The 56795-nt window shown below is 67.7% G+C and carries 50 protein-coding genes (1 of these 50 only partly in view); 19 read left to right on the plus strand and 31 right to left on the minus strand.

The window, feature by feature from the left end; genetic code table 11:
* Positions 1-28: 28 nt before the first annotated feature.
* A complete protein-coding gene (locus tag AC3RCC_RS22615) occupies positions 29-637 on the minus strand; it encodes a hypothetical protein (protein ID WP_492256652.1) in 609 nt (202 codons plus the stop codon).
* Between the two features lie 107 nt (positions 638-744).
* A complete protein-coding gene (locus tag AC3RCC_RS22620; protein ID WP_291637302.1) occupies positions 745-1140 on the minus strand; it encodes a (R)-mandelonitrile lyase in 396 nt (131 codons plus the stop codon).
* A gap of 223 nt (positions 1141-1363) precedes the next feature.
* Here AC3RCC_RS22620 and AC3RCC_RS22625 point away from each other — a divergent pair, with 223 nt between their 5' ends.
* A complete protein-coding gene (locus tag AC3RCC_RS22625; protein ID WP_291637304.1) occupies positions 1364-2539 on the plus strand; it encodes a M20 aminoacylase family protein in 1176 nt (391 codons plus the stop codon).
* A gap of 11 nt (positions 2540-2550) precedes the next feature.
* On the plus strand, positions 2551-3657 hold the full coding sequence (locus AC3RCC_RS22630) for an NAD(P)/FAD-dependent oxidoreductase (RefSeq protein ID WP_492256653.1): 1107 nt from the start codon (positions 2551-2553) through the stop codon (positions 3655-3657).
* A gap of 183 nt (positions 3658-3840) precedes the next feature.
* On the opposite strand, the gene AC3RCC_RS22635 is transcribed toward AC3RCC_RS22630, so the two are convergent.
* Complete coding sequence (locus AC3RCC_RS22635) at positions 3841-4176, minus strand: GIY-YIG nuclease family protein (protein ID WP_291641142.1); 336 nt, start codon at positions 4174-4176, stop codon at positions 3841-3843.
* A gap of 99 nt (positions 4177-4275) precedes the next feature.
* Here AC3RCC_RS22635 and AC3RCC_RS22640 point away from each other — a divergent pair, with 99 nt between their 5' ends.
* Positions 4276-4845, plus strand: coding sequence for a DUF2239 family protein (locus tag AC3RCC_RS22640; protein ID WP_492256654.1), 570 nt, complete (start codon positions 4276-4278; stop codon positions 4843-4845).
* Here AC3RCC_RS22640 and eda read toward each other — a convergent pair.
* The 8 genes from eda to AC3RCC_RS22680 form a co-directional block, all read right to left on the minus strand.
* Positions 4842-5492 carry a bifunctional 4-hydroxy-2-oxoglutarate aldolase/2-dehydro-3-deoxy-phosphogluconate aldolase gene (eda, locus tag AC3RCC_RS22645; protein WP_492256655.1) on the minus strand — a complete coding sequence of 217 codons (651 nt, stop codon included), beginning with the start codon at positions 5490-5492 and terminating at the stop codon, positions 4842-4844. The two genes, AC3RCC_RS22640 and eda, sit on opposite strands and share 4 nt — an antisense overlap.
* 100 nt (positions 5493-5592) lie before the next feature.
* Positions 5593-6282, minus strand: coding sequence for a 6-phosphogluconolactonase (pgl, locus tag AC3RCC_RS22650; protein ID WP_492256656.1), 690 nt, complete (start codon positions 6280-6282; stop codon positions 5593-5595).
* On the minus strand, positions 6279-7787 hold the full coding sequence (gene zwf / locus AC3RCC_RS22655; RefSeq protein WP_291644754.1) for a glucose-6-phosphate dehydrogenase: 1509 nt from the start codon (positions 7785-7787) through the stop codon (positions 6279-6281). Before zwf ends, pgl begins: the two co-directional genes overlap by 4 nt.
* Before the next feature lie 325 nt (positions 7788-8112).
* On the minus strand, positions 8113-8868 hold the full coding sequence (locus tag AC3RCC_RS22660) for an ABC transporter ATP-binding protein (RefSeq protein ID WP_291644752.1): 756 nt from the start codon (positions 8866-8868) through the stop codon (positions 8113-8115).
* Positions 8865-9713, minus strand: coding sequence for an ABC transporter ATP-binding protein (locus AC3RCC_RS22665; protein WP_492256657.1), 849 nt, complete (start codon positions 9711-9713; stop codon positions 8865-8867). Before AC3RCC_RS22665 ends, AC3RCC_RS22660 begins: the two co-directional genes overlap by 4 nt.
* Before the next feature lie 8 nt (positions 9714-9721).
* Positions 9722-10633 carry a nickel transporter permease gene (gene nikC / locus AC3RCC_RS22670; RefSeq protein WP_492256658.1) on the minus strand — a complete coding sequence of 304 codons (912 nt, stop codon included), beginning with the start codon at positions 10631-10633 and terminating at the stop codon, positions 9722-9724.
* An 11-nt stretch (positions 10634-10644) separates the two neighbouring features.
* On the minus strand, positions 10645-11712 hold the full coding sequence (locus AC3RCC_RS22675; protein ID WP_492256659.1) for an ABC transporter permease: 1068 nt from the start codon (positions 11710-11712) through the stop codon (positions 10645-10647).
* A 118-nt stretch (positions 11713-11830) separates the two neighbouring features.
* Positions 11831-13420, minus strand: a complete 1590-nt coding sequence (locus tag AC3RCC_RS22680; RefSeq protein WP_492256660.1) for an ABC transporter substrate-binding protein — start codon at positions 13418-13420, stop codon at positions 11831-11833.
* 251 nt (positions 13421-13671) lie between these two features.
* Between AC3RCC_RS22680 and AC3RCC_RS22685 the strand changes: the two genes are divergently transcribed.
* The 4 genes from AC3RCC_RS22685 to AC3RCC_RS22700 are packed head-to-tail and all read left to right on the plus strand — an operon-like array spanning position 13672 to position 21183.
* On the plus strand, positions 13672-17058 hold the full coding sequence (locus AC3RCC_RS22685; protein ID WP_492256661.1) for a transglutaminase family protein: 3387 nt from the start codon (positions 13672-13674) through the stop codon (positions 17056-17058).
* 9 nt (positions 17059-17067) lie between these two features.
* Positions 17068-19587, plus strand: coding sequence for a circularly permuted type 2 ATP-grasp protein (locus AC3RCC_RS22690; RefSeq protein WP_492256662.1), 2520 nt, complete (start codon positions 17068-17070; stop codon positions 19585-19587).
* Positions 19588-19597: 10 nt separating this feature from the next.
* Positions 19598-20476 (plus strand): transglutaminase family protein, encoded by an 879-nt coding sequence (locus AC3RCC_RS22695; protein WP_291641116.1) that lies wholly within the window; start codon positions 19598-19600, stop codon positions 20474-20476.
* Positions 20473-21183, plus strand: coding sequence for an HAD family hydrolase (locus tag AC3RCC_RS22700; protein WP_492256663.1), 711 nt, complete (start codon positions 20473-20475; stop codon positions 21181-21183). Before AC3RCC_RS22695 ends, AC3RCC_RS22700 begins: the two co-directional genes overlap by 4 nt.
* 224 nt (positions 21184-21407) lie before the next feature.
* Here the strand turns inward: AC3RCC_RS22700 and AC3RCC_RS22705 are convergent, their stop codons facing one another.
* Positions 21408-22853 carry an aldehyde dehydrogenase family protein gene (locus AC3RCC_RS22705; RefSeq protein WP_492256664.1) on the minus strand — a complete coding sequence of 482 codons (1446 nt, stop codon included), beginning with the start codon at positions 22851-22853 and terminating at the stop codon, positions 21408-21410.
* Between the two features lie 189 nt (positions 22854-23042).
* Here AC3RCC_RS22705 and AC3RCC_RS22710 point away from each other — a divergent pair, with 189 nt between their 5' ends.
* Positions 23043-24497: a GGDEF domain-containing protein gene (locus AC3RCC_RS22710; protein ID WP_492256665.1), complete on the plus strand. Its 1455-nt coding sequence runs from the start codon at positions 23043-23045 to the stop codon at positions 24495-24497.
* A 38-nt stretch (positions 24498-24535) separates the two neighbouring features.
* On the opposite strand, the gene AC3RCC_RS22715 is transcribed toward AC3RCC_RS22710, so the two are convergent.
* The 5 genes from AC3RCC_RS22715 to AC3RCC_RS22735 all read right to left on the minus strand — a co-directional run bounded on the left by AC3RCC_RS22715 (position 24536) and on the right by AC3RCC_RS22735 (position 27954).
* Positions 24536-24688, minus strand: a complete 153-nt coding sequence (locus AC3RCC_RS22715) for a hypothetical protein (RefSeq protein ID WP_291641109.1) — start codon at positions 24686-24688, stop codon at positions 24536-24538.
* A gap of 61 nt (positions 24689-24749) precedes the next feature.
* Entirely contained in the window at positions 24750-25460 is a 711-nt protein-coding gene (locus AC3RCC_RS22720) for a phosphatase PAP2 family protein (protein ID WP_492256666.1), read from the minus strand.
* Positions 25461-25508: 48 nt separating this feature from the next.
* A complete protein-coding gene (locus AC3RCC_RS22725) occupies positions 25509-26459 on the minus strand; it encodes a diacylglycerol/lipid kinase family protein (protein WP_492256667.1) in 951 nt (316 codons plus the stop codon).
* Between the two features lie 2 nt (positions 26460-26461).
* Positions 26462-27364, minus strand: coding sequence for a transglutaminase-like domain-containing protein (locus AC3RCC_RS22730; protein WP_492256668.1), 903 nt, complete (start codon positions 27362-27364; stop codon positions 26462-26464).
* Positions 27365-27573: 209 nt separating this feature from the next.
* A complete protein-coding gene (locus AC3RCC_RS22735) occupies positions 27574-27954 on the minus strand; it encodes a PRC-barrel domain-containing protein (protein WP_291641101.1) in 381 nt (126 codons plus the stop codon).
* Between the two features lie 335 nt (positions 27955-28289).
* Here AC3RCC_RS22735 and AC3RCC_RS22740 point away from each other — a divergent pair, with 335 nt between their 5' ends.
* Positions 28290-28553: a YMGG-like glycine zipper-containing protein gene (locus AC3RCC_RS22740; protein WP_291641099.1), complete on the plus strand. Its 264-nt coding sequence runs from the start codon at positions 28290-28292 to the stop codon at positions 28551-28553.
* A gap of 135 nt (positions 28554-28688) precedes the next feature.
* Here AC3RCC_RS22740 and hutC read toward each other — a convergent pair whose 3' ends face one another.
* Together hutC and AC3RCC_RS22750 are read right to left on the minus strand one after the other, a co-directional pair.
* Positions 28689-29438, minus strand: a complete 750-nt coding sequence (hutC, locus tag AC3RCC_RS22745) for a histidine utilization transcriptional repressor HutC (RefSeq protein ID WP_492256669.1) — start codon at positions 29436-29438, stop codon at positions 28689-28691.
* A gap of 15 nt (positions 29439-29453) precedes the next feature.
* Positions 29454-30821 carry a formimidoylglutamate deiminase gene (locus tag AC3RCC_RS22750; RefSeq protein ID WP_492256670.1) on the minus strand — a complete coding sequence of 456 codons (1368 nt, stop codon included), beginning with the start codon at positions 30819-30821 and terminating at the stop codon, positions 29454-29456.
* A gap of 124 nt (positions 30822-30945) precedes the next feature.
* On the opposite strand from AC3RCC_RS22750, the gene hutI reads away from it, so the two are divergent.
* The 5 genes from hutI to AC3RCC_RS22775 all read left to right on the plus strand — a co-directional run bounded on the left by hutI (position 30946) and on the right by AC3RCC_RS22775 (position 37011).
* A complete protein-coding gene (hutI, locus tag AC3RCC_RS22755) occupies positions 30946-32154 on the plus strand; it encodes an imidazolonepropionase (protein ID WP_492256671.1) in 1209 nt (402 codons plus the stop codon).
* The gene (hutH, locus tag AC3RCC_RS22760) at positions 32151-33677 is read left to right on the plus strand and encodes a histidine ammonia-lyase (RefSeq protein ID WP_492256672.1); all 1527 of its coding nucleotides are present in this window, start codon (positions 32151-32153) and stop codon (positions 33675-33677) included. The genes hutI and hutH overlap by 4 nt, the downstream gene beginning before the upstream one ends.
* A gap of 121 nt (positions 33678-33798) precedes the next feature.
* The gene (gene hutG / locus AC3RCC_RS22765) at positions 33799-34605 is read left to right on the plus strand and encodes an N-formylglutamate deformylase (RefSeq protein WP_492256673.1); all 807 of its coding nucleotides are present in this window, start codon (positions 33799-33801) and stop codon (positions 34603-34605) included.
* A complete protein-coding gene (gene hutU / locus AC3RCC_RS22770) occupies positions 34602-36269 on the plus strand; it encodes a urocanate hydratase (protein ID WP_492256674.1) in 1668 nt (555 codons plus the stop codon). Before hutG ends, hutU begins: the two co-directional genes overlap by 4 nt.
* 163 nt (positions 36270-36432) lie before the next feature.
* Positions 36433-37011 carry a HutD/Ves family protein gene (locus AC3RCC_RS22775; protein WP_492256675.1) on the plus strand — a complete coding sequence of 193 codons (579 nt, stop codon included), beginning with the start codon at positions 36433-36435 and terminating at the stop codon, positions 37009-37011.
* A 142-nt stretch (positions 37012-37153) separates the two neighbouring features.
* Here the strand turns inward: AC3RCC_RS22775 and AC3RCC_RS22780 are convergent, their stop codons facing one another.
* A complete protein-coding gene (locus AC3RCC_RS22780) occupies positions 37154-38230 on the minus strand; it encodes a citrate synthase/methylcitrate synthase (protein ID WP_492256676.1) in 1077 nt (358 codons plus the stop codon).
* Positions 38231-38327: 97 nt separating this feature from the next.
* Between AC3RCC_RS22780 and AC3RCC_RS22785 the strand changes: the two genes are divergently transcribed.
* Positions 38328-39485, plus strand: a complete 1158-nt coding sequence (locus tag AC3RCC_RS22785) for a citrate synthase family protein (protein WP_492256677.1) — start codon at positions 38328-38330, stop codon at positions 39483-39485.
* Here the strand turns inward: AC3RCC_RS22785 and AC3RCC_RS22790 are convergent.
* The 5 genes from AC3RCC_RS22790 to AC3RCC_RS22810 form a co-directional block, all read right to left on the minus strand.
* Positions 39443-40546 carry a class I SAM-dependent methyltransferase gene (locus AC3RCC_RS22790; RefSeq protein ID WP_492256678.1) on the minus strand — a complete coding sequence of 368 codons (1104 nt, stop codon included), beginning with the start codon at positions 40544-40546 and terminating at the stop codon, positions 39443-39445. The genes AC3RCC_RS22785 and AC3RCC_RS22790 overlap by 43 nt on opposite strands.
* A 325-nt stretch (positions 40547-40871) precedes the next feature.
* Complete coding sequence (locus AC3RCC_RS22795) at positions 40872-41657, minus strand: ABC transporter ATP-binding protein (protein ID WP_492256679.1); 786 nt, start codon at positions 41655-41657, stop codon at positions 40872-40874.
* Positions 41654-42427 carry an ABC transporter permease gene (locus AC3RCC_RS22800; protein WP_291635352.1) on the minus strand — a complete coding sequence of 258 codons (774 nt, stop codon included), beginning with the start codon at positions 42425-42427 and terminating at the stop codon, positions 41654-41656. The genes AC3RCC_RS22795 and AC3RCC_RS22800 overlap by 4 nt, the downstream gene beginning before the upstream one ends.
* Positions 42428-42429: 2 nt before the next feature.
* Entirely contained in the window at positions 42430-42945 is a 516-nt protein-coding gene (locus AC3RCC_RS22805; RefSeq protein ID WP_492256680.1) for a mismatch-specific DNA-glycosylase, read from the minus strand.
* On the minus strand, positions 42942-43904 hold the full coding sequence (locus AC3RCC_RS22810) for an ABC transporter substrate-binding protein (RefSeq protein ID WP_291635348.1): 963 nt from the start codon (positions 43902-43904) through the stop codon (positions 42942-42944). The genes AC3RCC_RS22805 and AC3RCC_RS22810 overlap by 4 nt, the downstream gene beginning before the upstream one ends.
* A gap of 234 nt (positions 43905-44138) precedes the next feature.
* Between AC3RCC_RS22810 and AC3RCC_RS22815 the strand changes: the two genes are divergently transcribed.
* Both AC3RCC_RS22815 and msrA read left to right on the plus strand, forming a co-directional pair.
* On the plus strand, positions 44139-45695 hold the full coding sequence (locus AC3RCC_RS22815) for an acetolactate synthase large subunit (RefSeq protein ID WP_492256681.1): 1557 nt from the start codon (positions 44139-44141) through the stop codon (positions 45693-45695).
* Positions 45696-45872: 177 nt separating this feature from the next.
* Complete coding sequence (gene msrA, locus AC3RCC_RS22820; protein ID WP_492256682.1) at positions 45873-46379, plus strand: peptide-methionine (S)-S-oxide reductase MsrA; 507 nt, start codon at positions 45873-45875, stop codon at positions 46377-46379.
* A 214-nt stretch (positions 46380-46593) separates the two neighbouring features.
* Here msrA and AC3RCC_RS22825 read toward each other — a convergent pair whose 3' ends face one another.
* The 6 genes from AC3RCC_RS22825 to AC3RCC_RS22850 all read right to left on the minus strand — a co-directional run bounded on the left by AC3RCC_RS22825 (position 46594) and on the right by AC3RCC_RS22850 (position 55241).
* On the minus strand, positions 46594-47637 hold the full coding sequence (locus AC3RCC_RS22825; protein ID WP_291635342.1) for a histone deacetylase family protein: 1044 nt from the start codon (positions 47635-47637) through the stop codon (positions 46594-46596).
* 75 nt (positions 47638-47712) lie between these two features.
* Entirely contained in the window at positions 47713-50034 is a 2322-nt protein-coding gene (locus AC3RCC_RS22830) for a putative bifunctional diguanylate cyclase/phosphodiesterase (RefSeq protein WP_492256683.1), read from the minus strand.
* A gap of 100 nt (positions 50035-50134) precedes the next feature.
* Positions 50135-50674, minus strand: coding sequence for a TetR/AcrR family transcriptional regulator (locus AC3RCC_RS22835; RefSeq protein ID WP_492256684.1), 540 nt, complete (start codon positions 50672-50674; stop codon positions 50135-50137).
* Between the two features lie 65 nt (positions 50675-50739).
* Positions 50740-51924, minus strand: a complete 1185-nt coding sequence (locus AC3RCC_RS22840; protein ID WP_291635336.1) for an acyl-CoA dehydrogenase family protein — start codon at positions 51922-51924, stop codon at positions 50740-50742.
* 268 nt (positions 51925-52192) lie between these two features.
* Positions 52193-53206 (minus strand): TRAP transporter substrate-binding protein, encoded by a 1014-nt coding sequence (locus AC3RCC_RS22845; RefSeq protein WP_492256685.1) that lies wholly within the window; start codon positions 53204-53206, stop codon positions 52193-52195.
* Positions 53207-53366: 160 nt separating this feature from the next.
* Positions 53367-55241, minus strand: a complete 1875-nt coding sequence (locus AC3RCC_RS22850; protein ID WP_492256686.1) for a TRAP transporter large permease — start codon at positions 55239-55241, stop codon at positions 53367-53369.
* A gap of 207 nt (positions 55242-55448) precedes the next feature.
* Here AC3RCC_RS22850 and AC3RCC_RS22855 point away from each other — a divergent pair, with 207 nt between their 5' ends.
* Positions 55449-56300, plus strand: a complete 852-nt coding sequence (locus AC3RCC_RS22855; RefSeq protein ID WP_492256687.1) for an IclR family transcriptional regulator — start codon at positions 55449-55451, stop codon at positions 56298-56300.
* Positions 56300-56795: the start of an acyl-CoA synthetase gene (locus tag AC3RCC_RS22860; RefSeq protein WP_492256688.1), read on the plus strand. It continues 1148 nt past the right edge of the window; only the first 496 of its 1644 coding nucleotides appear in the window; the start codon lies at positions 56300-56302; its stop codon lies off the right edge, out of view. Before AC3RCC_RS22855 ends, AC3RCC_RS22860 begins: the two co-directional genes overlap by 1 nt.

Raw genomic sequence — 56795 nt, forward strand, 5'->3', positions numbered from 1 at the left:
GGCGCTCGTCGTGCTCCCTGCACGATCGTCAGGGAACGACGACGCCGCGGGCCCGCCCGCCAGCGACACGGCAGGAGCACCCGCCGCCGAGTTCGGCTGGATTGATCAGCTGGCAGGTCCGGACCGGCGTGCGGCAATAGCCGCCGATTCCTGACGAGATCGGCGCCGCATAGACCGGTGCAGCGTAATAGGGCCGCGCATAATAGGGCCCGCCGTAATAGTCGCCGCCATAGTAGCCGGGCGTGTCGTAGTAGTAGGACGAGCCATAATAGGGATAGGTCGCGGCGGCCCCGATGAGCGCCCCGGCAGCCAGCGCCCCGGCGCCCCAGCCCCAGTAATTGTTGTAGTAACCGCGGCGCCAATAGGCGGGCCGGCCATAATAGCCGCCGCCATACCCGCGGGCCGGCCGATAGCCCCAGCCGACCCCACCCCGATAGAAGCCGCTACCGCGATAGACAGAGCCCCGATAGCCTCCGAAACCCGCTCCGGCGAAGCCGCGGCCACCATAGCCGAAACCGCCGCCTCGCACGCCGCCGCCATGGACCGCCCTGTCGCTCAGGGCCTGTGCCGGCGCGTCATCGACCATGAAGCTCGAAAAGAACACTAAAGAAGCGGCGAGAACGATCAGGCGGCGCATGGCGGCCTCCCATTCAAAGCGATGGCTATTCAGCCGGAACGCACGAAGACGACGCGCGTTCCATCCTCTCGAAAGCGCTGCCGAAAGCTCGGAAGCAACCCCCGAACTCAGCGACGATACTGCTCTTCCGTAACGTGATCCAGCCATTTGACGGTCTCGCCGTCGAGGCGCTCCTGCAGGGCGATATGGCTCATCGCGGTCGCCGCAGTGGCGCCGTGCCAATGCCTTTCGCCGGGCGGGAACCAGACCACATCGCCGGCCCTGATCTCCTCGACCGGCCCGCCTTCGCGCTGTGCCCAGCCGCAGCCGGCGGTGACGATCAAGGTCTGGCCAAGCGGGTGCGTGTGCCAGGCCGTGCGCGCGCCCGGCTCGAAGGTGACGTGCGCGGTGGCGATGCGCGCGGGATCCGGCGGATTGAACAACGGGTCGATCCGGACCTGGCCGGTGAAGTATTCCGCCGGGCCCTTGCCCGAAGGCTGCGATCCGCTTCGCTTGATTTCCATGACGTCCTCGCTAATTCGCGGCGCCTCTCGCGAGCGCCCCGACAGGCCGGACATCCAAGGACCGACGGCCGCCGGGATCAAGCGGATTGCGTGGTGCCGCCATTCGCGCGCTTCTTCCCCCTCATGCCGCAATCGGCTTGGACAGGGTGCGCCCGCTCGCGCTAGCTTGCCGCACCAGGCAACCCGATTTCTGTGAAGTTGCCGCCAACGGCCCGAGGATACGATGCCCAAATCCGAACTCATCGCGGCGATCGAGCCCGAGATCACGGCGATCCGTCGCGATTTCCATCGCCATCCCGAGCTGCTCTTCGATGTGAACCGCACCGCCGGCATCGTCGCCGACAAGCTCCGGGAATGGGGGGTCGACGAGGTCGTCACCGGCATCGGGCGTACCGGCGTCGTCGGCGTGATCAAGGGCAAGGGCCAGGGCTCCGGCAAGGTCATCGGCCTGCGCGCCGACATGGATGCGCTGCCGATCCATGAGGAAACCAATCTCGAGCACCGCTCGACCGTGCCCGGCAAGATGCATGCCTGCGGCCATGACGGCCATACCGCCATGCTGCTCGGCGCCGCAAAATACCTGGCGCAGACCCGCGATTTCGACGGCACCGCTATCATGATCTTCCAGCCGGCCGAGGAAGGCGGCGGCGGCGGCAAGGAGATGTGCAAGGACGGGCTGATGGAGCGCTTCGGCGTGCAGGAGGTCTACGGGCTGCACAACATGCCGGGCCTGCCGATCGGCCAGTTCGCGATCCGCAAGGGGCCGATGATGGCCGCGGCCGACCGCTTCCTGCTCAAGCTCGAGGGCCGCGGCGGCCATGCCGCCAAGCCGAACGAGACGGTCGACCCGCTGGTCGGCGCCTGCCAGCTCGTCTCCTCGCTGCAGACCATCGCCTCGCGCAATGCCGACCCGCTCGATTCCGTGGTCGTCTCGGTGACGGCGCTGCAGGCCGGCGAGGCCTTCAACGTCATCCCGCAACATGTCGTGATCAAGGGCACGGTGCGCTCGCTCTCGCCGGAGATGCGCGACCTCGCCGAGAAGCGCTTCCGCGAGATCGTCGCCGGCACGGCCCAGGCTTTCGGCCTGAGCTTCGAGATCGAATACGAGCGCGGCTATCCGGTGACCTTCAACCATGCCGGCCAGACCGATTTCGTCACCAGCGCGACGAAAAACGTCTTCGGCAAGGAGGCGATCGACACCGAGGTGCCGCCGACCATGGGCTCGGAGGATTTCTCCTTCATGCTCGAGGAGCGGCCCGGCGCCTATATCTTCATGGGCAATGGCGACTCCGCCGGGCTGCACCACCCGGCCTATGAGTTCAACGACAAGGCGCTGCCGGTCGGCATGACCTATTGGGCGAGCCTGGTCGAGATCGCCATGCCGCAGCGGGCGGGCTGAGCACGGATCGCATGAGCGACATCGACTGTCTCGTCATCGGGGCCGGCGTCGTCGGCCTCGCGACGGCCCGCGCGCTTGCGCTCGCCGGCCGCGAGGTCGTGATCGCCGAGGCGGCCGAGGGCATCGGCACCCAGACCTCGGCCCGCAACAGCGAGGTCATCCATGCCGGCATCTACTATCCGCCGGGGTCGCTGAAGGCGCAGGTCTGCGTCGACGGCCGCAAGCTGCTCTACGATTACCTTCGCGAGCGCGGCCTGCCCCACAAGGCCTGCGGCAAGCTGATCGTCGGCACCCATGCCGGCCAGCGCCCGGCGCTGGAGACGATCGCGGCGCGCGCCGAAGCCTCCGGCGTCGCCTCGCTGCGCTGGATCGACGCCGCCGAGGCCAGGGCGCTGGAGCCCGAGGTCACCTGCGAAATCGCCCTGCTCTCGCCTGAAACCGGCGTCGTCGACAGCCATGCCCTGATGCTCTCGCTGCTCGGCGAATGCGAGGCGGCGGGCGGCTCGCTCGCGCTCAATACGCCGATCCTGGCCTGGCGCCGCGAGGCCGATGGCTTCAGCGTCGATTTCGGCGGCGAGGATCCGGCGACATACACGGCGAACACCGTGGTCAACGCCGCCGGCCATGGCGCGCCGCGCCTGCTCGGCAAGCTCGAAGGCTTCCCGGCGGAGCATGTGCCGACGCAGTATTTCGCCAAGGGCAATTATTTCTCGCTGCTCGGCAAGCAGCCCTTCAGCCATCTGGTCTACCCGATTCCGGAAGCGGCCGGCCTCGGCATCCATGCGACGATCGACATGGCCGGCCGGGTCAAGTTCGGCCCCGATGTCGAATGGGTCGCCGACGACCAGGACCTCGTCGTCGATCCCGCGCGAGCGGAGAAATTCTATGCGGCGATCCGGACCTATTGGCCGGGCCTGCCCGATGGCGCGCTCGTCGCCGACTATGCCGGGATCAGGCCGAAGCTGCACGGGCCGAGCGAGCCGATGCCGGATTTCCGCATCGACGGACCGTCGATCCATGGCGTGCCGGGGCTGGTCAACCTGCTCGGCATCGAAAGCCCGGGACTGACGAGCTCGCTGGCGATCGCCGAGATGGTGGTCGAGCGGCTGGCGGACTGACCGCCCAACCTTGGCGAGGAAGCGCGGGATTCCCTCTCCTGGAAGGAGAGGGGTAGGGTGAGGTGTTCGGGAGGGATTTCGTTGGCCTGAACCCGACCGCGCGGTGAGCGCTCACGGAACTGAGCAACGGCCTACACCTCACCCTGCCCTCTCCTTCCAGGAGAGGGTTCCCCGAGCCCTATTTCACAACCCCTCCGCCCCGAGCTCCGCACACCAATGTGCCAGCCGCGCCTTCATGACGCGCTCGCGGCCGGCTTCCAGCGCCTTTTCGTCCAGCCGCTCGAGCGCCTCGAAAACGAAGGCGCTCTCGCCATGCGCTTTCCAGGCCGCCTGCAGGCTGCGCTGGCGGTGGCTGCCATGGCGCAGCGTGAACCAGACACGATTCTTTATGGTCGAGAGATCGGGCGCCTGCCCGGCCCAGCACGCTCCCGTCGCGCCACAGCGCACGAGATAAATCCCGGCGACGACCTTGCGCTCCTTATAGGCCGCCACGGCGGCCTTCCTGTCCTCAGTCAGCATCGAGCTCTCCTGTCGTGATCGACCGCCGAATATCACCCGGGCAATATTGACTCAAGGAATTTCATCCGGGTAATTAATTCGCAACAACGGAGCCCGACGATGACCAACACCGCCGACCGCCCTTGCACCGCCTTCGATGGCGAGGCCCTGCTGGCACGCGGGCCGCTGGCGCAGGTCGCGCTCGCCGTGCGCGCCCGGCTGGCCGAGCGTCCGGATGCGAGCGTGCTGACCTTCGAGGATGCGACGGGACGGGTGGTCGATCTCGATCTGCGCGGCTCCGAGGCGGAAATCGTCGCGCGGCTCGGCGGCGCGGAGCCGCGCGGGCGCGGCCGGCCGAAGCTCGGCGTGGTGGCGCGAGAAGTGACCCTGCTGCCACGGCATTGGGACTGGCTTTCGGCCCAGCCGGGCGGAGCCTCGCAGGCGCTGCGCCGGCTCGTCGACGAGGCACGACGCGGCGATGGCGGGCAGACGCAGGCCCGCATCGCCCGAGAAACCGCCTATCGCTTCATGGCGGCGATGGCGGGCGACCTGCCCGGCTTCGAGGAGGCGTCGCGCGCCCTGTTTGCCGGTGACGAGGCCGGCTTCAGGGCTCAGGCCGCGGGCTGGCCGTCAGATATCAGGACCTATGCGCAGGAACTGGCCTGGAGCGGCCTCGGCGAGGCGGACTAGCCACGCAGCTCCGCGACCTTCTCACGCGCTTCGCGGGCAAGCTTCGCCACCTGCGCCCAGTCGCGGTTCTTCACGGCGTCGGCCGGGACGAGCCAGGAGCCGCCGACGCAGAGCACCTGCGGCAAGGCGAGGTAATTGCCGAGATTAGCGAGCGAGACGCCGCCGGTCGGACAGAACTTCATCTGCGGGAACGGGCCGGAGAGCGCCTTGAGGCCGGGCACGCCGCCGGCCTGCTCGGCCGGGAAGAACTTGCAGTGCAGGCGCCCCGCCGAGACGGCACGCATGCAGTCGGAGGCCGTCGCGACGCCGGGCAGCCAGGGCAGGCCGGTCTTCTTCATCGCCTCGTCGACGCTTTCGGTGAAGCCGGGGCTGACCACGGCGCGGGCGCCGGCGTTCTTGACCTCGGCCGCCTGGGCCGGCGTCACCACCGTACCGGCGACCGGCAGGATTTCCGGCAATTCGCGCGCGACCTTCTCCAGAGCAGCCATGGCAGCCGGGCGGCGCAAGGTGATCTCGATGACGTCGATGCCACCGGCGAGCAGCGCCTCGGCGAGCGGCACGGCGATCTCCGCCTCGTCGATGACGACGACCGGCACGACGCCGCAGGCGCCAAGGCGCGCGATCTCGGGGGCGGTGGACATCGACATCTCTCCTGATCTCTCCCTCAGCCCTCATCCTTCGAGACGCCGCTTCGCGGCTCCTCAGGATGAGGGCTGAGGATATTCACAACCTCAATGGGAGCCCGGCTTAAGCCTTCGCCCAATAGACGTCGAGCCCCTGCGGGCGACCAAGCAAGAGCCCGACCGGGAAGGCGCCGGGCAGTTCGACCGCCGAAGTCAGAACCCGCTCCTTCTCCTGGCCGGAGATCAGCAGGCAGGCATGGCCGGCGCCGAGCAAGCGCGCCGGCGAGAGCGAGAGCCGCGGCGGCAGGTCGGGCGGGGTCGCAGCGACGGCGTGCACGCCCGGACCGGCCGACAAGCTGCGCGCGTCACCGGGAAAGAGCGAGGCGATATGGCCGTCCGCCCCCATGCCGCTGACCACGATGTCGAGCGCCGGCAGGTCGGCGAGCAGCCGGTCGAGGCTCGCGGCCGCGGCGGCGAGATCGTCGCCGCAACTGTGAAAGGAAACGAAGCCGGCGCGCCCGTCACGCAAGGGAGCGAAGGCGGCGCGGATCATCCGCTCGTTCGAGGCCAGGTCATCCGGCGCGACGAACCGCTCGTCGGTCGGCATGACCGTGACCTTCTCCCAGGGCAGCTCGTGCTCGGCGAGGGCAGCGAGGAAACGCGCCGGCGTGGTGCCGCCGGGCACGGCGAGAAGCGCCCTGCCCCGCTCGTCGACGCAAGCGCGCAGCCTGACCGCGACGGCCTCGGCCAAAGCCGCCGAGGCATCGGCCAGCGTCTCGAAGCGGTGGCGCAACAGCGGGCCGGCAGTGCTCATTCACCGAACTCCGGATCGGCCCAGGAACGGCCCTCGCGCTCGATCAGCCCGATCGCCTGGGACGGCCCCCAGGAACCGGCGGCATAGCGATGCGGCTGGGGGTAGTATTCCTGCCAGCCGGCGAGGATCGGGTCGATCCAGGTCCAGGCCTGTTCGACCTCGTCGCGGCGCATGAACAGGGTTTGGTCGCCGCGGATCACATCGGTGAGCAGGCGCTCATAGGCGTCGGGCGTGCGCACGTCGAAGGCGGTCTCGTAACGCAGATCGAGCTGGCGCGGCACGATCTTGAGCTTGCCGGAGCCCGGCACCTTCATCATCAACTGCATCTGCACGCCGTCATTGGGCTGCAGGCGGATGACGAGGCGGTTGGCGTCGAGGCGGCCGCAATCGCCGGGATTGCCGAAGATCGAGTGCGGCACCGGCTTGAAGGTGACGGCGATCTCGGAATAGCGCTGCGCCATGCGCTTGCCGGTGCGCAGATAGATCGGCACGCCGGCCCAGCGCCAGGTGTCGAGCTCGCAGCGGATCGAGACGAAGGTCTCGGTGTTGCTGGCATGGCCGAGCTCGTCGGCATAGCCCTTGACCCTCTGGCCCTCGATGACGCCCGGCCCGTACTGGCCGCGCACGGTCCAGCGCTGGACGTCGGGGCCGACGATCGGCCTGAGCGCCTTGAGCACGCGGACCTTCTCGTCACGCACCGCATCGGCCTCGAGCAGGTTTGGCGGCTCGATGGCGAAGAGGCAGAGCAGCTGCAGCACGTGGTTCTGGACCATGTCGCGCAGATGCCCGGCCTTGTCGTAATAGCCGGCACGCGATTCGAGCCCGACCGTCTCGGCCACCGTGATCTGGACATTGTCGATGTCGCGGCTCGACCAGGAGCGCTCGAACAGCGTGTTGGCGAAGCGCAGGACGAGCAGGTTCTGCACCGTCTCCTTGCCGAGATAATGATCGATCCGGTAGGTCCGGCTTTCCGGCAGGATACGGGCGACGGCGTCGTTGATGGCCCGCGCCGAGTGAAGATCGCGCCCGAGCGGCTTCTCCAGGATGACGCGCGAGGTCGGCGTCAGGATGCCGGAGCTGGCGAGGTTCTCGCAGATCGGGATGAACAGGTCCGGCGGCGTCGAGAGATAGAAGGAGCGGACATGCTCGGACTCGCCGAGCGCCTCCTTCAGCGCGCCATAGGTCTCGGGCTTCACCGCATCGAGCAGCACCATGGTCAGGCGACGCTGGAAGGCGGCGATGCGCTCGGACGACAAGCCCGCCGCGGCGAGCTTGCCGGCGATCTCGCGCGGAATGCCTTCGAGATCCTCCTGCTTGCGGACGATGCCGAGGATGCGGCTCTCGGCCGGCAGAACGCCCTCCTCATTGCGCTGCGCCAGCGCCGGAAAGAGCTTGCGCAAGGCGAGGTCGCCGCCGGCGCCGAAGATCACCAGATCGAAGGGCGGCACCGGCGTGCGCTCGGGTGCAGCCTCCGGCTTCAGCAGGCGTTCGGCGATGGCGTCCATGACGGCATACTCCTGGGCGGCCCAGTGGAGCCGAATCCTGCGACGACAATGCGACCAAGCACGCAGCTTGCCAAACGCTTTGGGGAACGGGGTGCCGCGACCTATCCCCTCTCCCCTTGCGGGAGAGGGTTAGGGCGAGGGGCCTTGCGACCTCTCCGTCATGCTCGCCCTTGTGGCGAGCATCCACGTCTTGGATCATGACAGCTCGACCGGCGAAGACGTGGATGGTCGGGACAAGCCCGACCATGACGCGGCAAGGTCGGAGCGACTCCTCATCCGGCCCTTCGGGCCCCTTCTCCCGCAAGGGGAGACGGGGAGGACGCTGCTACCCCGCCCGGCGAAAGCCCTCGCTCGCGATCAGCAATTGCCGGGCATAGTCCGTCCGCGGCGTGCGCGCGGCGAGCGTTTCGGCGCTCATCTCCTCGACACCGCGGCCGAACTGCATGACCAGCAGCCGCTCGCACATATGGCCGACGACGGCGAGATCGTGGCTGACCAGGATATAGGTGAGCTTGCGCTCCTGGCGCAGCGCCTGCAGCAGGTTCAGCACCTCGGCCTGGATCGAGACGTCGAGCGCCGAGGTCGGCTCGTCGAGCAGGAGGATCGTTGGCTCCAGCACCAGAGCGCGGGCGATGGCGACGCGCTGGCGCTGTCCACCCGAGAGCTGATGCGGGAAGCGGAAGCGGAAGGAGGCCGGCAGGCCGACATCCGCCATGGCGCGGGTGATCTTCGCCTCCGCATCGCGGAGGCCGTGGATGGCGAGCGGCTCGGCCAGCGTATCGTCGACGGTCTTCTTCGGATGCAGCGAACCGTAAGGGTCCTGGAAGACCATCTGCACGGCCCGGTAGAAGGCCTTGTCGCGGATCTTGGGCTGGCGCTTGCCGAGAATGTCGACCTCGCCGCTCCACTCGCGGTTGAGGCCGGCGAGCACACGCAGCACGGTCGACTTGCCGGAGCCGGATTCGCCGACGATGCCATAGCTCTCGCCCGGCGAGACGGCGAAGGAGAGGTCCTTCACGACATGGGAATCGCCGAAGGAAACGTTGAGCTTCTCGACGGTGATGGCGGGTTGTGTAGTCATGCCAGCCATGCCGGGTCGCGGGTGAGGGTCGCGAGCTTGTCGCGGGGATGGTCGAGATCGGGCAGGCAGCCGAGCAGCCCGCGCGTATAGGGGTGCTGGGCCCGGTCGAGCTCGCTCGCCGGCAGGGTCTCCATCGCCTTGCCGCCATACATCACGATGACACGGTCGCAGAACGACTTCACCAGATGCAGATCATGGCTGATGAAGATCAGCCCCATGCCGCGGCTAGTGACGAGATCGTCGAGGATCTTGAGGATCTGGAGCTGGACCGTGACGTCGAGGGCCGAGGTCGGCTCGTCGGCGATCAGGATGTCCGGCTCGGCGATCAGCATCATCGCGATCATCACGCGCTGGCCCATGCCGCCCGAGACCTCGTGCGGATAGAGCCCGTAGACGCGGGCGGGCTCACGGATCTGCACCGCCTCGAGCATAGCGAGGCTGCGCTCCTTGGCCTCGCGCGCGCTCGCCTTGTGGTGGACGCGATAGGCCTCGGCGATCTGGTCGCCGACGGTCTGGACCGGATTCAGCGAGAATTTCGGGTCCTGCATCACCATCGAGATATGGCGGCCGCGCAGCTTGCGGCGGCTGCCCTTGTCCATCGCCGTCAGATCCTGACCGCGGAATTCCATCCGCTTCGCCGTGACCACGCCGGGATGCGGGATCAAATCGAGGATGGCACGGCCGGTCATCGACTTGCCGGAACCGGATTCGCCGACGATGCCGAGCCGCTCGCGGCCGAGCGTGAAGGAGAGCCCGCGCACCGCATTGACGATGCCGGTCGGGGTGTGGAAATCGACGCGCAGATCGTCGAGCGCGAGCAGGATTTGATCAGAGCTTGCGTTCATCTTGGTGCTCACCTCGCATCCAGAACGTCGCGCAAGCCATCGCCGAGCAGGTTGAAGCCGAGCGCCACGACGCAGATGGCGAGACCCGGGAAGGTCGCGACCCACCACTGGTCGAAGATCTGCTCGCGGCCAGTCGAGATCATCGCGCCCCATTCCGGGATCGGCGGCTGGGCGCCGAGGCCGAGGAAGCCGAGGCCGGCTGCGATGATGATGATGCCGGCCATGTCGTAGGTGGTGCGGACGATCAGCGAGGGCACGCACATCGGCACGACGTGCTTCAGCACGATGCGCAGCTGGCTCGCACCCTGCAGGCGCATCGCCGAGATGTAATCGGCATTGCGGATGAGCATCGTCTCCGCCCGGGCAACACGGGCATAGGGCGGCCAGGCGGTGAAGGCGATCGCGATGACGGCATTCTCCAGCCCCGGCCCCAGCGCGGCGACGAAGGCGAGCGCCAGGACGAGGCGCGGGAAGGCGAGGAAGACATCGGTGACGCGCATCAGCACGGTGTCGACCCAGCCGCCGAAATAGCCGGCGGCGCAGCCGATCAGGAGGCCGAGCGGCCCGACCGTGATGACGACGAGCATGACGATCACCAGCGTGACGCGGGTGCCGTAGACGATCCGGCTGAAGATGTCGCGACCGAGCGCGTCGGTCCCGAACCAGTTCCTGGCGGAGGGCGCCAGCAGGCGCTGATCGAGCGCCTGCGCCAGCGGGTCATGTGGCGCGACCAGCGGCGCGAAGGCCGCGAGGAGCAGCAAGGCGAGGACGATCAGGAGGCCGACCATGGCGGCCGGGTTCTTCCTGAAGGCGAGCCATTGCCGGTAGAGCTGGCCGAGCCGGGCCTGCCGGCGCGATTCCGGAGAGGTCGTGGTCAGCCAGGAATGCCAGCCGGCGGAGGTGGCGATCTGATCGGTCATGGCCATCCTCCTCAGCGTGCCCGCGGATCGGCCAGCCGGCCGAGGATGTCGGAGAACAGGTTGACGGCGATGAAGACGGCACCGACCACCAGCGTGCCACCGAGCACCGCGTTCATGTCGGCGTTGAGCAACGCATTGGTGAGATAGCGGCCGAGGCCCGGCCAGGCGAAGATCGTCTCGGTCAGCACCGAGCCTTCGAGCAGGTGCATGTAGGAGAGCGCGATCACCGTGACGAGTGGCACGAAGGCGTTGCGCAGCGCGTGGCCGCAGACCACGCGCCATTCCGAGAGGCCCTTCACCCGCGCCGCGACGACATATTGCTGCTGCAGCTCGGTGATCATGAAGCTGCGGGTCATGCGGCTGATATAGGCGACCGAGAGCAGGCCGAGCACGGAAGCCGGCAGGATGAGGTGCCAGAAGGCGTCCACGACGGCCTCCCACTCGCCCTGCATGGCGGCATCGAGCATGACGAGGCCGGTCACCGGCGTAACGAAATCCTGATAGGCGATCGAGAGACGACCGGGACCTGCGACCCAGCCGAGCTTGGCGTAGAACAAGAGGAGTCCCATCAGGCCGAGCCAGAAGACCGGGATCGAATAGCCGACCAAGCCGATCACGCGGGCAACCTGGTCGATCCAGCGACCCTGGTTGACGGCCGCGAGGATGCCGAGCGGGACGCCGAGCACGACGCCGATCAGCGTGCCGAGCGTCGCCAGTTCCAGCGTCGCCGGAAACACCGTCTTGATATCGTCCGTGACCTTCTGCGCGGTCAGCACCGAGGTGCCGAGATCGCCGCGGAAGACCTTGCCGACATAGATCGCAAACTGCTCCCAGAGCGGCTTGTCGAGACCGAGCTCGAGCCGCGCCTTGTCGTAGACATCCGCGGGCGCGCGGTCGCCGACCACGGCCAGGACGGGGTCGATCGGCATGACGCGGGCGATCAGGAAGGTGACGAGCAGCAGGCCGAAGATGGTGATCGCGACCGTGGTCAGCTCGCGGCCGAGGATCCTGCCCCAGCGCAGGGCGCGGCTCTTGGCCCGCGGCGGTGCGGACGGGGTCGAGGCGGTGATCGAGGCCATTGGCGGCTCCGTATCTTCTTGTTGTTCTTGGGGCGTCGCAGGCGCCGCCGGCGACAAAGCAGAAAACCCGCCGCAGCCTCGTTTCGGGCTACGGCGGGTTCCGGCGGCGGCAGATGCCTCAGTTCTTGGCGATCGGCGCGTAGAAATTGGTGTCGGAGCTCGGCCCGATCACCCAATTGTCGACGTTCTTGCGCTGCGCCGAGACCTCGACCTGCTGGAACATGATGACGAAGGGCGAGACCTTCTGGTGCTCGCGCTGCAGCTCGCCATAGACGGCGGCGCGCTTGGCCGCGTCGGTCTCGAGCACATTGGCCTGGGTGACCTTGGTCATCTCCGGGATGTCCCAGGCGTTGCGCCAGGCCAGCGTCTTCGACTTCGCGTCCTCGCCATTGTTCTCGTTGATGGCGAAGGTTTCGGCATTGGTGTGCGGATCGAGATAGTCCGGGCCCCACTGGCCGATATAGATGTCATGAGTGCGGGCACGGTACTTGGTCAGGGTCTGCTTGCCGTCGCCCGGAATGATCTCGAGCTTGATGCCGGCCTGGGCCCAGGTCGACTGGATCGCCTGGGTGATGTCGGTGATCGGGTTGACCGAGCGGGTGTCGATCGTGACCGTGAAGCCGTTCGGCAGCCCGGCCTTGGCGAGCAGCTCCTTGGCCTTGGCGACGTCGAGCTTGTAGGGCTTGTCGTCGATCGCGCCGAGGAAGCCCTTGGGCAGGAAGGCCTCGTGGCCCTTATAGGTGCCCTCGACGATGTTCTTCTCGATCGCGTCGTAGTCGACCAGCCATTTCAAGGCTTCGCGCACCTCGGGCTTGGCAAGGTTCGGATTCTTCTGGTTCAGGCCGAGATAGAGGATGTAGCCCTTGTCGCCCTGGACGATCTCGACATTGGCATTGCCCTTGACCGCGGCGAGCTGGTCCTTGGAGAGATTGCGGGCGATGTCGATGTCGCCCTTCTCCAGCAGCAGGCGCTGCGAGGCCGGCTCGGCGACATGGCGGACGATGACGCGCCTGGCCTTCGGCGCGCCCTTGTACCAGCTCTCATTGGCGTCGAGCGCATATTGCTCGTTCGGGCGATAGGCGCGGACCTTGTAGGCGCCGGAGCCGGCCGAGGCGAGCTTCAGCCAGCCATTGCCCCAGTCGCCATCCTTCTCATTGGCCTTGACCAGTTTGGCATCGACGATCGAGGCCACGCCCGAGGTCAGGCAGTTCAGGAAGAAGCTCGGCGCGAAGGGCTTGGAGACGGTGATGACCACGGTGTGGTCGTCGGCTGCCTTCACCTTGTCGAGCACGGTGTCCTTGTTCAGGCCGAACTGGGTGAGGATGAAGCCCGGCGACTTGTTGAGCGTCACGGCACGCTGGAAGGAATACACCACGTCGGCGGCGGTGAGCGGATTTCCGGAATGGAACTTCACGCCCGGACGGAGCTTGAAGGTGTAGGTCAGATTGTCGGGGCTGACCGTCCAGCTCTGGGCAAGCTCGCCGATCAGCGCGTTGTTGTTCTTGAGGTCGACGCCGATCAGCTTGTCGTAGAGATTGGTGACCACCTCGACGCCGGAGAATTCGAAGGCCTCGGCCGGGTCGAGCGTGATGATGTCGTCGATCTGCTTGGCCATGACGATGGTGTCCTTCGGCGTCTGGGCCTGGGCGGTCGAGGCCATCAGGACGGCGAAGGCCGAAGCCGCCATCAGTTTCGCGACGTGACGCATGGAAATCCCCATTGTGCGGTTTTGCGGGCGCCCCGGCGCCCGTTGGGGCGCAATGTGGAGCCAGAGCGGGGCGGATGTCCAGCGCCCCGCAATGTATCCAATAGGCCTGTCCCGACTGCCCGCTACTTGCGCAAACTGATCGGGCTTCCGGCACATTCTTGCGCAGCGGCAGGCTTGTCCCGGCCGGCTCCCCGTTTATCGTGGGCGGGTCGGGCTGCTCGGCCCGGCGAACCCGAAGCAGGCGCCCGCCCTTGGCCATCATCGCTGCACTGCATCACGTCACCCATTACCGCTATGATCGGCCGGTGACGCTCGGGCCGCAGATCATCCGGCTTCGTCCAGCACCGCATTGCCGCTCGGCGGTGCAGAGCTATTCGCTCAAGGTCACGCCGGCGCAGCATTTCGTGAACTGGCAGCAGGACCCGAACGGCAACTGGCTGGCGCGTTACGTCTTCCCCGAGCCGGTCACCGAGTTCCGCATCGAGGTCGATCTCGTCACCGAGCTCTCGATCATCAACCCGTTCGACTTCTTCGTCGCCAGCGAGGCCGAACACTTCCCGTTCGCCTATCCCGAGGAGCTGCATGACGAGCTCGCACCCTATCTCGTCACCGAACCGGCCGGGCCGCTGCTGAGCGCCTTCGTCGCGACGATCCCGCGAGAACGCATGAACACGGTCAACTTCATCGTCGATCTCAATGCGCGCCTTCAGCAAATGATCGCCTATGGCATCAGGATGGAGCCGGGCGTGCAGGAACCGGAGCAGACGCTGGCGCTGAAGGCGGGCTCCTGCCGCGACACCTCCTGGCTGCTTGTCCAGATCCTGCGCCATCTCGGCCTCGCCGCCCGCTTCGTCTCCGGCTACCTGATCCAGATGAAGGCGGATATCGACCCGCTGGAAGGACCGCGCGGCACCGACAAGGACTTCACCGACCTGCACGCCTGGGCCGAGGTCTACATTCCCGGCGCAGGCTGGATCGGGCTCGACCCGACCTCGGGCCTGCTCACCGGCGAGGGCCATCTGCCGCTGGCTGCGACGCCGCATTACCGCTCGGCTGCGCCGGTCAGCGGCATGGCGAGCTATGCCGAGACGCAGTTCGACTTCGAGATGGAGGTGACGCGCGTCCATGAGGCGCCGCGCATCACCCTGCCCTTCTCCGACGAATCCTGGACGCGGCTCGATGCGCTCGGCGAGCAGGTCGAGGCCGACCTCCGGGCCCAGGACGTCCGCCTCACCATGGGCGGAGAGCCGACCTTCGTCTCGATCGACGACCAGTCGGGCGAGGAATGGAACACCGCCGCCGTCGGCCCGACCAAGCGTCAGCGCGCCGATCTGCTGATCCGGCGGCTGCGCGCGCGCTTCGCGCCCGGCGGCATGCTGCATTACGGCCAGGGCAAATGGTATCCGGGCGAGAGCCTGCCACGCTGGGCCTTCGCCCTCTACTGGCGCCAGGATGGCGAACCGATCTGGCGCAATGCGGCGTTGATCGCGCGCGAGCCCGGCGCCCTCTCCGGCATCGACCGCGAGCATGAGACCGTGCCGACACCGGCCGCCGTCGAGACACTGGCGGCAGGGCTCGCCGAGCGGCTCGGCATCGGCCCCGACCATGTCCTGCCGGCCTATGAGGATACCGGGCACTGGCTGATCAAGGAGGGGCAGCTCCCCGCCAATGTCGACCCGCTCGACCCGAAGCTCTCCGACCCCGAGGAGCGCGCCCGCATGGTCCGCGTCTTCGAGCGCGGGCTCGACAAGCCGAGCGGCTATGTCATTCCGGTGCAGCGCTGGCAGGCGGCGGCGGACGACCGGCGCTGGCGCTCGGAGAAATGGAAGCTCCGGCGCGGCAGGCTCTTCCTGGTGCCAGGCGATTCTCCGGTCGGCTATCGCCTGCCGCTCGGCTCGCTGCCGCATCTGCAGAAGAGCGACTATCCGCATATCCACCCGCAGGACCCGCTGGAACCGCGCGGTCCGCTGCCGGGCTCCCCGGCCGCTGCTCCGCCTCCGCCCGCAGGGATCAGTGCCGTCGCAGCCGCACCTCCCGCGAGCCCGATCCAGCCCTCGCGCCCTGTCGAAAGCGCAAGCGCAGCCACCCGACAGGGCATCGTCGAGCAGGACCTCACGGCCGATGCGGTGCGGACCGCGCTCAGCATCGAGGTGCGCGACGGGGTGCTCTGCGTCTTCCTGCCGCCGGTCGAGCGACTGGAGGACTATCTCGACCTGATCGCCAGCATCGAGGAAGTCGCGGAAGCCAGCAGCCAACCGGTGCATATCGAGGGCTATGCGCCGCCGCATGATCCACGCCTCAACCTGATCAAGGTGACGCCGGACCCCGGCGTGATCGAGGTCAACGTCCATCCGGCGCGGAACTGGGCGGAGGCGGTCGCGATCACCCGGGGCGTCTATGAGGAGGCAAGGCAATCCCGGCTCTGCGCCGAGAAATTCATGGTCGACGGGCGCCATACCGGCACCGGCGGCGGCAACCATGTCGTGCTCGGCGGCGTCACCCCGGCCGACAGCCCCTTCCTGCGCCGGCCGGACCTGCTCAAGAGCATCGTGCTCTACTGGCAGCGGCACCCGTCGCTGTCCTATCTGTTCTCCGGCCTGTTCATCGGCCCGACGAGCCAGGCGCCGCGCATCGACGAGGCCCGGCACGACCAGCTCTATGAGCTCGAGATCGCGCTGGCGCAGACGCCCGGACCGGGCGAGCCGGCGATCCCGCTCTGGCTCGTCGACCGGCTCTATCGCAACCTGCTCGTCGACGTCTCCGGGAACACCCACCGCACCGAGATCTGCATCGACAAGCTCTATTCGCCGGACGGGCCGACCGGCCGGCTCGGGCTGATCGAGTTCCGCTCCTTCGAGATGCCGCCGGACGCGCGGATGTCGCTTGCCCAGCAATTGCTGATCCGGGCGCTGGTCTCCTGGTTCTGGCGCGTGCCGCAGCGCGGCAGGCTGGTGCGCTGGGGCACGGCGCTGCACGACCGGTTCATGTTGCCGGAGATGGTGGCGCAGGATTTCCGCGAGGTGCTCGATGACCTCGCCGGCGCCGGCTACGCGTTCGATCCCGGCTGGTTTGCCGCGCAGCAGGAGTTCCGCTTCCCGTTCTTCGGCAAGGTCAGTCAGGGCGGCGTCGAACTGGAACTGCGGCAGGCGCTCGAGCCCTGGCACGTCATGGGCGAGGAGGGCGCGATCGGCGGCACGGTGCGCTATGTCGACTCTTCGGTCGAGCGTCTGCAGGTCAAGGCGAGCGGTCTGATACCGGGCCGGCATATCATCACCTGCAACGGGCGGGCGCTGCCGATGAGCGAGATCGCCGCCGGGACCAGCATCGCCGGCCTGCGCTTCAAGGCCTGGCAGCCGGCCTCGGGTCTGCACCCGACGATTCCCGTGCATGCACCATTGACCTTCGACATCGTCGATAGCTGGGCCGGCCGCTCGCTCGGGGGCTGCGTCTACCATGTCGCCCATCCCGGCGGGCGCAACTACGAAACGCCGCCGGTGAATTCCTATGAGGCCGAGGCGAGAAGACTCGCTCGTTTCGAGGCGATCGGCCATAGTCCCGGTCCCCTGGCGATTCCCGCCGAAGCGCGCAATCCGGAGTTCCCCATGACCCTCGATTTGCGTCGCCCGATCGGCATTTGAGTGCGCGCCATGGCGCTGCAAGGCAGGTTGAACTCGGCGCGGTCACGGGGTGAGCGGCGCAATACGCTGCTGACGGGCTATCGCCCGCTGCCCGGCGCCTATGACGAGCTGATGGCTCCGGACGGGACCGTGCGCCCGCAATGGGAACCGTTCCTGACCGAATGGGCCGGGCTTTCCGCCGACGAGTTGCAGCGCCGCTTCGGCCTCGCCGACCGCCATGTCCGCGACACCGGCGTGTCCTACCGCGTCCATGGCGACGTCGATGCCAACGACCCGCTCGCCGGCGAGCGGGCCTGGCCGCTCAACCATGCCCCGCTGGTCATCACCGGTGCCGAATGGCAGGTCATCGCCGCCGGCGTCGCCCAGCGTGCGCAGCTGCTCGATGCCGTGCTTGCCGACATTTACGGCCCCGGCCGGCTGGTCCGCGACGGCGCGCTGCCGGCTGCGGCGATCACCGGCAGCCCCGACTATCTGCGACCCCTGCAGGGAACGAACGGCGCCGGGCAGTTGCAGCTGTACGCCGCCGATCTCGGCCGCGGGCCGGATGGCCGCTGGTGGGTGCTCGGCGACAAGACGCAGGCGCCATCGGGCGCAGGTTACGCACTGGAGAACCGGCTGGCGCTCGGCCGCGCCTTTCCGGACCTGTTCCGGACGATGAATGTCGAGCGGCTCGCCGCCTTCTTCCAGGGTTTCCGGGCCGGGCTCGTCGCCCGTGCCAAGCGCGTCGAACCGCGCATCTGCCTGCTGACGCCGGGCCATCTCAACGAAAGCTATTTCGAGCAGGCCTATCTCGCGCGCTATCTCGGCTTCCTCCTGGTCGAGGGCGGCGACCTCGTGATGCGCGACGGGCTGATGCATGTGCGCACCATCGGCGGCTTCAAGCGCGCCGACGTGATCTGGCGCCGCATCGACGGCGACTTCGCCGACCCGCTCGAACTCAACGCCGCCTCGGCGCTCGGCGTGCCCGGCCTCGTCGAGGCGATCCGCCAGGACAATGTCGTCGTCGCCAACGGGCTCGGCTCGGGGGTGGTCGAAGCCCGCGCCCTGATGGGCTTCATGCCGGCTTTGGCCCGCGACATCCTCGGCGAGGAGCTGATCCTGCCGAACATCGCGACCTGGTGGTGCGGCCAGCCGCGCGAACGCCAGATCGTGCTCGACCGGCTCGACGAGATGAGCATCGCGCCGGCTTTCCGCGCCAATGGCGGCAACCTCGACGACCAGCCCGTGCTGGTCGCCGATCTCGACCGCACCGAGCGCGAGCGGCTGCGCGCTGCGATCGAACAGCGCGGCCTCGACCATGTCGGCCAGGAGGTGGTCCGGCTCTCGACCATGCCGGTCCTGCAGGAGGGTCGGCTGCAACCGCGCCCGATGACGTTGCGCGTCTTCGCGGCGGCGACGCCCGATGGCTGGCAGGTGATGCCGGGCGGCTTCTGCCGCATTTCCGAGGAGACCGATGCGCGCGCCGTGACGATGCGCTCGGCCGTGCGCTCCAGCGATGTCTGGGTGACCTCCGACCGACCGGTCGAGCCGATGACGCTGCTGCCGAGCCCCGACAAGATCGCGATCCGCCGGATCGTCGGCATCCTGCCGAGCCGCGCCGCCGACAACCTGTTCTGGCTCGGGCGCTATCTGGAGCGCACCGAGGCGACGCTCCGGCTGGTGCGGGCCGTGCTCGGCCGGCTGATCAATGCCGACGACCAGGCGCCCGGCCATGCCGAGACGATCAAGCGCCTCGCCAATCTTCTGGTGGCCTGGGGCGCAGCGCCCGCCGGCCGCGGCCGGGCGATCGCGAGCCAGGCGACCAGCGCTCTTTACGGGCTGGACGAATATGGCTCCGCCGCTTCTTCCGTGCGCGAAGCCCGCCGGACCGCCTCGGTGATCCGCGAGCGGCTCTCGGTCGATGCCTGGCGCCTGTTCGGCGATCTGCAGCGCCAGCTCACCGCACCGCGCAAGCCGGTGAGCGAGGGCGAGGCCTTCGAGGTCGCCGACAGCGCCCTGAAATCGCTTGCCGCCTTCTCCGGCCTGTCGCAGGAGAACATGGTCCGCGGCGCCGGCTGGCGCTTCCTCGACATCGGCCGGCGGCTCGAGCGCGGCGTCACCACCTGCCGCTATGCCCGCCATTTCGCCGAGAGCGGCACACCCGGCAACTGCCTCGATGCCCTGCTCGACCTGACGGATTCGCAGATCACCTATCGCTCGCGCTATCTGCTCGGGGCCTCGCTCCAGCCGGTTCTCGATCTCGTCATGCTCGATCCCTACAATCCGCGCTCGGTCGCCTTCCAGGTGGAGCGGCTCGACCAGGAGATCGCGGCCTTGCCGACACTCAGCGACGACGGCATGCTGGAGGAACCGCGCCGGCTGGCGCTCAGGCTTGCCGCGGAGTGCCGCACGGCCGAGGCGAGCCGGCTCGACCGCGCCAGCATCCTCCTGTTCGAGCAATTGCTGATGGGCCTGTCGAACGCCGTGGCCGACCGCTACTTTCTGCAGAACGCGCATCCGGAAGGGTCGCGGATGACGCAGCTCGCGTGACGGCAGCCGGGTGATCTACGAAATCCGCCATCTCACCAGCTATGCCTATGCACGGCCGGTGCCCTTTGCGCGCTGTATCCTGCGCGTGCTGCCGCGCGAGGGCGACGGCCAGCACGTCGTCGTGAGCCAGCTCAGCGTGACGCCGCGCGCCGCCGAGCGCCAGGACGGGATTTGCTTCTTCGGCAACCGTACGACCACGCTGACCATCGCCAAGCCGCATCGCGAATTGCGGATCGAGACAATCTCGCGCGTCGAGGTCAACCGTGCCGCGACGCCCTTCCCGGCGCTGACGCGCGCCTGGGAAGAGGTCGCCGCGCTCGGGCTCACGGCCCAGAGCCTCGCCCCGGATTCGCCGGCGCAATACCTGTATCCCAGCCGACTGGTGCCGACCGTGGCCGAGATCACCACCTATGCGCAGGAGAGTTTTTCGGCCCGGCGTCCGGTGTTCGAAGCGGCCTGCGAGCTGATGGGCCGGGTCCGCCGGGACTTCCGCTACGACCCCGAAGCAACCGAGGTCTCGACACCGATCCGCGAGGCCTTCGCCCAGCGCCACGGCGTCTGCCAGGACTTCGCGCACATCATGATCGCCGGGCTGCGCGGCCTCGGCCTGCCCGCGGCCTATGTCAGCGGCTATCTGCGCACCATCCCGCCGCCGGGCCAGCCCCGCCTCGAAGGCGCCGACGCGACCCATGCCTGGGTGATGATCTGGTGCGGGCCGGAGACCGGCTGGATCGGCCTAGACCCGACCAATGACCTGATCGTCGGCGACGACCACATCATCACCGCCACCGGCCGCGACTATGCCGATGTCTCCCCGCTCGACGGCGTGCTGGTCGGGCCGGGCAGCCAGAAGCTCGACGTCAAGGTCGACGTGATCCCCGTCTCATGAGCGCGCGCCCGGCGATACGCGGCATCCTGTTCGACAAGGACGGCACGCTGCTCGATTACCAGGCGAGCTGGGCGCCGATCAATCTGCGCGCCGGCCGGCTGGCGGCTCAGGGCGATGCGGCGCTGGAAGTGCATCTTCTCGCCCTCGCCGGGGTCGACCCGTCAACCGGGTTCTCGACCTCGGACGGCCTGCTCGCGGCCGGCAATACAAGGGAGGTCGCGCAGGCCTGGCACGAGGCGGGCAGCCAGTTCCCCGTCGCCGAGCTGACCAGCCGGCTGGATGCCCTGTTCCAGGCCGGCGTCGCCGATGTCGTGCCGGTCTGTGATCTCGACACCCTCTTCGCCGGCTTGTCGGGGCGCGGCCTCGCGCTCGGCATCGCCTCTAGCGACAGCGAGGCCGCCGTCTGCGCCACGGCCGAGCGCTTCGGCATCGCGGGACGGCTCGATTTCCTCTGCGGCTATGATTCCGGCCATGGCGCCAAGCCGGAGCCGGGCATGGTCGAGGGCTTCTGCCGCAAGACAGGGCTGCCGGCAGATGCGATCGCGGTGATCGGCGATTCCGCCCATGACATGCATATGGCGGCGGCCGCCGGGGCGGGCCTGCGCATCGCCGTGCTGACCGGGGCCGGCAGCGCCGAGACATTGCGCCCGCTCAGCCATCTCCTCCTGCCGAGCATCGCCGAGCTGGAGCAGGCGCTGTTCGATTGAGCGGCGGGGAGCGAAGCTTCAGCAGATATCCATCGACCTCATCCTGAGGAGCCGCGAAGCGGCGTCTCGAAGGATGGACCAGATGCTTCTGGAGCCTCCCCAAGCATCCTTCGAGACGGCCCTTCGGGCCTCCTCAGGATGAGGACTGAGCGAACCACCAATCCGCCATGAAAAAGAGGCCGCGCCTTTCGGCGCGGCCTCGATGTCCCGGACGGTGCCCCGGCTCAGGCGAGCGTGTAGCCGGTCTTCACCGTGGTGTAGAACTCGCGGGCATAGGCGCCCTGCTCGCGCGGGCCGTAGCTCGAGCCCTTCCGGCCGCCGAACGGCACATGGTAGTCGACGCCCGCCGTGGCGAGGTTGACCATCACCATGCCCGCCTCGCTGTTGCGCTTGAAATGCGTCGCATGCTTCAGCGAGGTCGTGCAGATGCCCGAGGACAGACCGAAATCGGTATCGTTGGCGAGCGCCAGCGCCTCGTCATAATCCTTGACGCGGATGATGTTGGCGACCGGGCCGAAGACCTCCTCGCGCGAGATGCGCATGGCATTGGTGGTCTCGGTGAAGAGGGCCGGCTGGAGATAGAAGCCGGGATTCTCGCGGTTCAGCAATTCGCCGCCCCAGGCCAGCTTGGCGCCTTCGTCGCGGGCGATCTGGATATATTTCAGATCCTGGTCGAGCTGGCTCTGGTCGACGACCGGGCCGATATGGGTGCCGGCCTTGAGAGCGTCGTCGACCACCACGCCCTTGAGACGCTCGATCGCCGCCTCGACGAAGCGGTCATGGATGCCGGCCTGGACGATCAGGCGCGAAGAGGCGGTGCAGCGCTGGCCGGTGGAGAAGAAGGCGCCCTGGACGGCCGCCTCGACCGCGGTCTTGAGATCGGCGTCGTCGAGCACGACGAGCGGATTCTTCCCGCCCATCTCGAGCTGGACCTTCTTCATCGGGTTCGAGGCGATGCAGGCCGCCGCGACCTTGCGACCGGTCGAGACCGAGCCGGTGAAGCTGATCGCGTGGATATCCTTATGCTCGAGCAAGGCCTGGCCGACGACCGAGCCGCGGCCCATCACCAGGTTGAGCACGCCCTTGGGCAGGCCGGCGCGCTGGATGATGTCGACCAGCGCCCAGGCCGAGCCGGGCACGAGATCGGCCGGCTTGATCACGACGCAATTGCCATAGGCCAGGGCGGGCGCGATCTTCCAGGCCGGGATCGCGATCGGGAAATTCCAGGGCGTGATCATGCCGACGATGCCGACCGGCTCGCGCGTCACCTCGACGCCGACGCCCGGACGGACCGAGGCGATGCTCTCGCCGCCGAGGCGCAGGCATTCACCGGCGAAGAAGGCGAAGATCTGGCCGGCGCGGCCGGCTTCGCCGATGCCCTCGGCAAGGGTCTTGCCCTCCTCGCGCGACAAGAGGCGGCCGAGCTCTTCCTTGCGGGCGAGGATCTCGTCGGACGCCTTCTTCAGGATCTCGTAGCGCTCCTGCGGCGTGGTGCGGCTCCAGGCCGGGAAGGCGGCCTTGGCGGCGGCGACGGCATTGTTGGCGTCCTCGACGGTCGCCTGGGCGTACTCGCCGACGACGTCGTTGGTGTTGGACGGGTTGATGTTGCGCGAGGCGTTCTGCGAGCCGGTCCACTCGCCGGCGATCAAATTCTTGAAGGGAGCATTCATCGAGAAACCTCGCGCCTGATCGGAAGAGGAGCTGGTCTTAGCGTCTTTGGCCGGCCAAGGCCATGCCGGAGCGCCTGCCGAAATGCCCGGCGGTCGCGCCGCCAGCGCATGCTCGGCCGAGGCCAGGACGAGTTTCGCCGCAAGGCGGCAGCTTGCCTTTAACCTTTTGCGGGCACGGTCCCACTCACCATGACCGCCAGCCGGGTTTCCTCTCCCTCGCCCAGCGCGAACGCCGCCGGCCCCGGCAAGGCCGCCTCGTCACGCCTGCTCGCCTTGCGCCGGCTCGCCCTCGTTGCGGTAGTGACCTTCGGCGCGGCGCTCCTCGGGCATCTCACCCGCCCGGCCGGCTTCCTCGCCTCGTTCTGGATCGCCAACGCAATCCTGATCGGCCTCCTGGTGCGCAATCCGCGCCTCGCCACGCCGACAGCCTGGCTCGCCATCGCAGGCGGCTATCTCGCCGCCGATCTCTCAATGGGCGGCGGTTTCCTGCTGACGCTCTGGCTGACGGCCGCCAATCTCGCCGGCGTGATTGCCGGCTTCCTGCTGTTTCGCCGCATCAGCCCGGTCGACCGCCGGCTGCAGCGCCCGCAATCCCTGCTGTTCCTGCTGCTGATCAGCGTCGCCGCGGCGGTCGCAGCCGCCATCGTCGGCAGCGGCAGCATCGTCGTCTTCTACGGCGGCAGCCTGAGGCACGCCATCGAGCTCTATTTGACCAGCGAGCTCGCCAGCAATCTGATGATCCTGCCGCTGGCTCTGACCGCCCCGCCCTTGCAGACCCTGAGGCTGAGAGTCGGCGCGATCTGGCGCTCGGCCCGTGCGCTGCTGCCGCTGGCCACCCTGCTTGCCTCGATCGGGATCGGCACCTTGATCGGCGGCCCCGGCGCGGCGTCGGTCCCGGTTCCGGCGCTGCTCTGGTGTGCGCTGAGCTACGGCATCTTCCCGACGGCGCTGCTCACCTTCGCGACCGGCCTGTGGCAGAGCACGGCGCTGGCGACCAGCCTGCCGCCGAGCTCGGCCGAATTCCTGCCGACCGTGATCTCACATCGCCTCAGCCTGGCGCTCCTGGCGCTCGGGCCGATCATGGTCTCCAGCATCAACAGCGGGCGCCGGGTTCTGCTGCGCGAGCTGAACCGCGCCGCCAATGAGGACACGCTGACCAAGACGCTGTCGCGGCGGGCCTTCCTCCAGCGCAGCGAGGCCGCTCTGGCCGAGAGCGCGGCCCGGGACGGTGTGGCCTCGCTGCTGATGCTCGACATCGACCGCTTCAAGCGCATCAATGACGAGCATGGTCATGCGGCAGGCGATACGGCGCTGGTCGCGATCGCGCGCCAGCTCGCGGCCGTGCTGCGGCCACAGGACCTGTTCGGGCGGATGGGCGGCGAGGAGTTCGCGATCCTGCTGCCGGAGATCTCTCCCGAGGATGCAAGAGGCGTCGCCGAGCGGGTGCGCGCAGCCTGCGATCAATTGGAGCTGACGCTGGACGACGGCCGGACGATCAAGGTCACCACCAGTATCGGCCTGGCCAGTGGGAAGGCCATGCAGGCCTCACTTCAGGGCCTGCTGAAGCAGGCCGACGACGCTCTCTATGCCGCCAAGCGCGAAGGCCGCAATCGCGTGATCGAGGCGGCGCCGGTCGCGGCCTGAACCGCAGCAGACCGAAGGGGCTCCCCCCGGCGCTTCTGCTATTTCTCCCTGATCGAGAGCCCGTTCTTACCGACCGAGATCTCGACGCCTTCCGGCTGCTTCTTCTCCTGATAGAGCGCATAGCCCGTCGCGGCGAGGCCGGCGACGAGCAGGCCGACGAGGAGGAAGAGCAGGTTGCGCGAGATGGTCATGAAACAGGGCTCCAGTCATGAGAAAGCGCCGCTCTCGCGCGGCGCCATGACTGGAACGCGCCTATTCGCCGACGGTTCCCGGTGAAACGCCGCGTTCCATGCCGGCCGCACCCGCCTCGCGCGCCTCGGCGCCGGCCGCGAGCCGGCCGAGCCAGGCCACCGCGACGCTCGACCAAGTAATACCGAGACACCAGCCACCGAGCACGTCGCTCGGCCAGTGCACGCCGAGATAGATCCGGCTGATGCCGATCGCGACGATCAGGGTCCAGGCGATCCAGAGGCAGAGCCGCGAGATATCGGCCCGGCGCGATGCGATGCCGACGAAGCCGGCGATGCCGAGCAGCACCACTGCCGAGAGGAAGGCATGCCCGCTCGGGAAGCTCGCCGTGAAGGTCAGGGCCGCGTGCTCGACGATATCGGGGCGCTCGCGGCCGATCCCGATCTTCAGCAGCGTGCTGGCCGCGACAGCCGAGAGCACCGTCAGGATGAGCCCGAGCGCCAGGCGCCAATGGCCGCAGAGCCGCAAGGTCAGGGCTGCCACCACCGTCATGGTGCCGAGCGCGACGAAGCTGCCGAGCGCGGTGACGTCGCGCATCATCTCGCGGAACCAGGCCGGGCCAAGCGGCGTCGAGGGATCGGCCGCGTCGCGAAACAGCATGACCAGCCTGCTGTCGAAGGCGAAATCGCGGCCGGCGACGACGAAGATCGCAAGACCAAGGAAGCCGAAAGCCGCGGCGGTCGGCAGGAGGAATCGCGGCTGCAGGAGGAACATCGAGAGCTATCCAGGCGGAAGTGGCGGCTGCCTATGACGAAAGCATGTTCAGATTTCGGCCGGCCGCGCAGCGATGACCTGCAACGCGGCCGGCAGCAACCGATAATCGAGCGAGCCGGCGCGACGCTCGACCTCGCCATCGAAGGTGACATGGCCACGCCTCTTGTCACGGCGGGTCAGCGTCACCGCCTCGGCGGTCAGGGAGACGAGATTGTGCGAGGTGCGCCAGCTGCCGGTCAGCATCGAGAGCGCCGCCTTGGTCCGCGAGAGCAGGCCGCCGGTGTCGAGGATATGGACTTCGAGCTGGCCGCCATCGAGCCGGTTGCGCCGCCAGTCGGCGCCATCGAACTGGTTGACCGTGACCAGCACGGCGTCGGCCTCGACCTGACGCTGCACGCCGCCGATCTCCAACTCGATGCGGATCGGACGGGTGAACAGGATCGACCGCCCCGCCGCGAAGGCGAAGGCGATGGCGCGGCTGAAGGGGAAGCGCCGGCGGGCCTGTTCGCGCTCGCGCGCCATCAGGCTGAAGAAGCCCATGCCGGAAATCGAATGGAAGGGGCGCCCGTTGATGCTGCCGAGATCCATGGCGACTGGCTTGCCCCGGCACAGCGCCGAAACCTGCTCCTCGATGGTGCCGAGCAGGCCGAGATCGCGGCCGAGCACATTGACCGTGCCGAGCGGCAGGATGCCGACCGGCCTCGGGCATTCCAGCAGCACGGGCAAGGCGCCGTTCACCGTGCCGTCGCCGCCGGCGATCACCGGCGTGGCCGCTCGATCGTCGACCGCGGCGCGCAGACGCTCCTCGATCGCGCGCGGCGGCAAAAGCTCGACCTCGGCATCGCAGCCGGCCGCGGCGAAAGCCGCCTCGATGCGGCGCGCGAAATTCCCCACCCCCGCCTCCAGGACGGAGCCGGCGCGCGCATTGCCGATGACGCGAAAGCGGCGTGGCTGCGCCTTGGTTTCGGCCTCTACCGTTAGTTCCGACAGTTTCTCCATGATCAGGCGGCGATATGGACCCCCCTGTCGCCGGGCACAAGGCGAGGCGACGCCGACGAAGCCGAGGTCTGACGAGCGCCTGCCCCGACCTCCTCGGTGACGACTTCGAAGCGCTGCAGGACATGGGAGCCGAAGGAGTTCAGCATCGGCAGGTCGGTGGCGTCGCGGCCGCGGGCGATGACGACCCTGCCGATACGCGGCTGATGGTGCCGCGCATCGATCGTGTACCAGCGCCCGTCGAGCCAGACCTCGCACCAGGCGTTGAAATCCATCGGCGCCGGATTTGGTGGCACGCCGATATCGCCGAGATAGCCGTTGCAATAGCGCGCGGGGATGTTGAGGCAGCGGCAGAAGGCAACTGCGAGATGCGCGAAATCGCGGCAGACGCCGATGCGCTCCTCGAAGGCCTCGGCGGCGGTGCGCGTGCTGCGCGCAAAGGCATAGCCGAATGTCAGGTGGTTGTGGACGAAATCGACGATCGCCTGCAGCCTACCCCAACCCGGCTGGAGATGGCCGAACAGGGACCAGGCCGTGTCCATCAGCTTGTCGGTCTCGCAATAGCGGCTACCGAGCAGGAAACCCATCAGTTCGGCGGGAATCTCGGCCGGCGAGAGCTGGCGCGCATCCGGCGCCGTGACGTCCGGCCTGCCGCCATCGTAGATCAAACCGCTCGCTTCGAGCCGAACGCCGCCTGCCGGCACGACCATGCGGCGGCAGATATTGCCGAACGAGTCGAAATGCCGCTCGACCGGCAATGAAGCGCCGGTGTCCAGCAAGGCGGTCACGCGCATCTCGTCCGGCTCGAGCAGATCGTGGCGCCGCGAGGGGTGGATGTCGAGCATGGTCACCAGCGTGGTCGGCCGGTCACAGACGATCTCGATGCGATAGCCATAGCGGATCTGCATTCCCGTCTCCTCGATCGCTCTGAGTTTTGCCGTTGGCGGCCGTTGCGGCCGTGACGGGCCAGCGCGACAGGGGCCTGCCGCGAGCGCTGGCCATCGCCCTAAAAAAGATGCGGGCCTTTCGGCCCGCATCACGCTGTCGCGGCGATCCGGCTGGGGGGATAGCAATCACCGCGACCTGCGCCTTGGAGAAGCGAAGGCCACCTCGGCCGTCACATCATCCAGTAGGGCATGGTGCCGTAGTAGTCGTGCACACGCTTGCCATAGTCCTTGTCGTGCCAGTCGGGCTCGCCGTCGCTGTCATACATCGGCGCCGCCTCGAGCTTCTCGCGGGTCAGCGGCACGACATAGCCGCCGCGATCGACATCGTAGTCGAGCATGCTCCAGGGGACCGGGTGATACTTCTCGCCGAGGCCGAGGAAGCCACCGAACGACATGATCGCGTAGGCGACCTTGCCCGTCGCCTTGTCGAGCATGACGTCGTAGATCGAGCCGAGATGCTCTCCTGCGGTATTGTAGACATCCGTACCCGCGACGCGCGCTCCGGCGATCAGCGGATTCGCGGTGGTCGCAGCGGTCATCGTTGCGCTCATTCTTCCCTCCATAGAATTCATGGGCCCGTACGAACCGGCCTGTCACATCAACGCCGCAACCTGATCGCTGTTCCACGGCAGGAGAGACAAATTCGAAGAACCGGCCAGCCGGGCGGTCAGTTGGGCTTAGAGGCCGGCATCGGGGGCGGGAGCCGCTGCCCGCGGACCCTGGAACCTTTGCCGGCGCGGCTCGTTGATGCCGCAGGTGATGGGCCGCCGCCGCCTCCTGCGGTGGCTGCCCTGAGCGGGTCGGAGCATGCCCCGGCGAAAGACGACACCAGCCGAGGAGGCGAGGCAGCCCTCCCAGCCTCCGGCTCAAAGCAAGGACCACAGCCATGAAAAAGCTCATCATCGTCGCCTTGGCCGCCGCATCCCTCGGAGCCTGTACGGCGCGTGAGGAAAACACGGCGACCGGCGCGCTGATCGGTGCCGGCACGGGCGCCGTCATCGGCGGGCTGGCCACCGGCCGTGCCGGTGGCGCTGTGGCAGGTGCCGCGATCGGCGGCGTCGGCGGCGCCATCATCGGCAATGCGACCACCCGCGACCGGGTTTGCGTCGGCCGCGACGAATGGGGACGGCGCGTAAGCTACGCCTGCTGATCCAGGGCAAGGACAGCGAAGGCAAGGACAGCAAAGGGACGAGACATGGCGCTGCAGGCGGCCTGAACGCTGCCCGCAGCCGCTCAGGCGCGCGAAACCAGCGGATCGCTTCCGACGGGCCTGCCGCCGCAGGAGCTAGACTTTGCCATAGGGGCCGAAACGCCCGACGAAGCGATGCCGACCGCCCGGATAGAGCAGGCGGACGGCGGTGACCGGCTCGCCCTGGTTCCAGGTCCGCCGTTCGACCAGCAGACAGGGATCGCCTTCGGCGATAGCGAGAAGCTCGGCCTGTTCGGCCGTCGCGGCGACGGCGCTGATTGCATGCTCGGCCTGCGACCAGAGACTGTTCTGCAGCAGCCAGTCGCCCGGCGGAATGGTGGAAAAGTCCTCCTGCGCGGCCGCCGGGACGGTCGCGAGGTGAATGACGCGCTCCTCCAGAACATGCGGCACGCCGTCTGCCCAATGCAGCACGGAGAGGTGCACGACATCGACCGCGCGCCCGAGCTCGAAAAGACTCACGACAGGCCGCAGCGCCCGCCCGTCACGACGCTGCAGGACGGTGAGCGCATAGGCATGGCCAAGACCGCGCACCTCTTCGGGGATCGAGAGGATGTCGAGCATGGCGTGGCTCGCCGGCGGGCTCGCGACGATCGTGCCGGAGCGGCGCCGACGGGTGATCAACCCCTCACGCGCGAGCTGGACCAGAGCGCGATGCACGGTCATCCGCGAAGCGCCGAGCCGCTCCATCAGGGCATGCTCGGGCGGTACCGCCGTGCCCGGCGGCCAGACCCCGTTCAGGATGAGATCGCGGATGGCGCGCCGGATCTGGTCATAGAGCGGACCGACGCCATCGAGAGCTACGGCGTCGATCTGGCTTGCGGACATGGACTCTTTTCCGGCTCAGGCGAGCAGATTTCGGATGACTGCGCCATAGCGCGCGGCGATGCGAGCCCGGTCAATGTGCCGACCGTCTCTGACCACAGGCTTTCCACCGACGATCACGCTCTCGACCGGCAGGGCGGGGGCCGCGAAGACGGCGCTGTCGAGCGCGAAATCGCCGGTCTTGCCGATCAGCGCCGGATGGTCGGCAGCGAGCGTCACCAGATCGGCGCGGTGACCGACGGCAATCGAGCCAATGCCCCGGCCGCAAGCCTGAGCGCCACCGGCACAGGCATCCCGCCAGAGCCTGACGCCGGCCGGGGTGCCCGGTTCGGCCCAGAGCGCGCGGCGCCGGTCGCGCAGGCGCTGCGAATACTCCAGCAGCCGCAATTCGCCGCCTGAGCCGATCTCGATATTGGAGTCGCTACCGACGCCGATGCGCCCGCCGGCGGCGCGATAACGCACGCCGTCGAAGATGCCGTCGCCGAGATTGGCCTCGGTGATCGGGCACAGGCCCGCCACCGCAGCGCTGCGCGCCATGGCGTCGCGCTCGGCATCGCTCAGATGCGTCGCATGGATCAGACACCAGCGCTCGTCGACAGCGACGCTCTCCAGCAGGAGCTCGACCGGGCGGCGGCCGGTGATCGCGATGCTGTCCTCGACCTCGCGCATCTGCTCGGCGACATGAATGTGAACCGGCGTTTCGGGCCTGAGCCCCGCAATCCAGGGCAAATCGTCGAGCGCCACCGCCCGCAGCGAATGCGGCGCAACGCCGACGCGCGCATCCGGCAAGGATGCGACCGCCTTCTCGCTGCCTTCGAGAAGCCGCAGATAGGCGTCGCGGTCGTTAAGGAAGCGGCGTTGGCCGGGCGCCGCCGGCGCCCCCCCGAAATTGCCGTAGCGATAAAGCACCGGCAGCAGGGTCAGTCCGATGCCGGTCTCGCCCGCCGCCGCGGCGATCGCCTCGCCCATCGCGGCGATGTCGGCGTAGGCGCGACCATCCTTGTCGTGATGCAGGTAGTGGAACTCGGCGAGCGCGGTGAAGCCGCCTTCGAGCATCTCGACCATGGCCTGAGCCGCAATGGCCTGCACGTCCTCAGGGTCGAGCCGGTCGAGGAAGCGATACATCACCTCGCGCCAGGTCCAGAACGAATCCTCGGAAGCGCCGCGCCGTTCGGACAGGCCGGCCATGCCGCGCTGGAAGGTGTGGCTGTGCAGATTGGGCAGTCCGGGCAAGGTCAACCCCGACAGTCGTGTCGCTGCCGCCGGGGCCGCGCCATCACGGGAGACCGAGGCGATGACGCCGTCCTCGACATGCAACGTGACGCCCCGGGCAAATCCCTCCGGCAGCAACGCTTCCTCGAGATACAGTTCCTGCCTGACCGCCATGCCATCCACCTCTCTAATTGCATATGCAATTAAGCGCTTGCCTTTTGCATATGCAATTGGCTAGCTTACCCGGAACGAAAGCGAAGTCGAGAGGGTGCGACGGGCAATGGTGGCGGAAACGTCTTTGAGCTGCGATCGGCTCTGGCTGAATGCGCGACTGGCGACGATGGCCGAAGGTGCCTCTGCCCCCTATGGCGCAATCGAGGACGGGGTCATTGCGGCACGCGACGGGCGCATCGTCCATGTCGGCCCGCGCAGCTCGGCGCCCGCCTTCGCGGCAGCCGAGACCATCGATTGCGAAGGGCGCTGGATCACGCCCGGCCTGATCGACTGCCACACCCATCTCGTCTATGGCGGCGACCGCGCCCATGAGTTCGAGCTGCGCCTCAAGGGCGCGAGCTATGAGGAGATCGCCCGCGCCGGTGGCGGCATCGTCTCCTCGGTCAAGGCGACGCGCGCGGCAAGTGAGGATGAGCTCTTCGCCAGTGCCGACAAGCGCCTCGCCGCGCTGATCGCCGAGGGCGTTACCACCGTCGAGATCAAGTCGGGCTACGGGCTCGACACCGAAAGCGAGGTGAAGGTACTCGCCGTCGCCCGTCGGCTCGGCCGCGAGCGCCCGGTCCGGGTCGTCACCACCTTCCTCGGCGCACATGCCGTGCCGCCCGAGTTCAAGGGCCGTTCCGGCGACTATATCGACCTCGTCGCCGGGCCGATGCTCGATGCCGTCGCGGCCGGCGACCTCGCCGATGCCGTCGACGTGTTCTGCGAGGGCATCGCCTTCTCGCCGGAGGAGACCGCGCGTGTCTTCGCCGCGGCCAAGGCCAAGGGGCTGGCGATCAAGATCCATGCCGAGCAGCTCTCCAATCTCGGCGGGGCGGCGCTCGCCGCCGGCATGGGCGCGCTCTCGGCCGACCATCTCGAACATCTCGACGAGGCAGGAGTCGTCGCCATGGCGAAAACCGGCACCGTCGCGGTGATCCTGCCCGGAGCCTTCTACTTCCTGCGCGAGACGGTGAAGCCGCCGATCGAGCTCTTGCGCCAACATGGCGTGCCGATCGCGCTCGCGACCGACGCCAATCCCGGCACCTCGCCGCTGACCTCGCCGCTCATGACCATGAACATGGGCTGCACCTTGTTCCGGCTGACGCCAGAGGAGGCGCTGGCCGGCATGACCCGGAATGCGGCGCTCGCCCTAGGACTTCAAGACCAGACCGGCACGCTGGAGACCGGCAAGGCCTGCGATCTCGCGATCTGGGAGATCGAGCGCCCGGCCGAGCTCGCCTACCGCATCGGCTTCAACCCGCTTCACACCCGCATCCGGAACGGCCAATGACCACGCTTTCGCTCACTCCCGGTGAGGCTCGCCTCGCCGACTGGCGCCATGTCCTGGACGGCGCCGCCATCGCTCTTTCCGAGACCGGCGCGATCGCCGGCGCCCAGGCGATCGTCGACGAGATCGTCGCCAAGGGCACCGTGACCTATGGCGTCAACACCGGCTTCGGCAAGCTCGCCAGCGTCCGCATCGCCGATGCCGATCTCGCGACCTTGCAGCGCAACCTGATCCTCTCGCATGCGGTCGGCACCGGCCCCGCTTTGCCGGATGAGGTCGTCGCGCTGATCCTCGCCATGAAGGCGGCGAGCCTGGCGCGCGGCGCTTCCGGCGTGCGGCCCGTCGTGGTCGAGGCGCTGGTCGGCGCACTCCAGGCCGGCGCGCTGCCGGTGGTGCCTGCCAAGGGCTCGGTCGGCGCCTCCGGCGACCTCGCCCCGCTCGCCCATCTCACCGCGGCCCTGATGGGTGTCGGCGAAATCCGGCTGAAAGGCGAGGTTCTGCCGGCCGCCGAGGCACTGAAGCGCATCGGCCAGGCGCCGCTGGCGCTCGGCGCCAAGGAAGGCCTCGCGCTGATCAATGGCACACAGGTCTCGGCCTCGCTGGCGCTGGCCGGGCTCGCCAGCATCGCCCGCGTCTTCGATGCCGCGCTGATCGCCGGCGCGCTCTCGGTCGATGCGCTGAAGGGCTCCGACACGCCCTTCGACCCGCGCATCCAGCAACTGCGCGGCCAGCCCGGCCAGATCAAGGTCGCGGCCCTGCTGCTAGACCTCGTCGCGGGCAGCGAGATCCGCGAGAGCCACCGCTTCGGCGACTCGAAGGTTCAGGACCCCTACTCGCTGCGCTGCCAGCCGCAGGTGATGGGCGCGGTGCGCGACCTCCTCGGCAATGCCGCCGCGACCCTCGCGATCGAGGCCAATGCCGTCACCGACAACCCGCTGGTGCTCGGCCCCGGCGAGATTGTCTCGGGCGGCAATTTCCACGCCGAGCCGGTCGCCTTCGCCGCCGACATGCTGGCGATGGGCGTCTGCGAGATCGGCAACCTCGCCGAGCGCCGCATCGCGCTCCTAGTCGACCCCGTGATGAGCGGCCTGCCGCCCTTCCTCGCTCGCGATGCCGGCCTGAACTCGGGCTTCATGATCGCGCAGGTGACGGCGGCCGCCCTCGCCTCCGAGAACAAGCAGAAGGCCTATCCGGCTTCCGTCGACACCATCCCGACCTCGGCCAATCAGGAAGACCATGTCTCGATGGCGACGCATGGCGCCTTCCGCCTGATCGAGATGGCGAAGAACGCGGCGAGCATCGTCGCGGTCGAGCTGATGGCCGCCGCCGAGGCGATCGAGCATCACCGCCCGATGAAGACCTCGCCGCGGCTCGAACCGGTGCTGGCGCTGATCCGGGCCAAGATCGCCCCGCTGACCGAGGACCGCTATCTCGCGCCCGATCTGGCGGCGGCGACGGAACTGGTGCTCTCGGGCGCGCTCGGCAAGGCCGCCGGCGTCGACAGCTACGGGGAGCTTTCGGCATGAAGAACTCCCCCTTTCCGTCATGGTCGGGCTTGTCCCGACCATCCACGTCTTCGCTGGTCGAGCGTGGTGTTCAAGACGTGGATGCTCGGCACAAGGCCGAGCATGACGTTGGAGGCAGGGCATGACCGATATCGTCTCGGTCAAGCGCGGCTCTTCGCCGCTCGTTCTGTCGATGCCGCATCCCGGCACCGGCCTGCCGGCCGAGGTCGCGGCGCAGCTCAATGCGCGCGGCGCCCAAGTCGAAGACACAGACTGGCACATGCGCCAGCTCTATAGCTTCGCCGAGCGCTTTCAGCCGACGATCGTCGAGGCCGGGCTGTCGCGCTTCGTCATCGACCTCAATCGCGACCCGGCCGGCGTCTCGCTCTATCCCGGCCAGGCGACGACCGAACTCGTGCCGACCACCACCTTCGACGGCGCGCCGATCTGGGCGACCGCGCCCGACGAGGCCGAGATCGCCCGCCGGCGCGAGGCCTATTTCCGCCCTTATCACGCGGCGCTCGCGGCCGAGATCCAGCACGCCAAGGCGCAATACGGCTTCTGCCTGCTCTGGGATTGCCACTCGATCAAATCGGTGATCCCGCGTCTGTTCGAGGGCGCGCTGCCGACGCTGAACCTCGGCACCAATTCCGGCCAGAGTGCCGCGGCTGCGGTCGAAGCTGCCGCGGTGACGGCCATGGCCGGCAGCGCCTTCACCCAGGTCGTCAACGGCCGCTTCAAGGGCGGCTGGATCACCCGCCATTACGGCCACCCGGCCGACCATGTGCACGCGCTCCAGATGGAAATCGCGCTCAGCGCCTACCTCGCCGACGAAGCTCCGCCTTGGACCTTCGACGCGGCCCGCGCCGCCAGCCTGCAATCCGCCCTCTCCGCCATGATCGAGGCGGCGCTCGCCGCCGCCACCAAGCTCGAACGGACCAAGCCATGACCCGCATCGACAACAGCCGCGTCATCCGCTCGCCCCATGGCAGCACGCTTTCGGCCAAGAGCTGGCTGACCGAGGCGCCGCTGCGCATGCTGATGAACAATCTCGACCCGGATGTCGCCGAGAAGCCGGGCGAGCTCGTGGTCTATGGCGGCATCGGCCGCGCCGCCCGCACCTGGGAGGATTTCGACCGGATCTGCGCCTCGCTGCGCTCGCTCGAGGCCGACGAGACCCTGCTGGTCCAGTCCGGCAAGCCGGTCGGCATCTTCAGGACGCATCCGGACGCGCCGCGCGTGCTGATCGCGAATTCGAACCTCGTCCCGGCCTATGCCAACTGGGAGCATTTCCACCATCTCGATAAGGCCGGGCTGATGATGTACGGCCAGATGACGGCCGGCTCCTGGATCTATATCGGCACGCAGGGCATCGTTCAGGGCACCTACGAGACCTTCGTCGAGGTCGGCCGCCAGCACTATAATGGCAGCCTCAAGGGCAAGTGGATCCTGACCGGCGGCCTCGGCGGCATGGGCGGCGCCCAGCCGCTCGCCGCGACCATGGCCGGCGCCTCGATGATCGCCGTCGAGTGCAAGCCGTCCTCGATCGATTTCCGCCTGCGCACCCGCTATCTCGACGAGAAGGCGGACAGCGTCGACGAGGCCCTGAAGATCATCGAAGCCGCCCATGCCAAAGGCAAAGCCGTCTCGGTCGGCGTGCTCGGCAATGCCGCCGAGATCTTCCCGGACATGGTCCGCCGCGGCATCCGCCCGGACGTCGTCACCGACCAGACCTCGGCCCACGACCCGCTCAACGGCTATCTGCCGGCGGGCTGGACCCTGGAAGAATGGGAAGAGCGTCGGGAGCGCGACCCGGCCGGCACGATCGAAGCGGCGAAAAAGTCGATGGCCGAGCATGTCAGGGCGATGCTCGACTTCCAGCGCATGGGCGTGCCGACGCTCGACTACGGCAACAATATCCGCCAGATGGCCAAGGATATGGGCGTCGACAACGCCTTCGATTTCCCGGGCTTCGTGCCGGCCTATATCCGCCCGCTTTTCTGCCGCGGCATCGGCCCGTTCCGCTGGGCGGCGCTCTCCGGCGATCCCGAGGACATCTACCGCACCGACCAGCGGGTCAAGGAGCTGCTGCCCGACGACAAGCACCTGCACAACTGGCTCGACATGGCGCGCGAACGCATCCAGTTCCAGGGCCTGCCGGCGCGGATCTGCTGGGTCGGTCTCGGCGACCGCCACCGGCTCGGTCTCGCCTTCAACGAGATGGTAGCCAAGGGCGAGCTCAAGGCCCCGGTCGTGATCGGCCGCGACCATCTCGATTCCGGCTCGGTCGCCTCGCCCAACCGCGAGACCGAGGCGATGAAGGACGGCTCGGACGCGGTCTCCGACTGGCCGCTGCTCAACGCTCTGCTCAACACCGCCGGCGGCGCGACCTGGGTCTCGCTGCATCATGGCGGCGGCGTCGGCATGGGCTATTCGCAACATTCGGGCGTGGTGATTGTCGCCGACGGCACGCCGGAAGCGGCCAAGCGCCTGGAGCGCGTGCTCTGGAACGACCCCGCCACCGGCGTGATGCGCCACGCCGATGCCGGCTACGATATCGCGCTCGACTGCGCCAGGGAGAAGGGCCTGAATCTGCCCGGGATTTTGGGCTGAACCCACCTGTCATTCCGGGGCTCCGCGTAAGCGGAGAACCCGGAACCCACGACCGGGCGAGCGTTGCCCAGACACGGCGTCGTACCCAGTCGTGGGTTCCGGGTTCGCCCTTCGGGCGCCCCGGAATGACAAGGGTGGCCGCTTGAATTCGAAGGACCGTTCCATGCGCATCATCCGCGCCGCCGACTGTCTGGTCATGCCGTGGAAGAATGGCGGCGGGACGACGACCGAGATCGCGGTGGCGCCGGACGGCGCCTCGCTGAACGATTTCGACTGGCGTATCAGCATGGCCCATGTCGGACAGGACGGACCGTTCTCGTCCTTTCCCGGCATCGACCGGACGCTGTCGGTGCTGACCGGGGCCGGCATCACGCTCGCCTTCGGCCATGGCGAGCGCGTCCGGCTCGATCGCGCCAGCGCGCCCTGCCCTTTCGCCGCCGACCGGGCGGTCGAGGGGCTGCTGGTCGATGGGCCGATCGACGATCTCAATGTGATGAGCCGGCGCGGCCGCTGGCGGCACCGGGTCGAGCGCTTGTCAGGCGCAGGCTCGCTCAGCGCAGTTGGGGGTCTGCTGGTGCTGGTCGCCCGCAAGGGCGACTGGTTGGTGAACGGCGCGGCGCTACCCGCCGGTGACAGCGCGATCCTGGAGGCGCCGGGGCGTGTGGAGCTGGTTGTTAGTGGCGGTGAAGCGGAGCTTTATGCGGTCGGGTTGACGATAGAGGCGCGGGGAACCCTCTCCTGAAAGGAGAGGGCAGGGTGAGGTGCTCGGGAGGGATATCGCGAGCCTCAACCCATCCGCGTTCGACGCTCACCCAACTAGTCGGGCCGCCTACACCTCACCCCTACCCCTCTCCTTACAGGAGAGGGGATCCCGCGCGTGACATTCAGGCCGCCCGCCTCGGCTGCGGACCGACATAGACCGATTGCGGCCGGATCAGGCGGCCGGTCTCGATCTGCTCGCGGGCATGGGCGAGCCAGCCTGTGGTGCGGCCGAGGGCGAAGACGCAGGTGAAGGCCTCCGGCGGGAAGCCGAGCGCCTCCAGCAGCAGCGCCGTGTAGAACTCGACATTGGTCTCGAGCGAACGTCCCGGCTTGCGCTCGCGCAGGATGGCAAGCGCCGCCTGCTCGACCGCCTCGGCATGGCGCAGGCGTCCCGCATCGGCGCCGAGCCGGGCGATCGCCTGCTTCAGTGCATCGGCGCGCGGATCGCGGACGCGATAGATGCGATGGCCGAAGCCCATCAGGCGCTCGCCACGATCCAATGCTGCCTCCAGCCAGGGACGGGCATTTGCGGGCTCGCCGATAGCGTCGAGCATCTCGATCACCGGCCCCGGCGCGCCGCCATGCAGCGGCCCCTTCAGGGCACTGATCCCGGCCAGCACCGCCGAGACCAGCCCGGCCCGGGTCGAGGCGACGACGCGCGCAGCGAAGGTCGAGGCATTGAGGCCGTGATCGGCGACGGTGACGAGATAGCTGTCGAGCGCCGCGGCCTGCGCCATCGTCGGCACCTCGCCGCGCAGCATGCGCAACGTGTCGGCCGCCTGCGACAGCGACGGATCGGGGGCGATGGTGGGAAGCCCACGCTGCTTGCGCACGGCGGCAGCGGTGAAGACGGCGGGCGCGGCGAGCAGTTTCAGTGCGGTCTCGCCGTCCTCGCCATCGGCGATCTGCGCGGTCCAGGCGCGAATGGCCTCGACCGGCCCGAGATCCTCCGACAGCGCGGTGCGCTCGACGATGCCAAAGAGATCGGTACGGGCACGGCCAAGCGCCGCCGGCAGCGCGCGACCCTGCGGCAGGCCCGGCAGCAGGCCGTCGAGCATCAGCGCCGCCATTTCCTCGAAGCTGGTTCGGCCGGCGAGCTCGGCGAGGCTGTGGCCGCGGATCACCAAGCGGCCGGCGGCACCGTCGACTTCCGAGAGCACGGTATGAGCGGCGACGACGTCATCGAGACCATCGGACATGACATGAACTCCTCAAAAGCAGTCACCCCGAGGATCAGCTTGCGCGTTGCAACAATCAATCTTGAACAATATAATCAACATATCCGTGAGAGGGGCGATGCAGGACTGGTTGACCGCACAGGAGGCGATGGCGCGGCTCGGGCTGAAGCCGCAGACGCTCTACGCCTATGTCAGCCGCGGGCTGATCGAGGCGCGCGGCGATGAAGGGGATTCGCGCCGCAGCCTCTACCGGGCCGAGGACGTCGCCCGGCTGGAGCATCGCAAGGCGCGCGGCCGCCGCCCGGCCGCAATCGCCGAGGATGCGATCGCCTATGGCGAGCCGGTGCTGTCCTCCAGCATCACCACGATCGAGCGCGGCGGCCTCTGGTATCGCGGCCAGGACGCGGCGCGCCTCGCCGAGAGCGCCAAGCTAGAGGATGTCGCGCGCCTGCTCTGGGATTGCGGAACCCAGCGCTTCCCGCCTTTGGCGACGATCGTCCCGCCGGGCGAACCGCTGGTGCGCATCTTCGCGGTTATCGCGACGCGGGCCGCGACCGACCGGCCGATGGCGGGACGAGCCAAGAAGGCGCTCTATCTCGAAGCCGCCGCGGTGCTCGACGCGCTGGTCGACGCCGTCGCCGGCGGGCCGGGCGAAGGGCCGATCCATACGAGGCTGGCACGAGCCTGGGGCTGCGAGGCCGACGGCGCCGAGCCGATCCGGCGGGCGCTGGTCCTGCTCGCCGATCATGAGCTCAACGCCTCGACCTTCGCTGCGCGCGTCACCGCCTCGACCGGGACCTCGCTCGCCGCCTGCGTCATGGCTGGGCTCGCGGCTCTCTCCGGCCCGTTGCATGGCGGCGTCGCGCCGCGGGTGCTGGCGCTGATGCGGGATATCGAGCGCGACGGGCTGGAGACGACCCTCGCGGCGCGGCTGGAGACCGGCGCGGGGCTGCCGGGCTTCGGCCATCCGCTCTACACCGATGGCGATCCGCGGGCGCGGGCGCTGCTCGCAGCCTTTGCGCTGCCGCCCGCCTATGCGCAGGCGCAGGCCGCCATCAGTGCGCTGACGGGCGAGGAGCCGAACGTCGATTTCGCGCTGGCTGCGCTCGCCGCGCGGTTCGAACTGCGGCCGGATGCGCCCTTCCAGATCTTCGCCGCGGCGCGCTGCACCGGTTGGCTCGCCCATTCGCTGGAGCAGAACGAGACCGGAAGACTGATCCGGCCGCGTGCGCGCTATGTCGGCCCAGCCCCGGCGACTGCGTCCGGCACCATGTAGTCGCGGGTCATCGGCAGGGTATCGAGGCGCTTGGCGAGCTGGAGCTGGAAGACCACGAGCCCGTCATAGCGGAAGCTCGCCTCGGACGCCGCAAGGTAGAACTCCCACATCCTGGCGAAGCGCTCGTCATACATTGCGACCGCCTCGCCGCGGCGCGCCAGGAAGCGCTCGCGCCAGGCCTTCAGCGTCTGCGCATAGTGTAGGCGCAGCACCTCGACATCGGTGATGACCAGCCCTTCCTTCTCGACGGCGGCCGATATCTCCGACAGGGCCGGGATATAGCCGCCCGGGAAGATGTGCTTGGCGATGAAGGGGTTGGTCGCACCCGGCGGCGTGGCGCGCCCGATCGTATGGATCAGCGCGACGCCATCATCGACGAGCAGTTCCGAGATCTTGCGGAAATAGTCGCGATAGTAGCCGACACCGACATGCTCGAACATGCCGACCGAGACGACGCGGTCGAAGCGCTCCTTCACGTCGCGATAGTCCTGGAGGCGGAACTCGACCGGCAGGCCGGATTCGGCGGCTCGTTCACTGGAACGCGCGAACTGCTCCTCCGACAGGGTGATGCCGGTGACGTGGCCGCCGGTCTGGCGGGCGATGCTGAGGCCAAGCCCGCCCCAGCCGCTGCCGATGTCGAGGACGCGCTGGCCGGGCTTCAAGGCGAGCTTGGCGGCGATCCGGCGCTTCTTGGCCTCCTGCGCCTCCTCCAGCGTGGCATCGGGCCGCTCGAAGAAGGCGCAGGAATACTGCTGGTCCGCATCGAGAAAGAGCTCGAAGAAGGCGCGCTTGAGATCGTAATGGTGGTGGACGTTGCTTTTCGCCCAGCTCGGGGTGTTGTGCTGCTTGATGCGGCGGATCGAGGTCCGCAAGCGCCCCAAAGCCCCGGCCCAGGCCGAGGGCGGCTGGCGCGACAGCCCGCAGACCAGGGCTTCGAGCAGTTGATAGAGCGTGCCGCGCTCGACGATGACGCGGCCATCCATCACCGCCTCGCCGAGGGCAAGCTCGGGATCGAGCGCGAGCCGCCATTCGGTCTCGCGGTCGGCAATCCTCAGCCGCACGGCCGCGGTCGAGCCCGACCCGGCCGAATGCAACGATCCATCGGCGAAGACGACGTCAATCCTGGACTCCCGGACCAGCCGGGACAGCATTCTCGCAATCAGTGCGCGCATGGCCCCACCTCATGGCAGTGCCCCTTTGCAGTGTAGAATGGCAACGACACCCGGCATTGCGGCAGATGAGTCGATGCAATTCCGCTCTACACTGGCCGCATATCGCGGCCGTCAGCCCCATTTGCAGGAAAGATGGGGGTGCGCTTCACCTGTCGCCAGTGCCGCCGGCTACTACGCCGCTGCAACTGCAGGGCGGTACCGCGACCGCGCCGCCTCAGTGCCCCTCGGCCGCCAGCACGGCCTCGACACGGATCTCCTCGACCAGCCGCTCCTTGAGCGCGACGAAGTCCGGCGTGGTCTTGATCGTGTAGGGGCGCGGATGCGGCAGGTCGATGGCGATGTCGGCCTTGATCCGGCCCGGCCTCGCACTCATCACCACCACGCGCGAGCCGACGAAGATCGCCTCCTCGATGTCGTGAGTGACGAAGAGCACGGTCTTCTGCTCGCGCTCCCAGATGCCGAGCAGCATTTCCTGCATCAGGGCGCGGGTCTGGTTGTCGAGCGCGCCGAAGGGCTCGTCGAGCAGCAGGATTTTTGGATCGTTGGCCAGCGCTCTTGCGATCGCGGTGCGCTGCTGCATGCCGCCGGAAAGCTGCTTCGGGAAATGATCGACGAAGCCGGAAAGACCGACGCGCTCCGCCCATTTGCGGGCGATGTCGAGCCGCTCGCGTTCCGGCACGCCCTTCTCGCGCAGGCCGAAGGCGATGTTCTCGACCACGGTCAGCCAGGGAAAGAGCGTGTAGCTCTGGAAGACGAAGCCGCGATCGGCACCCGGCCCGGTGACCGGCACACCGTCGAGCAGGATCTTGCCCTCGCTCGCCGTCTCCAGCCCGCCGATGATACGCAGCAGGGTCGACTTCCCGCAGCCGGAGGGGCCGAGAATGGTGATGAAGTCGTTGTCAGCGACGGTGAGCGAAGTCGGCATCAACGCGCGCGTCGGCTGGCCCTTGCCGCGCGCCGGGAAGACCTTGCCGACCTGGTCGATCAGAAGCTTGCTCATGCCTGCGCCCACGGAAACAGGCGCTGGTTGACCGCCTTGAACAGGAAATCGGAGATCAGGCCGATCAGGCCGATGACGATGATGCCGAAGATGATCTGCCCGGTGTTCAGCAACGCCTGGCTGTCGACGATCATATGGCCGATGCCGGAGGAGGAGCCGATCAGCTCGGCGACGATGACATAGGTCCAGGCCCAGCCGAGCACGAGACGGAAGATCTCGGCGATCTCGGGCGCGGCATTGGGCAGCAGCACCCGGCGCACCACCGAGGCGTCGCTCGCCCCCAGCGTATAGGCGGCGTCGACCAGATCGCGCCGGACCCCGCCGACCGAGACCGCGATCATCAGGATCAGCTGGAAGACCGAGCCGATGAAGATCACGAGCAGCTTCTGGGTCTCGCCTATGCCGGCCCAGAGGATCAGCAGCGGAATGAAAGCCGAGGCCGGCAGATAGCGCGCGAAGGAGACGAAGGGCTCGAGGAAGGCCTCGACCGGCTTGTAGGCGCCCATCAGGATGCCGAGCGGCAGCGCCACCAGAACGGCAAGGACGAAGCCGCCGAGTACGCGCCAGATCGTCATGCCGATATCGAACATGAAGCCGTGGACGGTGAGCAGGTTCCAGCCTTCCGCGACCATGGTCAGCGGGTCGGCGAGGAAGAGCTTCTGGACGAAGCCGCCGAAGGTCGCGACCGACCAGAAGGCGACGAAAAGCGCGAAGAAGGCGACGCCGTAGCCGATGCGGACGCCGCCGGAGACCGGCTGGAGGGGTTTCATCGTCAGGAGTTCGTTTCTTTCACGAGTGCCGCGAGTTCGTGCCAGGGCTCGATGGACCAGAAGCCGGATGCAGCGCCGGAGGTGGAAGGCAGAATGAAGACGCGGCTTCCTACAAGGAGGGATGGCTGGAGACCATAGGCGAGCTTAAGTCCCCTCTTCTCTCCCAGCGCTGCCTGAGCAGCACGCTTGCCATTGAAGCCGACGATCGCCGGCGCATGCAGACGAAGCTTGGCCAAGAAGCCGGCGATGTCGAAATGCTGGCGCATCAATGCCGTGTCGGGCCCGGAGGTCCCCTTCGCGACATCGGTGAAACCGATGCCGTATCGCGGCAGATCCGGGAAATCCGCCGGGCCAAGCGGCTGAGGAATCAGCCCCGTCTCGAACAGGGTTTTCCAGAACTTGTTGCCGGGTCCGGCATAGTAGGCGCCCCGCCGGGCGGAAGCCGCCCCGGCCTGCGTGCCGCAGAACACGACACGCAGACCGGCGGTCAGCACATCCGGCAGGATTTCATCGCTCACTTGCCGGCGACGTATTTCGTCTCGACCAGCGTGTTGATGTCGGGCTTCGTCTTGATCAGGCCGATCTCGAGCAGGAGATCGGCCGCCTTGTTGGTGAAGGCCTGCCAGTCGCCGGAAAAGAACTTCTTGTTGCCCTCGGCATCAGACCAGCGCAGGAAGCCCGCCGACTTGCCGAACTGCTCGCCCGACTGCTTCACGTCGGCGCCCATGATGCCATAAGCCTTGTCCTTCTCGGCCTTGATCATCTCGAGCGCTTCGAAATAGCTCTTGGTCAGCGCCTGTGCGGCAGCGTCGTTCTCGCTCAGGAATTTCGGCGTGCAGCCGAAAGTGTCCATCACCATCGGGTAGTCGAGCGTGGTGGCGATGATCTTGCCGGAATCGGGCTTCTCGCGCACTGCCGAGAGATAGGGCTCATAGGTCATCGCGGCGTCGTTCTGGCCGGCGATGAAGGCCTGGGCCGCCGGACCCGGCTCCATGTTGACGACCTTGACGTCCTTCACCGACATGCCGTTCTCCTTGAGGAACCAGGCAAGGGCGAAATAGGGCGAGGTTCCCGGCGCCGAGGCGGCGACCGTCTTGCCCTTGAGATCCTTGATCGAGCCCGTCGACGAGCGCACCGCCATGCCGTCTGCGCCATAGCTCTTGTCGAGCTGGAAGATCTGCTTGGTCTTGATGCCGGCGGCGTCCCAGACGATCCAGGTCTCGACCGTGGTCGCGGCGCACTGGATATCGCCCGAAGCGATGGCGAGGTGACGGTCCTTCTGCGGGATCTTCTTGATCGTCACGTCGAGGCCGTTCTTCGCGAAGATGCCGGCTTCCTTGGCCAGCGTCAGCGGCGCGAAACCGGTCCAGCCGGACATGCCGATCGTCAGCTTGGTCTGCGCCTGGGCGCCGCCCGCCGCCAGGAGCGCCGCGAGCCCGAGGCCCGCCACCGCTCCGATACGCTTCGTACCCGTCATTCGAAACCCTTCCCCTGATATCTGCGCCGGCCTTGCGCGGGCGGAGCTGAACCCAGCCTCGTCGTGGCACGATGCAAGCTTTGTTCCAAGGCAAGTTAAATGCCTATGCAAATCAGTCAAGCCGGCATCAACGACGCTGGGGGAGGCAATGAATTTCTCTTGTTTGACAGCAGGGGGGATATTTCATCCCCTCGCCTCCCCGGCGCGCAGCGCCAAATGGACGAGGTTTCCCGAATGAACGGCGCCGATCGCCTCTGCGACACTCTCCTCATCAACGGCGTCGACGTCTGCTTCGCCAATCCCGGCACCTCCGAAATGCACTTCGTCGCGGCGCTCGACCGCAAGCCGCAGATGCGCTGCGTGCTCGGCCTGTTCGAGGGCGTGGTGACCGGCGCCGCCGACGGCTATGCCCGCATGGCCGACAAGCCGGCTGCGACCCTGCTGCATTGCGGGCCGGGCATGGCGAATGCCCTCGCCAACATGCACAACGCCAAGCGCGCCAGGACTCCGATGATCAACGTCGTCGGCGACCACGCGACCTACCATCTCCAGCATGACGCGCCGCTGACCAGCGACATCGAGGGGCTGGCCTGGCCGATGTCGCATTTCGTCCGACGCATCGAGAGTCCCGAGGATGTCGGCCCGGCGATCGGCGAGGCCTATGCCGCCTCGCTCTCCCTGCCGGGCGTCACCACGGTGATCCTGCCGGCCGATTGCGCCTGGGGCAGCGTCGAGCCGGCGACGCTCGCACCGACCACGGTTCCCATCCTGAAGAGCGCCGATCCGGCACGGGTGCGCGAGATCGCGGCGCTGCTGCGCAAGCACGGCTCGCGCGCCGCGCTGATGATGACCGGCCTCGCGCTGCGCGAGGGACCGATGGAGACGGCTGCGCGGATCTGCGCCGCGACCGGGGCGCGCGTCTTCGGCCAGATGTCGAACGGGCGCATCGAGCGCGGCGCCGGCCGCGTCGCTTTGCCGAAGGTGCCCTACCCGATCGACATGGCGCTGAAGCAGCTTGAGAACGTCGACCTTTTGGTGCTGGTCGGCGCCCAGGTGCCGGTCGGCTTCTTCGCCTATCCCGGCAAGCCCGGCCGGCTGATCCATGACGGCTGCGCGGTCGAGACGCTGGCTGCGCCCGGCGACGACCTGCCCGGCGCGATCGAGGCTCTGGCTGACGAATTATCGGCCCGCGCCGTAGCGCCGGCCTTCATCGCCGAACCGGCTGCCGCGAACGGAGCGCTCCCGACCGGCGCGCTCGACGCCGACAAGGTCTGCACCATCGTCTCGACCCTGCTGCCCGAGAACAGCATCATCTGCGATGAATCGATCTCGTCGGGCCGGATGTTCTATGCGCAGTGCCATCACGCGCCGCAGCACGACTATATCCAGCTCACCGGCGGCGCCATCGGCGAAGGCATCCCGCTGGCGATCGGCGCGGCGGTCGCCTGCCCTGACCGCAAGGTCATCGGCATGCAGGCCGACGGCTCAGGCATGTACACGGTCCAGGGCCTGTGGACGCAGGCCCGCGAGAATCTCGACGTCGTCACCGTGATCTTCGCCAACCGGACCTATGCGATCCTGCATGGCGAGATGCGCGCCGTCGGCGTCAATGATTTCGGCAAGAACGCCACGCAAATGCTCAATCTCGACCAGCCGGCGCTCGACTGGGTGGCGATGGCGAAGAGCATGGGCGTCGAGGCCGGGCGCGCCACCACGGCCGAGGAGTTCACCAGGCTGTTCAAGGGCGCATTGTCGCGGAAAGGCCCGTTCCTGATCGAGGCGGTGATCTGAGCTCTCGGGCTCCTCGCCACCGCAGTGCCTTGGCTCAACCGCGATGCAAGAGGCCGTCTCCCGACGGCCTCTTCAAGCGATCAGGGCTGCCGTGGGAAAACCAAGGCGGCGACATGACGAGCGCCATGGCGAATTCGGATGCCGATGCTTATCTCGGCGGCAGCAAGGAGGTTTGACATGACGGAACGTGCTGTACTCGCGGGCGGCTGCTTCTGGGGCATGCAGGACCTGATCCGCAAGCTCCCCGGCGTCGAGAAGACCCGTGTCGGCTACACCGGCGGCGATGTGAAGAATGCGACCTATCGCAATCACGGCAGCCATGCCGAGGGCATCGAGATCGTCTTCGACCCCGCCAGGATCGGTTACCGGCAGTTGGTCGAGTTCTTCTTCCAGATCCACGACCCGACGACGCTGAATCGCCAGGGCAACGACCTCGGCACCAGCTACCGCTCGGGGATCTACTATGTCGACGAGGCGCAGAAGCAGATCGCCGAGGAGGTGATCGCCGAAGTCAACAGCTCCGGCCGCTGGCCGGGCAAGGTCGTCACAGAGGTGAAGCCCGAAGGGGATTTCTGGGAGGCCGAGCCGGAGCATCAGGACTACCTGGAACGCTATCCGGCCGGCTACACCTGCCATTGGGCCCGGCCGGACTGGGTGCTGCCGCGCCGCGAGGCGGCGGAGTAGCGAAATCTACCTTCTCCCCACCGATCTCGGGCTCGCCCGAGATCGGCACTTTTAGATGCGCATGTCGGAAACGCCCGAAATGCGGCGGGAGAAGGCGGTAGCGCGTAGCACTGACGGACGAGAAAAGGGTCGCGTAAGCGGCCCTTTTCTCGTTTCACCCGGTCGAACTGCCTCATCCCCTACCGGGACATTCGTCCCGAGGGGAGAAGAAGCGCTACTTGAACCCACCCAGGAACGCATCGAGGCAATCGCCGATCGCCTCGATGGCATAGCCGCCCTCCTGCACCACCAGGGTCGGCAGTCCCATCGCCTTGACCTGGCGGCCGATGCCGCCGAAATCGGCGGCATCGAGCTTCAGCACGCCGATCGGATCGTCCTTATGGGCGTCGTAGCCGAGTGCCAGGACCAGCGCCTCGGCGCCGAAGTCGCGGATCGCCCGCCCGGCCCGGTCGATGGCAGCTTCCATTTCCGGCCCGGCGGCGCCATGGACGAGAGGCAGGTTGAGGTTGAAGCCCTCGCCCGGCCCGTTGCCGCGCTCATCGTCATAGCCGGTGAAGAACGGGTAGTAGTTCGACGGGTCGGCATGGATCGAGACGGTCAGCACGTCGTCGCGGCGATAGAAGATCTGCTGGGTGCCGTCGCCATGATGGGCGTCGACATCGAGAATCGCGACCTTGCCGAAGCGGCTGCGCAGGCGCTGCGCGGCGATCGCCGAGTTGTTGAGGTAGCAGAAGCCGCTGGAGCGGTCGGCCCGGGCATGATGACCGGACGGGCGGCACAGCGCATAGACGGCACGCTCACCGGCGAGTACCGCGTCGGCGCCGGAGACGGCGGTCTCGGTCGAGCGCAGGGTCGAGAGCCAGCAATGCTCGCCGATCGGCACCGAGAGATCCCCGAGATACCAGCCGAGCTGGCCGAGGAAGCCGGTCGGACGGCAGGGCGGGCGCTTGTCCTCGTCCGGCTTGCCGCTCCAATAGGGGAAGGTCGCAGGCCAGACTTCCGGACCGCGTTCGGCCGGCAGGTCCTGCCAACGCGCCCAGGCCGTCTCCAGGAACTGGATGAAGCCTTCGTCATGGACGGCCAGGATCGGTGCCGTGCCGTGCTGCTGCGGCGTCTCCGGGGCGACGCCGTGGCGCGCCAGCGCTGCCAGCAGCTTTTCGGTCCGCTCCGGCAGGTCCTTCGGCGGGACGACACGGCCGAAGCGCATATATTGCTGGGGATCGTGGAGCGATTGCTCGGGATGATAGAAGGCGCGCATACGGATTCGACTCGCTTCGGAACTCGGACGAGCCCCATACGGCCATGAAAAGCACGACGCCGCCAGCGCGCTGACTCAGGCTGCGGCGCTGTCGTCACGCATGGCGGAGAGCTTCGGAAGCAGGGTCGATTGCTGCAGGAGCGCGGGGACCCGGGCCGCCGCGACCGGCCGGGCATAGCGGTAGCCCTGCGCCTGCGCGCAGCCATGGCGGCGCAGAAAGGCCTCCTGCCCTGCCGTTTCGACGCCTTCGGCGACGATGCCGAGTCCGAGATCAGCGGCAAGGGCGATCATCGCGCGGACGATCGCGGCATCGTCGCCCTCCTCCTCGACCTGGCCGACGAAGCTGCGGTCGAGCTTGATCGTATCGACGGGAAAGCGCTTGAGATGGGTGAGCGAGGCGTAGCCGGTGCCGAAATCGTCGAGCGAGACATGCAGCCCCGCGGCGCGCAGCGCCCGCAAGGTGCGCTCGGCCTCGCCGGCGCTGCGGGCCAGCAAGACGCTTTCCGTGACCTCGATGCCGAAGCAGCGTGTAGGCACGCCTGCGGCCGCGAGCTTGCCGAGCAGGCGTTCCGGTAGCCCCGGATCACGGAAGATACCGGCAGAGAGGTTCACCGAGACGATGCCAGGCTCGAGTCCGGCATCGAGCCAATCGCGCAGGTCGCGCAGGACCGCGGCGACGATCGCATCGCCGATCCCGGCGGCGATCTCGACATCCTGGAAGCCTTCCTGGAAGGCGGCCGCCGGGATGATGCCGCGCTGCGGGTGGCGCCAGCGCGCCAGCGCCTCGAAGCCCGCGACCTTGCCGTCCGCGAGCCCGACCTGCGGCTGGTAGAAGGGCAGGATACGGTCCTCCCGGAGGGCCTGCGCCAGATCGCAGCAGATCGCGACCCGCCGGGTCATCGCAGCCCGCATCGCGGGCTCGTAGACGACCGCGATATTGCGGCCATTGGCCTTGGCGCGATAGAGGGCGAGATCGGCATCCTTCATCAGCTCGCCGCCATCGCGGTCATGCACCGGCGCGAGCGCTATGCCCAGGCTGGCACGGGGGCTGATCATCTGTCCGGCATGTTCGCAGGGCTCGCGCAGCGCCTCGAGCAGGGCCTCGGCCTTGAGGCGCGCGCCGGCGACATCGAGCGTCTGCTGCGAGAGCACGACGAATTCGTCGCCACCGAGGCGGGCGACCATGTCGGCCGGGCCGAGCGCGCCGGCGAGCCGTGCCGCCGCCTGGAAGAGCAATTCGTCGCCGGCATCATGGCCGAGCGTATCGTTGACCGATTTGAAGTCGTCGAGATCGATCAGGAACAGGCTGACCGTGCCGCCTGTCTCGGCCATGATGTCGAGCGCCTGCTGCAGACGCTCCTGGAAGAGCAGGCGGTTCGGCAGGCCTGTCAGGTCGTCATGCGTCGCCTGCCACCTGGCGCGGGCCTCCGCCGCCTTGCGATCGGTGATGTCGACGATGCCCGCGACCACGGCGAGCCCACCATCGATCGGCACGCCGGTCGCGGTAATCAGGACATCGCGCCGGGCCCCCGCGCCGTCCCGCATCTGCGCCTCGTAGCCTGAGATCTGGTCCTGCTGCTCCAGCCTGTCCAGGATCTCGCGCCGGTCACGCTCCACGAACAGGATGTCCGAGACCCGTGCCGTGGCAAGCTGCTCGCGGCCGAAATAGCGCTTCGCCGCATCATTGCTGCGCAGGAAGCGTCCGTCCTCGCGGGAGGCGACCACCAGCGGGATCGGCACCGCCATGAACAGACGCTCGATCATCGCCTGGCTGACGCTGAGCGCATCCTTGGCCTCGCGCTCGGCCTGGGTCGCCGTCCATTCGAGCCGGCGCAGGCGGTTGCCATGGATCACCACCAGCCCGAGCGCGAAATTCAGCATGACCAGGACAAGGACCAGCCCCGGCAAGGTCGTCGGGAACGGGCCCCGGCCAAGATAGCCGGCAAGCATCAGGGCACTGCAGCCGACCCCCAGCGTCATCGTCCAGCGAAAGGCGGTCGGCGCGACCAGATAGAAGATCGAGGGCAGCATCATCACGACGAAGAGCGCCAGATCGCTGCGCGAGGAGACCAGCAGCGCCACGGCCAGCGCGGTCGCGACCTCCCAGCCGATCAGGATTCTCTGCGCCTCCTCGAAGCGCGTCGCCTTGCGCACCAGCCCATAGCAAAGCAGCGAAGCAGCGACCACGACGAGCCGTGCCGGAACCGCGACGAAGAAATGCGAGGTGCCGTGGAAGCGCCAGTCGCTGACCAGGAACAGCGTGTTGAGGACCGCCGAAACCAGGAAGATCAGACGACATTGCCGCAGCGTTTCCGCAAGGCGGGCCTGCCGAAACACCGCCTCGCGGGCGGAATCGAGAAACTCGCCACCGAATCGAAACAGGTTGTCGCGCGCCATGCGGCATCGTCGTCGGCGAATCTCAAGGCAAGGTTAAGGCGAGGCGACGCCTTCAACGAAAATCGTCGGAAATGGCGAACAACCGACGTTATTCCGTGGCCTAGACGCCATTGGGCGCGACCAATGCCGCGAATTCGAGAGAGAGCGCACCGATATCGAAACGCTCGGGCCGGTACCAGTCGATCGAGCCGTTCAAGGCGCCGAGCAGGAAGAGGCGCAGCGCATCGGGCGAACGGCCGGGCGCGATCGCTCCGGCCTCCCGCAATTCGGCGAGGAGGCCGCGCCAGACATCCTCATAGAGCCGGCGCGACAGGCGCACGCTCTCCGGCACCGGACCACTGCCGAAGGTGAAGACCTTGATCGCTGCGCTGGTATAGTCGCCATGGCCATGCAGCGCAGCGAGATGGGCCGCGATCGCCGCCTCGAGCCGCTGGTGCGGCCCCGCCGACGCCGCTGCTGCCAGCGCCGCGGCCACCGCCTCATGGACGAAGCGGACGCCGTCATTGACCACCGCCTCGACGAGCTCCTCCTTCGACGCGAAGTGGTGATAGAGGCTCGCCTTGCGGATACCGACGGCCTCGGCGATCTCGCGCAAGCTCGTCTGGTGATACCCGCCGGAACGCAGCAGGCGCGCCGCCATGTCGAGGATAAGCCGGCGCGAGCCGCCCTCTGGCCCTGCCCGCCCCGTTCGGATCGCTGGCGCCGTCACAACCGCTTGGCCACCTCTTCCAGCATCACCTCGGTGGCACCGCCGCCGATCGCCTGGACGCGGGCATCGCGCGCCATGCGCTCGATCGCGCTCTCGCGCATGAAGCCCATGCCGCCATGGAACTGGACGCAGGCATACATGACTTCGTTGACCAGCTCGCCGCAATAGGCCTTGACCATCGAGACCTCGCGCGTCGCGTCGAAGCCCTGCGCGTCAAGCCAGGCGGCGTGGTAGACGAGCTGGCGCCCGGCCTCGACCTTGGCGGCCAGCATGGCGAGCTTCTGGCGGATCGCCTGCTTCTCCCAGAGCGGCGCGCCGAAGGCTTTTCGCGTGCGGACATGGTCGAGCGTCAATTCGATCGCGGCCTGCGCCTCCCCCATCGCCATGGCGCCGATCACCGTGCGCTCATTCTGGAAATTGCTCATGATCGCGTAGAAGCCGCGCCCCTCGCCGCCCAGCAGGTTCTCGGCCGGAACGCGGCACTCCTCGAAGATCAGTTCGGCGGTGTCGGAACAGCGCCAGCCATGCTTGTCGAGCGCGCGGCCGACGCGGAAGCCCGGCATGCCCTTCTCGACGAGGAACATCGAGACCGATTGCGAGGGCTTCGCCGCGGCGTCGGTCTTGGCCGCGACGCAATAGAGATCGCCATGGACGCCATTGGTGATGAACATCTTGGCACCGTTCAGCACGTAGTGGTCGCCATCGCGCCGCGCCGTGGTGCGAATGCCCTTCACGTCGGAGCCGGCATCCGGCTCGGTGACGGCGACCGCGCAGATCGCCTTGCCGGCGATCACATCCGGCATCCATTTGTCGCGCTGCGCCTTGCTGCCGGCATTGAAGAGATGGACCGAGGCCATATCGGTATGGACCAGCGCCGTGATCGCGAAGCCGGAAAAGGTCGAGCGTCCGAGCTCCTCGGCGAGGATCACGGTCGCGAGCGTGTCCATCTCCGCCCCGCCATATTCGGCCGGGTAGCGAATGCCGAAGAAGCCGAGCGCACCCATGCGTTCGAGCACGGCGCGCGGCACCATGCCGGCCTCTTCCCAGGCGTGTCCGTGCGGCTTGACCTCGGTTTCGACGAAGCGGCGGACTTGGTCGCGCAACGCCTCGTGCTCCTCGCTGAAATAGGGCGAGCGGCGCTGCGCCGCGCCATCAGCCCCGAAGCTCTCCGCTGCCGTCATCGCGATCCTCCCCGGCGCCGCCTTCGCAGCGCTTCCTGCTCGACTACCTACCGGACGGTAGGCAAATCGAAGACGGACGGCAAGAACGACTTCGGGCCATTGCAAGCAAAAAAGGGCGCGGCGCCGGAGCGCCACGCCCTTAAACTCAGAACCTTGTCATCCCGAGTGACCGAAGGGAGATCCAGGATCCATGCCGGAACGGTTCAGGCATGGGCCCCGGATTGGCGCTGCTACGCAGCTTGTCCGGGACGACCGCGGAGAAGAAGACTCAGGCGAGCTTGCCGCCGACCGCCTTTTCGAGGATCGCCCAGGCCTCGTCGCCGTATTTGCCCTTCCACTCGGCGTAGAAGCCGGCCTTCTGGAGCGCCGCACGGAATTCGTCGGGCTTGGTTTCGTTGATGACCATGCCCTTCGAGGTCAGTTCGGCCTGCAGCCCGGCATTGAGCTTGGCGACGTCGGCGCGCTCGTTCATGGCGGCGGCATCGATATGCTTGGCGACGATCGTGCGCAGATCCTGCGGCAGGCGCTCCCAGGCGCGGCGGTTGGCCAGGAACCAGAAGCCGTCCCACATATGGTTGGTCTGCGAGAGATATTTCTGGACCTCGAACAGCTTGGCGGTCGCGATGATCGCGAGCGGGTTCTCCTGACCGTCGACGATCTTGGTTTGCAGCGCGGTGTAGACCTCGGCGAAGTTGATGCTGGCCGGGGCGGAGTCGAAGGCCTTGAACATCGAGGTCCAGAGCGGCGAGACCGGCACGCGGATCTTGAAGCCCTTGAGGTCGGCCGGCGAATTGATCGGCCCCCTCGAGGACGTCATCTGGCGGAAGCCATTATCCCAGATCTTGTCCATGACATGCAGGTTCGCCTTGGCGATCTGGCCGCGGACATAGGCGCCGAGTTCGCCGTCCATCGCCTTCCAGACTGCGTCATAGTTCGGGAAGGCGAAGCCGATGCCGCTGACCGAGGCGTTCGGCACCAGGGTCGAGAGGATCAGCGGCGACAGCGTGAAGAACTCGACGCCGCCGGCGCGAACCTGGTTCAGCATGTCGGTGTCGGAACCGAGCTGGTTGTTCGGGAAGATCTGGATGACGACGCGGCCATTGGTCTCGGCCTTGATCTTCTCCATCGCCTCGTTGGCGCGCACGTTCATCGGATGCGCGAGCGGCAGGTTGTTGGCGTATTTATAGGTGAATTCGGGCGTCTGCGCCCGGGCGATCGAGAAGGTTCCGATCGTCGCAGCGGCAGTGGCGCCCTGCAGGATGGTACGGCGTGAGATCGACATTGGCGTTTCCTCCAAGCTTTTGTCGTTATAGGCGGTCAGGTTTCGTCATCATTGCGAGCACAAGCCAAGCAATCCATGAGGTCTCGCGCAATCCCTCCTGATTGCTTGGTCGGCAGAGCCTCCTCGCAATGACGACATGACGAAGCGTGCAGCATCAGGTTCACAGGAACATCGTCGAGAAGGACGGCACATAGGCGATGATCAGCAGACCGGCGACCAGCGCCAGCAGATAGGGCCAGATCGCGCCCATCGCCTCGTCCGGCTGCACATTGCCGATCTTGCAGGCGATGTAGAAGCCGATGCCGATCGGCGGGGTCATCAGGCCGATATTCATCGCTGTGACCACCACCATCGAATAATGCACGTCGTTGATGCCGAGATTCTTGGCGATCGGGAACATCAGCGGCGCCATCAGCACGATCGCCGGCAAGCCCTCGAGCACGCAGCCGAGGATCATGAAGACGACGATGGTGACGGCCATGAAGGTGACCCAGCCGCCGGGCAGTCCGGTCATCAGCGTCGCGAGATCGCGGGCGAAGCCGGTCTGGGTCAGGGCCCAGGCCATGGCCGATGCGGTGCCGAGGATCATCAGGATCGCGCCGGAGAGCGCTGCGGTCTCGACCAGCATGCCGTAGAATTTACGCCAGCCGATGCCGCCATAGAGCACGACGCCGACGATCAGCGCATAGAGAACGGCGATCGTCGAGACCTCGGTCGCGGTGGCGACGCCGCCGCCGACCGCACCGCGGATCAGGAAGGGCAGGACCAGAGCGGGTGTCGCGATCAGCGCCGTCTTGCCGATCACTGCGAGCGGCGCCCGGCGCACGCCTTGCAGCACCTCGCCGCGTGCCTTCCAGCGCGCCAGGATGGCGAGCACCAGCAGGAGCACGGTAGCGACCACGAGGCCGTTGGTGAAGAGCCCGGCGATCGAGACGCCGGCGACCGAGCCGAGCACGATCAGCACGATCGAGGGCGGCACCGTCTCGGCCATGGCGGCGCCGGTCGAGAGCAGCGCGATCAGCTCCTTGGGCTGGTAGCCGCGGCGCTTCATCTCCGGGAACAGCGCCGGGGCGACCGTCGCCATGTCCGAGACCTTCGAGCCGGAAATGCCCGAGACCAGGAAGAGCGAGCCGAGCAGCACATAGGACATGCCCGCGCGGATATGACCGAGCAGCGAGGCGAGGAAATCGACGATCGCCTTGCCCATGCCGGTGGCGTCGAGCACGCAGCCGAGCAGCACGAAGATCGGCACCGAGAGCAGGATCAGGCTCGACATGCCCTCGTCCATCCGGCCGATCATCACGAAGATCGGCACAGAGGTGCTGAAGGCCAGGAAGCAGAGCGCGCCCATGCCGAAGCAGAAGGCGATCGGGATGCCGGCGACCAGGCAGAAACCGACGACGCCGATCAGGAAGATCAGGATGTTGAGATAGCCGAGCGTCTTGAAGACCGGCGTCATCAGATAGCAGATGACGGCGACTGCGGCGATCAGCAGCCCCGCCATGACGAGGTCACGGAAGCTACAGACCCGCACGGCATAGCTCAGCACCAGCGCCAGCATGGCGATGATGCCGAAGGCGATCGCCGAGACACGCCAGCTCGCGGAAATATTGAGCGCGGCGGTGGTGACGTAGGATTCCTCGATGACATAGTCGATCGCCGGCCAGCTCATCACCAGCAGGAAGGTCGCGACCACGAGCAGGCCGAAGGCGTGGACCGGGCCGCGCCATTTCTCGGGCAGCATGCCGACGAACAGCGTCAGGCGCAGGTGCTCGTTGCGGTCGATGGCGATGGCGGCGCCGAGCATGGCGAGCCAGAGGAAGGAGATCGAGGCGGCCTCATCGATCCAGACGACCGGGATCGACAGCACATAGCGCGAGGTGACGCCGCCGAGCAGCAGGGTGATGATGATGACCAGCAGAGCCGCAGCGACCATCTCGAGCGGCCGCACCAGCGGCGAGCCGGTGCGCGCCGGCTCATGATCGAGACTGTCCAGGACGGCGTCGGTGCCGTCTCTCGTGCTGGCATCGGCCATCAGGCCGCCCTCCCCATTCCGCCCGATCTGCCGAATCTAGCGCCGGCTTCAGGTCCATATCGTGGCCTTTTTGGACCACTGCTTCAGGCTGGACCATACACAGATCGAGGGTCGTTGCAATCGTAACCATGTCGAACTACAGATTTAGGAGTAAATCGAAGGTCCGTATAATGGACCCGTGAGTGCGAGGAAATGCGAGCAGGAGCCATGCCGACGCCAGATTTGCAGGGATCGCAAAGCGTCGACCGCGCCTTGCGCCTGCTCTCGCTCGTCGGTCGCGAGAGCGCAGCCGGCCTGCCATTGAGCGAGATCGTCATCGAGACCGGACTGAGCAAGCCGACGGTCCGGCGCCTGCTGCTGGCGCTGATGCGCGCCGGGCTGGTCGAGCAGGCGGATGCGACCAGGCGCTATCATCTAGGCGAGGAAGCCTTCGTGCTCGGCCTGCTCTCCGGCAGCCGGCACGGCCTGCTCGATCTCGCCCTGGCGAGCCTGCGCCGGCTCTCCGACATGACCCAGGACACCAGCTTCTTCTCGGTCAGGCGCGACCGCTTCGCGGTCTGCCTGCACCGCGAGGAAGGCACCTGGCCGGTGCGCACCCATGCGCTGCAGGCCGGCGACCAGCACCCGCTCGGCATTGGCGCCGGCTCGCTCGCCATGCTCGCGGCCCTTGGCGACGACGAGGTCGAGGCGATGATCGAGGCCAATCGCTCCATCCTGGCGGAGAGCTATCCGAGCTATACCCCGGCGAGCCTCCGCACCGACGTCGCGCAGGCCCGCGCGCAGGGCTTCTCGCTCAATCCCGGCCGCATCGTTGCCAGCTCCTGGGGCATCGGCGTCGCCGTGCGCTTCCCGGACCGGCGCGTCGCCGGCGCGCTCAGCATCGCGGCGATCGACGCGCGCATGCGGCCGCAGCGACAGGAAGAGCTCGCCGTGCAGTTGCGGCACGAGGCCAAGCAGGTCGAGCAACGCCTCGCCGCGATGCTGGGCCGGAACCAACTCCTGCACGTGCCGCCAGAGGCGCCGGCACGCGCCCCGAAACAGCCAGCGGAGACGAATTGATGACGACTTCCGGAGAGGCATCTGGCCCGCTCGGCGGGCTGAAGCCCGTCTCGACGCGGGTGATGAACCTCGCGCATTTCCTGACGCGCAATGGCAAGCGCTTCGCCGACAGGCCGGGCCTGATCTGGGGTGAGCGGCAATGGAGCTGGGGCCGGATCGACGCCGCCGTGCATGCGCTCTGCGCGGCGCTGTCCGCCCGCGGCATCGGCAAGGGCGACCGCATCCTGGTGCATTCGAAAAACTGCGAGGAGATGTTCTTCTCGATGTTCGCGGCCTTCCGGCTCGGCGCGGTCTGGGTGCCGACCAATTTCCGGCTGATGCCCGACGAGGTCGCCTATCTCGCGACCTCCTCCGGTGCCAAGGGTTTCCTCTGTCATGGCGATTTCCCGGAGCATGCCGCAGCCGTCGCCAAGGAAAGCAAGGCGCTGCAGTTCACCTGGCGGATCGGCACCGGCGAGTTCGGCGAGACGACGGTCGGCGAGGCGATCGCGGCGC

It is taken from the genome of Allobosea sp. GW823-FHT01F03 (genome assembly GCF_058798075.1).

Bases quoted from the DNA above. Each gene is read 5' to 3' on its own strand.
- AC3RCC_RS22700 (WP_492256663.1), top strand. From the start codon at position 20,473: ATGAGCGCGCGCCCGGCGATACGCGGCATCCTGTTCGACAAGGACGGC.
- zwf (WP_291644754.1), bottom strand. From the start codon at position 7,787: ATGGACGCCATCGCCGAACGCCTGCTGAAGCCGGAGGCTGCACCCGAG.
- AC3RCC_RS22775 (WP_492256675.1), top strand. From the start codon at position 36,433: ATGCGCATCATCCGCGCCGCCGACTGTCTGGTCATGCCGTGGAAGAAT.
- pgl (WP_492256656.1), bottom strand. From the start codon at position 6,282: ATGAGCACTGCCGGCCCGCTGTTGCGCCACCGCTTCGAGACGCTGGCC.
- AC3RCC_RS22640 (WP_492256654.1), top strand. From the start codon at position 4,276: ATGACCAACACCGCCGACCGCCCTTGCACCGCCTTCGATGGCGAGGCC.
- AC3RCC_RS22690 (WP_492256662.1), top strand. From the start codon at position 17,068: ATGGCGCTGCAAGGCAGGTTGAACTCGGCGCGGTCACGGGGTGAGCGG.
- AC3RCC_RS22840 (WP_291635336.1), bottom strand. From the start codon at position 51,924: ATGACGGCAGCGGAGAGCTTCGGGGCTGATGGCGCGGCGCAGCGCCGC.
- AC3RCC_RS22720 (WP_492256666.1), bottom strand. From the start codon at position 25,460: ATGTTCCTCCTGCAGCCGCGATTCCTCCTGCCGACCGCCGCGGCTTTC.
- AC3RCC_RS22710 (WP_492256665.1), top strand. From the start codon at position 23,043: ATGACCGCCAGCCGGGTTTCCTCTCCCTCGCCCAGCGCGAACGCCGCC.
- AC3RCC_RS22850 (WP_492256686.1), bottom strand. From the start codon at position 55,241: ATGGCCGATGCCAGCACGAGAGACGGCACCGACGCCGTCCTGGACAGT.
- AC3RCC_RS22735 (WP_291641101.1), bottom strand. From the start codon at position 27,954: ATGAGCGCAACGATGACCGCTGCGACCACCGCGAATCCGCTGATCGCC.
- AC3RCC_RS22825 (WP_291635342.1), bottom strand. From the start codon at position 47,637: ATGCGCGCCTTCTATCATCCCGAGCAATCGCTCCACGATCCCCAGCAA.
- AC3RCC_RS22620 (WP_291637302.1), bottom strand. From the start codon at position 1,140: ATGGAAATCAAGCGAAGCGGATCGCAGCCTTCGGGCAAGGGCCCGGCG.
- nikC (WP_492256658.1), bottom strand. From the start codon at position 10,633: ATGACCGATCAGATCGCCACCTCCGCCGGCTGGCATTCCTGGCTGACC.
- AC3RCC_RS22835 (WP_492256684.1), bottom strand. From the start codon at position 50,674: ATGGCGGCGCGCCTGCTGCGTTCCGGCGGGTATCACCAGACGAGCTTG.
- AC3RCC_RS22810 (WP_291635348.1), bottom strand. From the start codon at position 43,904: ATGACGGGTACGAAGCGTATCGGAGCGGTGGCGGGCCTCGGGCTCGCG.
- hutC (WP_492256669.1), bottom strand. From the start codon at position 29,438: ATGTCCGCAAGCCAGATCGACGCCGTAGCTCTCGATGGCGTCGGTCCG.
- hutU (WP_492256674.1), top strand. From the start codon at position 34,602: ATGACCCGCATCGACAACAGCCGCGTCATCCGCTCGCCCCATGGCAGC.
- AC3RCC_RS22675 (WP_492256659.1), bottom strand. From the start codon at position 11,712: ATGGCCTCGATCACCGCCTCGACCCCGTCCGCACCGCCGCGGGCCAAG.
- AC3RCC_RS22780 (WP_492256676.1), bottom strand. From the start codon at position 38,230: ATGTCCGATGGTCTCGATGACGTCGTCGCCGCTCATACCGTGCTCTCG.
- AC3RCC_RS22705 (WP_492256664.1), bottom strand. From the start codon at position 22,853: ATGAATGCTCCCTTCAAGAATTTGATCGCCGGCGAGTGGACCGGCTCG.
- eda (WP_492256655.1), bottom strand. From the start codon at position 5,492: ATGTCGATGTCCACCGCCCCCGAGATCGCGCGCCTTGGCGCCTGCGGC.
- AC3RCC_RS22630 (WP_492256653.1), top strand. From the start codon at position 2,551: ATGAGCGACATCGACTGTCTCGTCATCGGGGCCGGCGTCGTCGGCCTC.
- AC3RCC_RS22855 (WP_492256687.1), top strand. From the start codon at position 55,449: ATGCCGACGCCAGATTTGCAGGGATCGCAAAGCGTCGACCGCGCCTTG.
- AC3RCC_RS22785 (WP_492256677.1), top strand. From the start codon at position 38,328: ATGCAGGACTGGTTGACCGCACAGGAGGCGATGGCGCGGCTCGGGCTG.
- AC3RCC_RS22615 (WP_492256652.1), bottom strand. From the start codon at position 637: ATGCGCCGCCTGATCGTTCTCGCCGCTTCTTTAGTGTTCTTTTCGAGC.
- AC3RCC_RS22830 (WP_492256683.1), bottom strand. From the start codon at position 50,034: ATGGCGCGCGACAACCTGTTTCGATTCGGTGGCGAGTTTCTCGATTCC.
- hutH (WP_492256672.1), top strand. From the start codon at position 32,151: ATGACCACGCTTTCGCTCACTCCCGGTGAGGCTCGCCTCGCCGACTGG.
- AC3RCC_RS22795 (WP_492256679.1), bottom strand. From the start codon at position 41,657: ATGAGCAAGCTTCTGATCGACCAGGTCGGCAAGGTCTTCCCGGCGCGC.
- AC3RCC_RS22660 (WP_291644752.1), bottom strand. From the start codon at position 8,868: ATGACTACACAACCCGCCATCACCGTCGAGAAGCTCAACGTTTCCTTC.
- AC3RCC_RS22715 (WP_291641109.1), bottom strand. From the start codon at position 24,688: ATGACCATCTCGCGCAACCTGCTCTTCCTCCTCGTCGGCCTGCTCGTC.
- hutG (WP_492256673.1), top strand. From the start codon at position 33,799: ATGACCGATATCGTCTCGGTCAAGCGCGGCTCTTCGCCGCTCGTTCTG.
- AC3RCC_RS22815 (WP_492256681.1), top strand. From the start codon at position 44,139: ATGAACGGCGCCGATCGCCTCTGCGACACTCTCCTCATCAACGGCGTC.
- AC3RCC_RS22725 (WP_492256667.1), bottom strand. From the start codon at position 26,459: ATGGAGAAACTGTCGGAACTAACGGTAGAGGCCGAAACCAAGGCGCAG.
- AC3RCC_RS22750 (WP_492256670.1), bottom strand. From the start codon at position 30,821: ATGGCGGTCAGGCAGGAACTGTATCTCGAGGAAGCGTTGCTGCCGGAG.
- AC3RCC_RS22635 (WP_291641142.1), bottom strand. From the start codon at position 4,176: ATGCTGACTGAGGACAGGAAGGCCGCCGTGGCGGCCTATAAGGAGCGC.
- AC3RCC_RS22625 (WP_291637304.1), top strand. From the start codon at position 1,364: ATGCCCAAATCCGAACTCATCGCGGCGATCGAGCCCGAGATCACGGCG.
- AC3RCC_RS22680 (WP_492256660.1), bottom strand. From the start codon at position 13,420: ATGCGTCACGTCGCGAAACTGATGGCGGCTTCGGCCTTCGCCGTCCTG.
- AC3RCC_RS22800 (WP_291635352.1), bottom strand. From the start codon at position 42,427: ATGAAACCCCTCCAGCCGGTCTCCGGCGGCGTCCGCATCGGCTACGGC.
- msrA (WP_492256682.1), top strand. From the start codon at position 45,873: ATGACGGAACGTGCTGTACTCGCGGGCGGCTGCTTCTGGGGCATGCAG.
- AC3RCC_RS22845 (WP_492256685.1), bottom strand. From the start codon at position 53,206: ATGTCGATCTCACGCCGTACCATCCTGCAGGGCGCCACTGCCGCTGCG.
- AC3RCC_RS22665 (WP_492256657.1), bottom strand. From the start codon at position 9,713: ATGAACGCAAGCTCTGATCAAATCCTGCTCGCGCTCGACGATCTGCGC.
- AC3RCC_RS22740 (WP_291641099.1), top strand. From the start codon at position 28,290: ATGAAAAAGCTCATCATCGTCGCCTTGGCCGCCGCATCCCTCGGAGCC.
- AC3RCC_RS22730 (WP_492256668.1), bottom strand. From the start codon at position 27,364: ATGCAGATCCGCTATGGCTATCGCATCGAGATCGTCTGTGACCGGCCG.